Origin of the sequence: Veillonella magna (assembly GCF_959600285.1) — a bacterium.
Taxonomy (GTDB): domain Bacteria; phylum Bacillota; class Negativicutes; order Veillonellales; family Veillonellaceae; genus Veillonella_A; species Veillonella_A magna.
The window spans coordinates 57,672-110,904 of sequence record NZ_CAUGKU010000008.1; the positions used below are offsets into that span (position 1 = coordinate 57,672).

A 53,233-nucleotide genomic window follows, 5' to 3' on the forward strand; every position below is an offset into this window, starting at 1 on the left:
AAAATAATCGGCGCTGCAGTACTTCCCATAGAAAAATCAACTACCAATAAATCGCCCGCTTTTTCATACGGGTATGATGTCACCGTACCGCCGATATCCGTAAATGCCTTTACCAAAAAATCTCGTGCTCGGTCAACATCCTCTTTAAACAAGGTACCTGACTCAATGCTCACTAACTTCTTCCAAAAGGTAAGCATCTCTTGGCGATGCTCGTCAATATACTTAAAAATTTTTTCTCTCATAATCTATATCCTCTCTTTTTCTCTACGCTCCAAAATATACTTCTAACTATTTGCTGTAACCGATCGCTTTAAAACAACGGTACAACACAGGATACTTATATAGTATCAACAGCTATCTCTATTGACAATGATTTTCTCTATTCTCTCGTAACCGCTGTAAACTTACCAAACAGAGCAATCCGATACAGCGAATAACACCGTCCTTCTATTAAAAAACAATGCCTACTGCACTAGCTACTAAAAAGCCTTATCTATCAAAGGCTATGTTTGCAGCTACTGCGGTAGGCATTGTATCTTTTACACTATTCATTCCACAATATCGTATAATTTTTTGAAAATTTCCGGATCACAAGGATACTCCTCACCGTTCACTCCGCGAATGACCCAATCCCCGGGATTTGTTTTGACTACACCGTTCAAAGTAAGCAGATATCGCTCGCCTTCTTCACGAATCGCTGTCAGTTCATTAGGCTTGTGGCGAATCTGTATAGCCTTCGCGTCATAACCCGCCTCATCATAGTATAACTCATGAGTTTCCGCAGCACAGCATTCTACTAAGATTTCAGAAATAATCATAGGCTGCTTTTTTTCTTGCGTAACAACCAATAGCTGCTGCATAAATGTTCCGTCAAAATTAAGCAGTAACGGAGTCTCTGCCGTGTCCGTGATGTCTTTGTAAATACGCACCTCTTGATTGTCGGATATCGTTAACCAACGATAGTCTAACTTATAGGCTCCAGCCAACACACTGGCCAAGTTCTTTTTGAATTCCATCTATCTCGCCTCACTAACTCATTGTTATATTCTATGATGAATAATCTCACCGCTTTTCATTGTCACTATACTATTTTGAAATATACTCTCGCAAGCGTTTTACGGATTCCTTATCCTGTACAGATACTTCAAAAATGGTGGTTACACCGGCCGACGTTAAATTATGGTACGCCGTTTCCAGCGAATGTCCCAAATCGGTTTTAGTGATAACACCAATAACTTCACGATTGAACGCCGTTGCAAAATTGGGTGGGAATATACTTTCCTTATCGTCTGCCTCATTAACGAAGATAACGATATCCGCATCATACGAGTTCAGCAGAATCGCCCTGTAATATACAGGGTTTTCAATAAATTCGCCCGGTGTATCTATAATTGAACCAATACGCCCAATAGATTGTGTTTTAAGCGCCTCATCAGTATCATGAATCAGCATATTGGATAATGTTGTCTTTCCGGCCTCGGTACGACCTACCATAATAACCGTCTTTAGCTTGTTATCGTTCATACTATATCCTCATCCATGTCCCTGTTATATTACTCTCCGATGACTACTGCCGCACCGTAATACATTCCGGATAATTAATGCTTTAGTTACGCCGACGTGCCTTCTATGTATTCTATTACGTCCGTGTTAAGGTGGTCGGGAAAAATCCCAGAATTTTTTCCAAACCGTCCAATACACCTTTCATGGCTGACTCCACACTGGACACATCACCGGTGATGAGTAGCGCTCCCGAAAACCTATCAACGAAGCCCAACTCAATACCGGCTGCTTTCGTTGCTATATCCGCGGCAATAATCGTTCCTTCTCCCGGTGTGATTGTCAGAATTCCGATAGCATTGCGATTGTTTTCGTCCAAGCCCATTTTTCTAAAAAGCTCAGGTTTAGGATTGGCAATAATATGGGCAATCGTCACCTGTTTACCCGGTACAAATTCCTGTATAATTCGCTGTTTATCTTCTTTGCTATTGAAAAATTCCATGTCCATGGTCTCCTGTATTACATCACCGTAAGTAGTAATTGCGCTAAATCATCAATGGTAGCCGGATAAGGATTCGTGCTATAGGTTCGATCCTTTATGGCCCGATCTGCCATGAGCGGTATGTCTTGCCGCGTCTCTTCTGCCGATCGCCCGGTAGCTTCTTTTACCGTCAGCGGACAATCCAGCGTACGAGCCAATGTCATAATTTGTTTAATCAAGGCAATTAATGCTTCCTTGTCCTCTGCCGTTGATACGCAAAAATGCATTTTCTTGGCTATATCGGCATACTTTTTTAAGGCTTGTCCCGACCGCAACGCATTGAAGGCAATTACACGCGACAACAACATGGCATTTGCCAACCCATGCGGAATATGATACAACGCGCCCAACTGATGTGCCAATGCATGAGTAATACCCAGACCGGCTTTATTGAAAGCCAATCCGGCCATGCAGGACGCTTCATGCATGCGCATCCGATCCTCTTCGCCTGCGGATTTCACATAACACCTTGGCAAATAAGTAAATACATACTCTATGGCTTTTTCTGCCAATGCATCGGTAAAGCTATCCGCCCCTGTTGATACCAAAGCTTCTATTGCATGTACCAATACATCCATACCGCTATAGGCGGTTACCTTTGGCGGAGCCGTCTTTACGAATAATGGTGTCAAGATAGCTTCATCCGGCAATAAGCTATCATCCAATAACGGGTACTTCACTTTAGACACTGTATCAGTAATCACCGCAAAGGAGGTTACTTCCGAACCTGTACCGCTAGTAGTAGGAATTGCCGTCATATTTTTAATTGGCTTGCTATTTACTTTACGATAAAAATAAAGAACTGCTTTTGCCAAATCAATCGCTGACCCACCGCCAATAGCAATTACAATATCCGGCTGCTCCTGCTTCATAAAATTTACGCCATCGGCGACGGCTTCAATCGGCGGGTCCGGCACAACATTGCTATAAATGGCTACATGATTATTATTTTGTAAAAGATCGAGGACATACGCTAAGCCCGAAGTTCCTTTTAAAAAAGGATCGCATACAATGACGATACGTTCTCCGGCAAATCGCGTCAGCCGAAGCAGCGCATCCTTTGACGCATATATATTTGTGGAAAAAGTCCAGCTTCGCACAGTCATTCCTCCTATCTGATTTGGAAGCCCGTCGTCAAGCAGCACCGACGTCGACGTGCAAAGTGACGAGCTGTCGTAGTAGCTTCCCCTGTAGGCGTAGCAATAGTGAATGTCGTTGTTCCTTCACCATTATAGCCAAGACCTGCAAAGGAAGGCCCGTTCTTAACAAAAATAGATGTTTTCATAGCACGCGCCATCCGATTCAAACGCTCCATATTCAAGGAATGCATAACGGCCGTATGATGAAGACCATTTTCTAAGAATAAGCAGGTTGCTAATCCTTCTTCAAAGCTATCTACCGTAACGATTGGCAAAATCGGCATAAGCATTTCCGTCGTAGCAAAGGGATGATTTTTATCGGTACGCATAATAATCAGACGAGGATCTCCTTCGCAAGAGATACCGGCTGCTTCCAAAATAACCTTCGCATTTCGTCCTACGAATTTACGGCTTGGGGAGCCGTTGGCCTGAAGTGTAATCTCTAGCAGCTTATTAATCTGGCGTTCATCGGTAATAAGTACAGAGCCGGCATCAATCATGTGCTGCACTAACTCATCTACAATGGAACGTATAGCTACAACGCTCTTTTCTGCAATACAAAGAATATTGTTATCAAAGCTGGCACCAAGAACTATGTCCTGTGCCGCTTTTTTTATTTGTGCCGTTTCATCTACAAACGCCGGCGGATTACCTGCGCCGGCACCGATTACCTTCTTACCACTGCACAAGGCTTGATGAACAACACCGGGGCCACCGGTAACTACGAGAAGCGATATATCCGGATGCACCATCATTTCCTGAGCCGCCTCGATGGATGGTTCTTCAATGGTTACGATTAAGTTTTCGATACCGATGGCATCACGAACAATTTCATTTAAGCGACTAACTAACCACCGCGACAATTTTTTGGCACCAGGGTGTACACTAAAGAAAATAGCGTTGCCCGCCGCCAACATGCCGATAGCATTACAAATCAATGTTTCCGACGGATTGGTACTGGGTGTAATCGCACCGATAACACCATAGGGTGACAATTCATATAATGTCATTCCGTTATCGCCGGTTTCACATTCCGTTACCAAATCCTCTACCCCCGGCGTCTTATCCAGGGTAAGATTGAGTTTGATAATTTTATCCGCCACACGGCCCATACCGGTTTCTTCATATGTCATCTTTGCCAATGTTTCCACCATAGGGCGCATAGCTGTACGAATCGCCGTAATCGCTTTTCCCCGCGTAGCCAAGGTGCATTCTTCAAAAATATGCTGTGCTTTCTTGGCTGCTTCCACCGCAGCTCCCACGGTTTTAAATACGCCCGGCTCTCCCTCTACAGCCTGCGATTCTTCGGTGACTGCCGATGACACATTTACCATCGGTCCGTCTCCCTTCATTATCTCTGTAATCATAGAGCGAATCATCCGCTCCAGTTCCTGCTTATTTTCCATGGTTTGCCTCCAAATATTCCATTGCATAGCGGCCGATACAACAATCTTCTTCTACCGTACCGCCACTGATTCCCAGGCCACCTACCAGCTTTCCTTTGTAATATAGGGGAAATCCACCGCCAAAGGTAACCAGTTTGCGAGATACCATCGCCTCAATCTGATATAAATCCGATCCCGGCTGAATTGTTTCCTTCAATTCGGACGTAGCCGTCTTGAGCGCGACAGCTGTGTACGCCTTCCCCGGAGCTAATTCCGAGCTGACCAGCAATGCATTCTCCATCCGATATGTCAAAACCGGCATGCCTTTTGCATCAACAACGGCAATCACTACCGGTACTTGCATAGCCTCTGCCTTAGTTTGTGCCCGCTTACACAATATGTGAACTTGTTCTCTTAGCCAAGAGCTTTCATCCATAGTTACTTCACCATGTGTTTGATGAACGTCGTGAGCTGTGCGTGTATCTAATTTAGCCAATACACGTTGCGTAACTTCTGTTATATACGCCGTAAAGTCTTCCATACGTGCCAATGTATAAATACAATCTGACAAACGATTTACAAAAGATAGGACCTCAGCCCGCAAAGGTTCTTCCTGATGAAGTGCTACCAACAACCGCTCTGCTCGGCGACAAACGGTACGAGCAATATGAAGCTCCGCCGCTGCCACTGTCGCACCTTGGTAGATAAAACTATTGAGCGGTGGCAAACGCTTGGTATACGCATCGATAAGCTGTTCCAATTCACGAACCTCATCACTTTTCACAGGTGTACTATAGCGCAACAGTTTCTCCTCATCCAGCGTTGCAATCTCTGCGCACAAGCGGAACAGCTTGCCTTGCAATGTGTGGAGCCATGTCCTACTTTCTTCGTTACTCACCAATTTCTCGCATAGACTTAAATGCGCATTCAACTCATCCAACGTGCCGTAGGTATCTACGCGGCGAGATGCTTTAGCTACGCGATGACCGTCAAATAATCCGGTTGTTCCCGCATCACCAGTTTTTGTATATATAGCCACGCCGTTCACCACCTTTATTTATCAAAGCTGTCTATAATTCCTACGATAGCACAATCCACGGCAGAACCCATGCATTCTTCATTACCGAATACATGTCTGGCCGAGCTTCCTCGAGTAAGCAATACATATTCTCCGATACCGGCACTTACTGTATCAGCCGCCACTTCATAGGATTCTAACGGTTCCTTATTTCCGTCTACATACTGTACTATCATCAGTTTTAGGCCCTTTAGCGATTCGTGCTTTTGTGTAGATACAATACTGCCAATTACTCTACCAGTCTGCATAGCGTACAACCCCTTCTATTACATCTATATGTTTAGTTTGAATAACTTCCTGTGCCAATGCTGTCACATGCTGTCCTCGAAATAGTAATAACGCGCTATCATTTTCATATGCTCGCACCGTTGTTGCCGTTATGCATCGATCCTTACAACTATATATGCGCTTACCATACTTATCTCTAAAAGTAAACGGCCATGTCAGTATCATCGCCGGATGAAACATACGATTAACAGGCATTGCCGTTTTAATTGTTATATCGCATTCATAGGCCAGCCCTTTATCAAGCCACTGAATCCAAGGTGTTCGTACGCCCGTCAATAATTGCTGCAGCTGTCCGAAAGTTACATCGGTAACTGTAATCGTCTGATGATGTAGTAGTACTGTCTCTGCCGGTGAAGCATCCGACGTTAACGATATGACTGCTGCACTTTCACGACGTTCCCTTAACCGTTGAACAATAAGCTGCACCAACATGTCTACTGTTGCTGATTCCTTAGCGTTCACGATTATCACCTACCTTACGATGTACGCCGTATCCCCATTACTGATTTGTGCCGCATTGGCTTCATCCGTATCAATATGCATTTCTGTTACATAATCGGGAGATACACGGATTATTACATCTTCATACACCGTAGTTCGCTGCGGTGATATCATTCGAACCGCTACGGTATCACCATGATGTACGCCCAAGCGTGAACTATCTGCTTCAGCTACATGAATATGGCGCTTAGCGATGATACAGCAAGGCAAGGTGATTTGACCATGCGCTGTTTTAATAGTAATCGGAGCCGCTTTTGACAAGTCACCGGATAAGGCCACCGGCGGCGCAATTCCCAGAGTACGGGCATCGGTTTGAGATACTTCGACCTGAGAATGCGCACGCAACGGGCCCAATAAGCGAACGCGTTCAATGGTTCCTCTCGGTCCCACTAAGGTAACAGTTTGTTCCGCCGCAAACTCACCGGGTTGCGCAAGCGCCTTCTTCGGCCGCAACAGTTCGCGGGGAAACAATCTGTCATAATCAGATCCGCTTAAATGGATATGTCGATTAGACACTCCGATAGGAATCGTAGGCGCCACTATGGATTCAATGGTTTTGCGTATTAATTCTTTTAGTGCTCCCTTTTCCATAGTCGGTTTCCTTTACTGTTTATTTTGCCAAAATAGCTTCTACATCGCTGTGCGGACGCGGAATTACGTGAGTGGATACCACTTCGCCTACTTTAGCGGCTGCTGCACTGCCTGCATCAACGGCTGCCTTTACGGCACCTACATCGCCGCGAACCATAACGGTTACCAAACCGGAACCAATTTTTTCATAACCTGTCAATGTAACATTTGCTGCCTTTACCATTGCATCGGCTGCTTCGATAGCTCCGACCAAACCTTTTGTTTCAACCATGCCTAATGCGTTATTCATAATAATCCTCCTCAATCTACTTACTTCTTACTTGTTGTATTTGTACGCTTGCGCGGTGCCCGGCGTTTTTTTGTCGTCTTCGGGGTTGCTTCTTCGGCAGTCTGCCCCGCCTTTTCTTCACCGGATCCGTGATGCATTAAAGATGTATCATCAACGGTAGGCGATACATGTTCTACCATCATGCCTTCCGATGTATCGGTAGCTTCACTCTCCTTCAGATTTGCCGCAACAGTCATTGTATCCATAGTTACACTTTCAGTGTTTTTATGTTTAGATACGGCTACAGGTGCAGCAGTATATCTATCCGGCGTCGTCGTAATCAACAAGGATTGAACGCCTTCCGCCGGTCGCGGAATCACTTTTTGGCTAATCAATCCGGCGCCTGCCAAGGTAGCACCGGTAGCGACTGCCGAATTAACGGCGCCTACATCACCGGTAACAAATATCGTCATCCATCCTTGACCACGTGCTCTTTCAATACCGGCCAGTGTCACATTAGCCGCTTTCGCCATGCCATCGGCTACGGTTATAGCCAATGCTAAACCGCGTACCTCAACCATGCCTAATGCTTCTTTCAAAATGCCACCTCCAGTCTGTCATTACTTTTAAACGGATTTCCTTTCGCCAAACGAGCAGCGTTACTCCCCAATATACGCAGGCTTTCTCTTTGTCCTTTATACGGCTGCAAGCGATAGATAAATTGCTGTGGTGGCAAATTTTTATAACTGAGCACTACTGCCTTTGTCGTACAACCAACACCTACGGCCAATGCAGATTCATGCGAAGCCCTGTCGGCCAGCACACCGGCATCGTTACCACTTACTTCTTCAACCGTAAAGGGAATTCCCTCTTCTTCCATGCCGAATAACAAATCCTGTAAGTAGGTCATATCGGTATCTGCCGTGCGGTATATCAAAATAGTTGGTTTCGTCGTCATTACTACATCCATGAACGATTCCTCCGCTCCTTGGCATAGGATAAAATCAATCCGGTAGCTACTGCGTTGCGAGCACCTTCCGTACTTCTGATATTTCCTCGACCGGCTACCAAGTTATAGTGTGACAAAGCATCTGTTACAAGTTGCGGAATTTCAAAATCCAATGCCGATCCTCCTACAATAACTACAAAGGGAATATCCCGTACATTTTGTGTAGGACTCACTGCCTTTAATGCACGCAATGAGTTTGTAACAAAAACCCGTTCTTTAGCTGTCTGACGGACTATACGTATTTTTTCCATGGATACATCGCCTTCAATAGGGACCAACCCATCAGGAGTAACGATGACGACCTTAGCAAATAACGATGCCGGCAAAGGATCGTTGAAGAATTGCACGCTACCATCCTCGTGACGAATATGGTACACGCTGATTACCTTTGCCAACGGATATTTTTTTATATCTTCGGCCAAATGGATATCTTCCAGTCCCAGCTCCGAATTGATAAGCATTGTTACCATGTTACCGGCACCGGCCAAGTGAATGGCCTTAATCGCGCCTTCCTTATTCATAATAGATGCATCCGTAGAGCCGGCACCTAAGTCCAGTATGGCCATAGGTGTTTCCGTCCCCGGGGTTGTCAACGCACCGAGAATAGCCGACTCCGCTTCTTGCCCGCCGATTTCTACAGGAATTCCTAATTCTCTTTCTACCTCTTTAGCAATAATTTCCATTTGCAAATGATCCGACTTAACCATAGAAGCGATGCCTACGGCTTGCTCCATAGAGAATTCACCGGCTAAGCCGCCTTTTACATTGATAGGTACCGACGTATCTACTGCCAATAAATCTTGAATGTACACATCGTTCGGAGATTTATTAGTCAACTCAGCCATAGTTTGGCGCACTTTTTCCAACATACCGCCTACGTTTGTACCGGCTTCGCCGCACACATTATCAATATGCTGTATCTGTCCCAGCACCGCCATGATGGCTTCTGCGCCGGATGAAATATCTACCGACACGGTTCGCCCATCACCGCTAACAACCACGGAGCCTGCCGGGATAACGCGCTCTTTCACATCGCCGGCCGGTGTTTTAATAACCACTGCCGATCGATTGCCAATAAGCGCTCTCGCAATAGGAACTATATTTTTTGTTTCCTCCGCCGAAAGTCCAAACACCGTAGCAATACCGTATGGATTGGATAGTTGTGATATAACCTTGCCCGGCTCTACTACTTCTACAGCTGCCAACATTCCCAGAGGCACCTTGTCGATATAGGATACCTCATCAATGATAGGAATAATTTGCTGCAAGCGATTAGCTACCAGTACGCCGTCATCGGCTTGTAAAATAGCTCCCGTGATCCGATAGCCTTTATGCACATAAGCATTAATGAGCTCTGCGACCAGCTGAAAATCTATTTCCTTCGGTACAATAACAATATAAGGAGCCTCTATTGGTTTATCCAATAACTGCAAAATATGTGCCGTTTCACCTACACCAATGCCGAGTCCCCCCGGTGTTTTAGGATTATGCCCAATCATCGTCGATTCGGTAATAATCGTTTCCGTAATGGTTTCCATGGCCACATCGCCGATAACCGGTGTCGCTTCATTGATACGAATTAAGTCAATATCCTGCATGGTAACACCGGCACGTTGGACCAAACGTCGCAACGACTCCATTAGTCCCTGTATATTATCCTTAGTTCCTTTAATTCCTGTAGTATCCGCTATCGCCGAGCCTAAAAATTGTACAGTTCCATCATCGCGGATACATGCCATAGCCGATTCTGTTGTAGAGTTACCTATATCAATCCCGACGATTCGCTTCATAATAAGACTCCTAACTTAGTTATCGCCCTTTAATTTCTTACGACGTTCATAATTTTCTGCCGCTTCTCTAACGAAATTAGCACAAATATGCGCCCCGTATTCTCGTTCTAATTCATCAGCCATTGCTAACAATTCCTGCTTGGAGGAACGATACGGCCGAAGGGCATTATACATTTCCAATAAGCGCTTATCGCTGACCTTCGTCATTTCTGCAGCCCGCGAAAAATTATATTCAATCTGCTCACGGCCGCCATCCTTGGCAATCTGTCCTTGGGCTTTTAAAATAGCCGGACTGATACGTAAGTCTTCCATCGTAACAGCACCGCTCATTACATTATCAAGCGTAACGAAATCAAGACCGCTGCCGCGTACCTTAATCCAATCCGGATGCTTTTGCGCTATAGGATAATCCGCTACCGTCGCCTGTGTATCGGTACTGCCGGCCTGTGCCGGTGCGGTTGCCGTCACTGTTGCATCGCCTTGCTGCATATCTTCTAAAATTTTGCGAATCATCGCTTCCATTTCAGTACTCATGCTGATTCCTCCTTATAACGTGATACGGCATTCATCTGCCGGTTTGCCCTTTACCACACGTTTTGTTTCTTTAATATGTAACAACGCCGACAATGCCTGATATTTAGGTCGTGCCATCTGATCATTCAAGGTAGCTACCGGATTAGGAGATTCCCCCTTCGCATACTTTGCTGCATTTTTACCGATAGCGCGGTATACTTCCTCCGTCAAAAGCGGTGCCTGCGGGAACAATTCCAAATTAGATAATGGCTGCAAATCGCGCTGGTGAATAACCGTGGTTCCTTTTGACTGGATGCCGATGCAAATTCCGGAGCCGGATAATTTATCTCCTTCCACTGCCATGAACGCTACATCTGACGAGCGATATACACGAACAACACGTGCCTTTAATCCTTCTTCTTCAATCCCTGCCACCAACTGACGAATAACTTCTTTATGCGGTACACCGACGATAGTAGTACGCTGACTGCGAGCAAAGGCAGGACCTACGGCTATAACTACTTCATCCGGCGATGTATGCGCCTGTGCCGGTCCTTCCGTTACGACCCACGAATCATCGCTATCATCTTCCTTTGGTTTTGCCACCGTTGCCGAACCGGTGAAGGTAACCGGCTTGCTGGCATTTCCCATTTCACTGAGCACTTCCATGATAAGTGCGCGTAATACTTGTTCATTTACTTCAGCCATGTCGATTCCTCCTTAAATATCACGCGGGTCGATTGCATTCGGAATATCTTTGATAACTTCCCAATCCTTGCCTTCCAAACGATAGCCCGTACCTACACCGGCATAATCATTGGAGTCATTGATTGCAGAAATTACATTAAACTTATCATCAAAAATAGCGGATGTTTGCAAATAGTCACCGGCTACTTTTTGTTTCAACAAATTAAGTACACTTTGTGCTACATCATTAAATCCTTGTTTAGCCAAGCCCTTAACGAAATCAATCCCCGTTACGCCACGAGCCATTAAATCTGCGGCACCCTTGATGTCCGCTACCTTATCACGTTCCGGCATATCCTTAGAACCGTGTGCATATGTAGCTGCTTCTACTTCTTCATCGGTAATGGCCGGTAACCCTAATTCTACAAATAAGCCTTGCAAGGCACGCGCTGCTTTATTGCGAACAGCTACGACATCTTCTTCACGTACCGGCTTAAGGCCACCGTTTACTTTGAGGTCACGCTGAATAATTGTCCAATCATCATAGTCTTCCGCATCCCAGTTACTGCCGGCAAACATGTTGTCGTAGTTAGGCGTTGAACTGTAACCAGAACAAATAAAATCTGTACCCGGCGCAAATTGCATAAGCGTACGTGCTGTACGACGTAAATCAGAATGGCTAAAGGTCTGGTCATTACTGGAAGCACATTCCAAATCAAGCATAGCCGCTACCAAGTTTTCCGCTAACACAGCGCGAATACCGGATGGAACCGCAGCTGGAATACCGATACAACTTACCGAACCGTTCTGTATACCTTGCACCCCGGCACCTTTGGTAAGGAATAAGCAACGAATTTCAAGGTACAGCATGGACTTGCCTTCCGCCTGTCCCATCTGAACTTCCGATCCCGTTCCGGAGGTAAAACGCATTTTCAAACCGCGTGATGCATATGCCGATGCCAAGAATGCCTTCGACCACGGTGTATCATCGCCATCGGTAAATACATCTTCTGTGCCATATACGGAAATGGTTTCTGCATACGCCGTAAATCCACGCATTCCCAATTCCAGTTCAGTGGCTTCTTCCAAGGAACACTGCGTCAATACACCGGGGCGCCCTGTCTGCGAACCTACGAGAATACCGATGGCATTAAGAGGCGCATAACGCGCTACGGCTACCGTTGTTTCTTCTTCCGCAAAGCCACGTAACGCACCTTCTGCTGCATCTGCCGCAATCTGTACCGGGTTATCATTGACATTTGTTACATGGGCTTGGTTGGCCATAGTACGACGCGCGCGCATCTTCTGCATGCATTGCATCATTTCGACTACATTCATCTGGCTAACTACTTCCAGCATCTTAGCCGGAGTCATCGACTTGGCTAAACCCGCTATTTCACTGCGCGGTACGGACGGTGTCAAAATCATATTGGCAATTTTGCGCGAATCCATATTCATAACTTCTTCGGCGCGTTCCAAATTGATAGCATAGTTAGCAATAAAAGTATCAATTAAATCAAAATCTTCTCGACGCTTACCATCAAGTTCTACGATAGTGCCGTTTTCAATTTTGATACTTGGCTTGGGGTCATTAGGGGATTCCATGGCTATAAAGCCTTCTTCTACCCATTCCTTTACATAGCCGTCTTGGTTAACCGGACGCTGACTTAGTACTTCAAAGCGCTTTGATTTCATACTCTTATACTTCCTTTCCCCATGACTCTAAATATATGAAGGTACATCATTTTTTGGCTCGCTCCCCAATGTACCCAGTAATTCCTTGCCTATTTCACGAGCTGTGATAACAGCTTGACGCACAGCACCGGAATCACCGGTGATTTGCAAAATAACTTCATTGGAGAAACTCGTGCCATGAGCCGGTGACGAATAACCAACCACATCGACATTAGCTGCTTTAACCGCCGCATCAGCCATAACAACGCCAATAGCCGCCGGAGCACCGACGATAAGCCCGAAAGCCTTACCTTCCGGCGCACCGAATGCTGTTTTTAATGCATGACTGGCACGTGCCGTATATTGCAACTCAATGTGTCCCGCTTCATTGCCATATACATCTCCGAAAGTGCGTTCCACTTCTTTCAGTGTTACTTCTACGGCGCGTTTAACATCGGATACATCGTCTCCACCGAATACGATCAAGGAACCATGACCGGCACCGCCTTTAGTGTCACGGGCAAGTTCAATGCTTACAATTTCCGTATTTGTTGCCTTAACGGCTTCATCAGCGGCCATAATATGCGGCCCTGCGCCGGTACGGGCACCGACAACACCGATAGAGCGATATTTTTTTGTCAATTTCATAGCATCTAATACTTGTTGATCCACGTTAGCAATAACAAGACCAATGGTATCGCCCACCTTAGCCGTACCGATAAATTCTGTTAAGCTGCATGTCTTTGCCATAATCTGTTCTTCTCCTTTACTCTCAGCAACGGGAGCCGGAACACTGTCCTTAGCTAACCCATCTGCTTTACTTAACACGCGTTTTAGAATTTCATCTACCATTTTTTGGGTGTCGCTCATCATTCATCACCTTTTTCAACGTCGCTTGGGAACAACATGCCTTCTACTTCACGATGCGGCCTTGGAATTACATGTGTCGATACTACTTCACCTACACGTTCGGCAGCAGCCGCACCGGCATCTACCGATGCTTTAACAGCACCAACATCGCCGCGCACCATGACGGTTACCAAGCCGGAACCTATTTTTTCGGTGCCGATAAGAGCCACGTTAGCTGCTTTAACCATAGCATCTGCTGCTTCAATAGCCCCAACAAGGCCCTTCGTTTCCACCATACCCAATGCTTCTTGCGCCATACACGTCATCTCCATTCCATTTCCATAGTTCATACCATTGCCGAAAGGCTTTATATTTATATTTTAAAAAATAACAGGATATTATTTTTTAACACTTTTTTACGAATTTTTCTTATCTTGTTTTATGATTAACAAATTTTTGTTATAATACTTCTATAGAAAAGGTATGAAAGATAGTTATACTCTCTATCTCTTATCAATATCTTGAGTTATATAAATTATCACAATTTAATCTTCTTACTTCATTAGGAAGAGAGGTGTTGAGCATGCATTGCAGTGTACAATCCGAAACTGCTATCATCAATCAGATTATGCGTGATTTTACGACCATTACCGATATGGCCTCCGTGTATGTAGATATTCGAGGAAAGGTCCTCTCCACCAAATATAGCTTCACTAATTTCTGTAACTATATGCGCAGTCGGCCTCACACGGCTAAACTATGCGCTTATTGCGATGCCTACGGCGGACTTGAATCTTCCCGTTGCGGTCAATTCAAGCCGTATCGTTGTCATGCAGGGTTAAGCGATTTTTCTATTCCAATCATTGCCGGCGGACAGCTTAAGGGCTATATTTTAGCAGGGCAAACCATTGTGATGGATCCATCCTTACCACAAATTGCTCCGGCTACCGATTGGCACAGCTCCAGTGAACTTAAAAGCTATTACCGAAAGCTTCCTTCCTTTCGTCGTGAAGAAATGGAAAGTGCCGTACATGTACTCAAGCTGATGGCAATGCACTATTTCCCGGAAGTAGCGATGGGATTCGGCCATTTACCGGACTATTTAACGCAATACACCGCACCTAAGGAAATAGCATTGCGTCCGGAAATCAAACGAGCCCTTGCCTATATTGATAAGCATTTATACCAAAATCCGTCGCTTCGTGATATTTCCGCTTATGTATACCTAAGCGAAACCTATTTTTCAAAGCTGTTCAAAAAAGAGATGGGACTAACTCTCGTCCAATATGTAAATCAACGTAAGTTAGATCAAGCTAAAATTTTATTGCGCGAGTCGGATAGCCCTATTGAATCAATTGCGAAAGCCTTAGGATTCAGTCGCCCTAGTTACTTCAGCAAAATTTTTAAAGAAGCTATGGCGGATACGCCTCATGGCTATCGCAAAAAATATAGAGCGTAACACTACTGCTACTATTTCGTACATTACATAATCCTTTTACTTCTACTAACATGCCAAAAGGCCGTACGATTTGTGAATTTCACAAATCGTACGGCCTTTTATTCGTCTACCGTATCCCGACATCTAAAGAGAGTATCATTTCTATTTATTATTACACTATTCATGCCTATACTACTAACCAATGATAGCTTCTAAAGGCCTACATAGATTTCAACAATCATTCCGCTACAAATTCAGGGATCATGTAGAGAACAAGGATACAAAAAATATGCGGGAGTACAAAATAAAAAACAGCACCTACCAACGCAGATGCTGTTCATTAAGTGGCGGAGAGAGAGGGATTTGAACCCTCGGTACGGTATAACCGCACACATGATTTCCAATCATGCTCCTTAAGCCGCTCGGACACCTCTCCAAACAAATAGCTCATCCGTATCACTACTTCATATGAACTACTTGGATATTATATACAATTTTCCGGTATCTTGTCAACACCTTATTTTGATTTTATACATTATAACCACTCGGTAAATGTATCCCAATCGCCATCTATCCGCGCTTGTACTTTTGTCATCAAGCTACTGCCTAAGCTTCGCTCTTGCCCGACCAGCTTCATATATACGGCCTTAGCAGCTTCACGCTTTCCGGTCAGCTCTAAGGCCTGTGCGTAATTAAAGACATTTATCATGTTGGACGGAGTGCGCTTATATATGCTTTCAAAATACGGCAAAGCCCCGCTATAGTCACCTTCTTCAGCCAAAATATTTCCCATCAGTCCTTCTGTCATATTAACGGTGCTATCGGGAAAATGATCCTTCGCCTCTAATTGCAACGCACGTGCCAGGTCATCCTTTGCTTCCGCATAACGTTTCATCTTGTAATACAGCATAGCCCGATTATTATAACTTTCGGGAATCAACGATCCATGCTTCATACTCTTTTCAAATAATGTTAATGCCTTATCATACTGCCCTTCGGCTAAATACATCTGCGCCAGTTGATTACGCAATCCTCGATCCTTCGGTTTATGCTTTACTACTTCTTCTAAAACGGCAATTAAACTATGATTTGTCCCCACCGCCGCTACCGAATTTTCTGTTGACGATGTTACGGATTGCATCGTTGCTGCCGGTGCTTTTGTAGATGCTGTCATATCCTGCGCTGTCGTATGTGCCGGGGTTCCTAAAACAACTATCGACAATATAAATGCGGTCGCTCCAATTTGTTGTACGCGTATCTTCATGATATGCCTCCTTCGCTGCTGTGTACTTAACTTTTATTGTATCATTCTCACTTTTCTTGATACAACTACAGAGCCATGAAGTAGAAGCTAGATAGTATCAACTTTTGTCAATTCACCCGTAGCCGGATTCATAATACATCCGCTGATACTAACATCTTTGGGTAACAACGGATGCGCACGTAATACCTGCACTGCTTTTTCTACATTTAAATGCGCGCAGGTAAAGCTATCCGCCCATCGTTCCAAAGTAGCATACACATCAGCAATAGCCTCCGCATCAATACCGCGCTGTTTCATTTTATCAGCTAAGCTTGCGGCAGTCGTCTTCTCCATACCACACCCATCGTGACCAACAACAATGACTTCGTTGGCTCCCAGTTCAAATACGCTAACCAATATGCTACGCATTACATCCCCAAAAGGTTCAATGACATTGCCGGCTACTTTGATGACATTCGCATCGCCGCGCTGTAACCCCATAGCATTCTCCATCATATTGACTAACCGTGTATCCATGCATGTTACAATTGCCAAATGCTTCGCAGGCAACTTAGCCACAGCAGGATCCTCCTTAGCATATTTCATTCCTTCTGAAGCCACATACGCTTCATTTGCTTTCATAATCGCATCTATCATTGCCATGTCAGGATCTCCTCTCTCTTTACTTCCTACTTTCCCGCTGGGAATAAGAACAATTTGTATTATATCACCTTACTGCAGTAAGACCTATGGCAAAGGTCACACCTCTAAAACGACTATGTAGGGTCTTGCTAATTTCCTATTTACAAGTACAGAAAAACTTGATACACTTAAACAGTATTCTGCGGGCATAGTTCATCGGTAGAATGCAAGCTTCCCAAGCTTGAGAGGAGGGTTCGATTCCCTTTGCCCGCTCCATAAATATAGCCGGAAGGCACACATCACAATATGATGTGTGCCTTCCGGCTTTTATCATATACAAACAATCATGCCTAGATTATATCCATCATTACTTATACATCAAGTCGTACTGCTTCACGCAGACGGAACGAGTAGATGTAAGTTTCCTTCACAGGCATACCTGTCAGCTGTTCCAGTGCCTCCTTGTATATTCGCAGTTGCAACCTATAGCGTTGACGAAGTTCATCGGCATTACGTACCTTATCTGTTTTATAATCAACCAATACCCATGCTCCGTCTTCTTCAAAAGCAGTATCTATAATCCCTTGCAAAAATAGCTGTTCATTCTGTTCTACCTGCGGATACACATCACTTGCCGATACCAGCCGACTAAAGGGCCACTCTCGTTCTACCCTGGGGGATGTTAACATCCGCTGCCCCAGTGCACTTTCATAAAATTGCCGCAAATACGTTTCATTGAGTACCTGACGTTCATCCATAGTCATATATCCGGCTAGTACCAGGTTATCCAAAGCCTTTTTCAGGCTTTCCTTAGTATATGGTTGCAACGGCAGCCACTGCATCGCCTCATGCATCAGGGTCCCCCACCGAGCGCCCGAGGCCGTCACCGCTTCTTCACTTAAAGCAACGGGTTTCATTGCAAACGCTTCATCAATGATAGTCCCTTCATTCACTGACACTTCATTCATCAACACTCCATCTGCCGGTTCATGATTAGGCAACGCCTGTTCCTCGGCAGTAATACCCGTTTCACCACTTGTTGCTTGCAATGTACTATCTAAATCATCATCGATAATACTACCCGAAGTAGCCGCTAATGCTTCGGCTTCGGCAAATCGTCGTTTAATTTCACTCACCGAAATCTTAGCCGGCGTAATCACCGCTCCCGGGTAAGCATAAGAAAACGCAAATCGATGAGCAATGGCCTCTGGCAACGGTTCTGCACCTAACGGCTCCATTGCGTATACCTTATGCAACAACATTTCCGCATCAGTACCGGTACTACGCAGCTTAGTATAGGCACTGCCGTCATGTACGGCAACTGTAAAGCGACAGCTTTTATCCTTCAGATTCGGCATTCGTATATCCTCAACGCCGCTGTTAAGGCGAATGGAATTTCCTTCCAGGTGACGGCCTAGGCCGAGAAGCAACCAATCCAGGTACGAGTTAGCGCCTAAAATCAAATCCGCCGGAAGTTGTTGTTCATCTAGAACGAGCGCCGGCGCAGCTACGCGAGCACATCGGGCTGCAAAATTCTTTACATATCCCGTAATAAATAATTTATCCCGCGCCCGTGTTAAGGCCACATACAAAATACGTTCTTCTTCCGCTTTAGCTGCCTTTGCCAACAAACGACGATTATACAACCACGGCAGTGACCCATACATAACACGATAGTCCGGATAATAGCCTTTTAATCCCAAACCGCCATCTTTATGTAATAAAATAGGTTCCATCAAATCACGCATATTAAATTTCTTTTGTACCGAGCTGAGGAATACGATAGGAAATTCCAATCCTTTACTCTTGTGAATACTCATAATGCGCACTACATCATCAGCTTCGCTTACCGTCCGAGCTACACTGAGATCCTCTCCGGCCGCCTGCAAGCTTTCGATGAAACGTAAAAAGCGAAAAAGTCCACGGAAACTGCCGGCTTCATATTGCTTGGCTCGATCATACAGTGCCAATACATTCGCCCTACGTACCAATCCGTTCGGCATGGCACTGACATACTCAACGTAATTAATATCTTCAAAAATATGCCATAACAATTCGCTGACGCTGCGTCGCCGCGACAATGTACGCCATCTTGTAAATCGTTCGATAAACGCCATCACTGCCGGATTATCTTCCTTGCTGGCAAACGTTGGCAACAATGACCACAAGGATCCATCGCCTTGCATTCGTAGTCGTCCTAATACGTTAGCATCAAGGCCGACAATAAACGAACCTAACACAGCTGCCATCGGCAGGTCCTGTTCCGGGTTATCGATAACCTGTAGTAAGGCTATCAGTAATTGTACCTCCAAGGAACTGAAATAACCGCTGTTCTCCTCCGCATAAGCCGGAATACCCGCTATGCGCATAGCTTCCACCATACGATTGGCTTTACCGGCTACCGATCGCAGTAAGATAACAACATCTCGCCAACACATGGGACGGAAACTACCGTCCTTTTCCTGTATTTTTACACCGGCTGCCTTCAAGGCCCGCAATTTTTCTATAATAAACGCAATTTCCTTCTCGTCATTTTCCAGTTCATCCGCATCATCTCCGCCATCGGAAGCCATAGCTGTCGCATTAGAAGAAGTCCCCTTCTCAGATGCTTCTTGTTGTGTCGTATCATCCACCTCGATAAGATGTAATTCTACGGGACCGCCAACCCAATCCTCCGGCATATCTTCTGTTACTCGTCCCGGATAAAGAGCTTCTTCATCACCATAGGAGAGCTCTGCCCCTTCTTCCGTCATAATTTGGCGGAACAGAAAATTAGTAAAGCTCAGGATATTTTCATGGGATCTGAAATTCTGTGCCAAATCAATACGACGTTCCACATCTGCCTCATCACGACCGAAGCGATGGTATTTTTCCATAAACAAGGTAGGATCTGCCATACGAAATCGATAAATAGATTGCTTCACATCACCTACATAAAATCGATTGTCGCGGCGCGATACTAAATTGACGATAGCTTCTTGCACGCCGTTGGTATCTTGGTATTCATCAACCATAACTTCCTTGAATTGTTCCTGTAATTCCAACGCCACCGAAGAAGGATGCCAATTCCCCTCTTCATCCTTGTCACGCAGTAATGCCAAACACAAATGCTCCAAGTCGGAAAAATCCAACAAGCCTGCTCGGCGTTTGACTGCTTTAAACGCTATATCAAATGCCTGCACTAAGCCGATAATCCCTTGTGCGTAAGGGAGCTGACCGCGCAGTTGCTCTTTAAAGGTGGCTTCGTCTACAGCAAAAGGTCCCTGAGCCATAACCTGCAAACGTTCTTTATTCTGTTTTCCCAGTGCTTCCACCTGTGAAACGATTCCCGCGTCTATAGCACCTGATTCCAAATCTTTTTTTAAGCCTGTCTTTCGATAGGCCCCGAAGCGGTGTTTCTCTGCTAACGCAACTGCCGCATGCATAGCATCCCAATTCTCGGATTCCCGTAACGCTTCTCGAATACCAGCCACCTCATCAACCAAACTTTGCCAAGGTGCGGGACCGTCCGGACGATTAATCAACGCTACCATTCTCTCATAATCAGATTCTATCCGAGCAATTATATCCTGCTGTTCCTGCCAAAATACCTGTCCCCATATCGTTTCGAGCAACGATGTATCCATAGCACTTTCATACCGTTGGTATGCCTTATCAAGCCAAGCCTGAGGATCACTTTGAGCTAAGGCAAAATCATAAATGCGTAACAGTTGATGCTTTAACCGTTCATCCGAACGATTATCACTAAGCATATCTGCCACTTCGAAGATGTGATAGTCATTATTCGTATACGCCTGCAACAATACATCATCCAACACTTCCGAACGCATGAGCTGCAGCTCACCTTCATTCCCAATGCGAAATGCCGGATCGATATCCAGACGATAAAAATAGCTTTTTATAACCCATTGGCAAAATGAATGCAATGTCGAAATATGTGCGGATGGCAACAAATGCAGCTGCTCTTCTAAATATGTGTCACCCGTTTCCCCATATACTTCGGAAAGCTTAGCTCCAATGCGGGCACTCATTTCCGCCGCAGCCGCTTTTGTAAAGGTCACTACCAATAGTTCACTAATACTGAGCGGTCGCGTTTTATCGCGCAAACGTGAAATGATTCGTTCTACAAGCACTGCCGTTTTACCCGATCCTGCAGCGGCAGCCACCAATAATGTCTGTGATGACAACGGTCCCGGCTTTGGCGCCTCAATCGCCTTCTGTTGATCGTGGGTCCACTTCATATACCGTTCCTCCTTCTGCCATACGACGCATGCCTTCTTCTTCACTGAGACTATGAATATAGCGATAGCGATTACGCGTATTTTCAAATCGACACACTACGCGATATTGACAAAAACTGCAGGGAATACGTCCGTCCAAATTATACGGGCTCAACGGAAAATGACCTTCTAAAATATGCTGTCCTGCTTTTGCCATCACGCGACAAGCATAATCGGTCAACGTTTTAAATTCGCCCACTGTCTTTACTTTCCGCAAATCACTGCTGTAAATATCTCCGGATTTTTTTAGACGTACCGGTACATACGGCGACGTATCGGACCGCCCTGCCAAGCTATCATCCATTTTTAATAAAATATCGTGATCATGCGCAAAATATCCGCTATTCCTAAGCGACGTATCCGTCATTGATTTCTTTTCTGCCTCAGCCACTGCCAACGGAGCCGTATCACTGATTTGCGGATTCTTTACATATGTATACACCAGCGCTGCCGGCAGCATGGTCATTGAATGCTGGGCTCGTTCCAACGCCAGTAAATACGTAACCAATTGCAGCTTTAACCCATAATAAATGTCGGATGCGGATACCGCAGCCCCACCTGATTTATAATCAATAACCAAGCCAAATAATGTATCACCTATGCGATATTCATCTACACGGTCCAGTTGTCCTCGCAAGCGAATATAGTGATTTCCGCCTAAAGCAATCGGTACTGCCGGCCAGCTGTCGGGGCCATTGCCGAAGCCCTGTTCTACATACACCGTATCAAACACACTTCGCTTCGACCAGTCACTGAGACGATATACCGTTCGTTGCAATGTCGCCTCAAGGCGCTGCTGCAGGGCTTCTTCATAGGCATCCGTAAAAGCATCGCCTAATAACTCCGCCGTCGTATCCGCTACTACATCAGCACAAATTTTCTGTAATTCCTCCGGCTGTACGTCACGCCATTGTCGTTCCTGTGACAAGAGAAGCATACCTAAACGGCGCAAGTTTTCATGCAGAAACGTTCCCATTTCCGGTGCACCAAACGACTTGACCTTGCGCGGTGCCAGTTGCAACGCATATTGCGCGTAAAAAGCAAACGGACACCGTTGGTAACTTTCCAATCGAGTAACCGATCCGTCCAAAGCATTTCCTCGTAACAGTAATGCATCTACCACAGCCGGTTCAATAAGAGGCACCTCGTTGGTGTCCAACGCCCCGCGCGTCGATAATCGAAGCGGCTCGTAATAACCTGCTTGTAAACTCCAATCGTAAAGACTCCACCATAATGGATTTACCGACTGCCCCTTTACTGCCTCGCTAACACGTCCCGCTAAAAGGCGTAAGCTCTGCTGCGGGGTCCACATATAATCTGTCTCGTCACCATCCGGCATCGTCAGTGGTGCTTCCATCGGCGGTGATGTATATCCCATGCTTGCCAATCGTTTAATTACCAATGACGGTTCCAAGCTATTACCATCCTCACCGGAGCCGGCGTAGGATATATAAAGTCGCTGTCGTGCTCGGCTACAAGCAATGTAAAAAAGAAATTGCTCGTTAAAGGCGCGAACCAAGGCACCTGCAGCCAGCGTGATTCCTGCCGCCTGCAACGCTGTACGCTCTTTATCCTTGAGTAGTCCTTCATCACCCATGCGCTGCGGAAATACACCTTCGTTAATGCCCGGTACAAATACAATGGCACTTTCCGTAGTATACCCGCGTTCCACGGTAGTCACAGCCACGTGATCAAGACTCGGTGGTACCAACGAATATGTCACCTCATCCAAGCCCTCTCTTAACAGTACTGCGATTTCATCAGGTGCCAGTAGTTCCGTTTTTGCCAATAGCATAACTTCATCAAAAAAACGAATCACTCGCTTATACATTTGCTCATGACTATCTGCTTCTTCTTGAAGTCCTTCGGCTACTGCTTCGCGACTCCACTGCGACAATGTCCTCGGTACATGCAGGGACTCCAAGCACGTATATAAATGCTCACACCATTCATAGCCTGTATGTGACTGCCTGCCAAAATCCCACAACAGTTGCCACAATGGTACTATCCTACTGTGAATGTTCTGTATCCGAGATACTCGCAGCGTTTCTCGTTCATAACTATCGCTACCTTCCGGGCCCGTATCGCGACGACGATATGTCCATTCCGGCTTTAACCACATAAGCTCGCGAATACCAAATTCCAAGCAGTAATTTTCCAAAAGATCTACCTCTTCCCTCGACAAGGGAAAGAAATCAGTCTTTAATAATCGAAATACCGCATCATGATTAAATCGACTCTGCACTATCTCCAACAAGCCTGTTAAAAGTTCCGCCAAAGGATGGCTTCGCATGGGATGTCGTCTATCTGTAAAGAAGGGGATTCCATACTGCGCCAGCCCTTTTTCCAATATATCCCCATAGGTTTCTGATTCGCGCAACATGATTGTGATGTCGCGCCAACGATACCCTTCTTCTCTTACCAAGGAAGAAATTCGTCGACATATAGCATCTACTTCACGCTCACGGTTGTAAGCACGTACCACCGTTACTGTATCTTCGGATTGATTTCCCAGCGATGGATAGGCAAAATATCCTTTCTCCAGGGCTGTTAACACCGGCGATTGAAAACGGTGCTGTTTTGTGAAGCGCCGTACTAAAAGTTGCTTACCATATCGTTCCTTATATGTGGCATATACTTCATAAGGGCGATGAAATAATTGTCCCGGCCTAGCATATCGTTCCGGCTCTGTCTCGGCCGGCAACGTCACTGTTAAAATAGATTCCTTTGCCAAGGCAAACATCCGCTGAATTAATATATTCTGCAGCGGAGTAAACCAATGAAAGCCATCTACGATTACATGTGCCTGTTGTAGTAACGGTGAATCACCAATACAGCGAATCAGCTCTTCCATGCTATCTTCATCGCTGCCCCATAGATTATCTGTCATCGTTTCATACTGTTCTTTGATATATGCCAATTCACGCAGCTTTCCGGCAAGTCCCATAGAATCTACTTTATCGGCACCGCTTCGCAAATCCTCTGCGGTCACACGAAACGCTTTGCATTCTGCCAGTAATCCTTGCAATACATCTGCAAAATGTGGCTGCGATGCAGCCCGACGTAATACTTCAAGTTTGTCGGCATGTCGTTTTAACAACAGTCGCAACACTAATTTTTGCCCAATATCGGACAAGCTGTCTTCTCTTGCTTTCCCCAATGATTGAAAAACCTGATGAGCTAACCGCCCAAAACCTACCACACGTACTGTTGTAAAACCACCTTCCGGCATGAAAGCCGCTAATTCACGTTCTGTGCGATACGTAGCCGGATCCGGCACCAAGAGGATAATAGGTTCACCGGGGCAAGTAGTTATGATTTCTCGAATTCGTTCGTAGCAAGCATAGCTTTTACCTGTTCCGGCTCGCCCCATATACATAGTCAGTTTCATACCGTACTCCTTTATTTACTCAATTATATGTCAATTATATATGCTTTCCCCCAGGGATGCCACATACACTACTAATGTACATAATAAATTGGTATGCATACCTATTGTAATTCTTTCGTCGTTATGATAATGCATTTATCGCATATCACGTGTTCTCTTTGTTCTTTCTACCTGTCCCTCCCGATTCAACTCTACCTATACATCCAAAATTTTTATATCCCCATAAAATAATAGAATTTTAATAACTATTGACTTATTCACGTCATAGTCATATCATAGTAACGCACTTAGACAAAATTTTAAATGAAGGAGGCATTCCGATTATGCTAAAAGAATTGGGCAATAAGCTCGAAGAAAAAGCAATGATCTCTTTTTTGAAACGTTTTGATGCAAATCCGTTTAAAGTTGTATTTAAAGACAATGAATATGTAATCGGCGAAGGGGCTCCGACATTTACCGTACATATGAAGGAACCTATTCCTGTCAGTAAACTGATGGAAAGCACTTCGATTGCCTTGGGAGAAGCATACATGGACGGCATTCTCGACATCGAAGGCAATTTATATGAAGCTTTAAACCATTTTTTGGGACAAATGGATAATTTTTCTACATCCGGTTCAGTAATGAGTAAACTGGCTCACGTATCCTTGGGTAAAAGTAACCAGGCCCGCGAAATCGAACATCATTATGATATCGGTAATGATTTCTACAAATTATGGTTAGATAAAACAATGCAGTATTCTTGTGCTTACTTTGCTAATGAAAGCGACAGCCTTTACGAAGCACAGGTACACAAGGTAGACCGCATTTTGCAAAAATTATATTTAAAGGAAGGCATGAGCCTTCTCGATATCGGCTGCGGTTGGGGCTTTCTTCTCATTGAAGCCGCTAAAAAATACGGCATTAAAGGCACCGGTATTACGCTCAGCAAAGAACAATATGCTGAATTCCAGCGCCGCATTAAAGAAAACGGCCTAGAAAATCAGTTAACTGTTAAATTGATGGATTACCGCGATTTACCGAAATCCGGTATGACCTTTGATCGCGTCGTTAGCGTAGGCATGGTTGAACATGTGGGACGCGAAAACTATCAGCTTTTTAATGACTGCGTGGATGCCGTACTTAAGGATGGTGGTCTCTTCCTCCTCCACTTTATCAGCGGCATGCAGGAAAAACCGGGCGATGCCTGGATGAGTAAATATATCTTCCCCGGCGGAATGTTGCCGAGTCTGCGAGAAATGATTGCAGATATGACGGAAGATAACTTTCATGTACAGGATGTAGAAAACCTGCGCATTCACTATAATAAAACCTTATTGGAATGGGACAAGAACTTCCGTGCTCAGTTGCCTACCATTAAGAACATGTTTGATGAACGATTCATCCGCATGTGGGATTTATATCTCACCGGTTGTGCCGCTGCCTTTTACAATGGCATGATGGACCTTCATCAAATTCTCGCCACGAAAGGTATCAACAATGAATTACCGATCACCCGTTGGTATTAATCGTTGGCGCTAACTACCGTTATAGCGAGTCATGTAATCCCCTTACAGGCTCACTATTTATAAAATACAAATTTATCCTAAACGAAAACAAGGCGGCAACTCATGTATCCCCTACATGAGTTGCCGCCTTGTTTTCTTTGCTTTCTATATTATTTTATTACCCAACTTTATCCAGTAGGATAAAACCGCTACAGCCATGCCACGATTTCTCTTATCATTTCATCAGCCGATAAGTCCGCGGCTGTAAGCAATGATAGCTACCGTAATCACAGCCAGCACTATTACCACTGCATAATCCTTACCGCGCATACCGACCTTAGCAACAAAACTATGCTTCTTATTGCCAAATCCGCGCAACTCCAAAGAAAGAGCCATCGTTTCCGATCGTCCCAAGGATTTTAAAAGCAGCGGTTGAATGACCGAACCATAGGATTGCAATCGTTTAACTATATTGCCCTTCATTGCCATTCCACGACACGCCTGTGCTTCTTGCACCGCCTTACTTTCCGTAATAAAATCCGGTACGAAGCGTAAGGCCGCCGTAAACATAAAGGCGTATTCGTAAGGAATTTTACATTGCGTAACTAATGCCGCCGTTAAATCCTGTAGCCGTGTAGTCGCCAATAGTACAATGAATACCATAGTCATACACAACATCCGCAAGCCTGTTACATAAGCTGACTCTAATGTACCTCCGCCAATATATTGCACAACTGCTAGAAATATTGCGAAAACAGCCAGTGTGAAAACTACCTTATATTGTGTATGCAACAAGCCTGTTACAGCCAACAAAACAAGCTCCGCTATCAACAGCACCGCCAATTCACTCGGTGTATGTAAAATAATTGCCCACAGAGAAACCGCCATAGTCGTAATAATTTTTGTAAACGGTACAAGCTGTTTCATTATAGGGCCTCCCTTCGCGCTATCATACGTTCTTCAAATTCCTTCATTGACTTGCAATAGCCTATGCCCGGTACGGATTGTGCCAATTCGACACACGGTGGCTTTGTCAATCCAAGCTCATATAAGTCATCTCTCTTGGTGAATAACTCTTCCGGTGTGCCGTCAAAAGCCTTTGTGCCGTAACCCATAATAATGGCTCGCGTACAATGTGATGCAATGATTTCCATATCATGAGTAACGAGAACAATAGTAAGTCCTGCGGACCGCAATTCCTCTAGCAGTATCAACAGCTCTCTTGTTTCCTTACCATCTTGTCCGCTGGTCGGTTCATCCAAAATAAGGATTTGCGATTTCATAGCTAACGCCGACGCAATCGCTACACGCTGCTTTTCACCGCGTCTAAGCGATGGTGGATACGACTTTGCCAAATGACTGATACCAGTACGCGCCAGTGCATCCTCGGTAATCTCCTTTACTTCCGATTTTGTATAACCAAGCTGCTCCGGTCCAAACGCTACTTCTTCGGCTACAGTAGGTCTAAACATTTGGCGATCCGGCTGTTGGAATACATAGCCGATAAAACGGCCCCGCTCCGAAGGAGATAATTTAGTAATATCATCACCTTTGTAATACAAGGTTCCCTCTACCGGTGTTTCCAATCCCATTAAAAGACGCGTCACTGTTGTCTTACCACAACCATTTCGACCGCCGACGGCAATAAATTCACCCTTGCCGATAGTAAAGCTTACATCTTTCATAATATCCTTGCCCGGCACGTATCCGAAGCGCAGATGTTTTACTTCTAACATAGCTATCTCCTTTATCTGTATCTCTGGTCCCGCTCATCAATGTACGACCGAAGTCAATCCTTTCTTTGCCGCCTCTACACTGAGCCACGGCGCCGGGAATGTATAGCCTGCCGCTTCCAATCGTAAATACGTAACAAAGATGGAAGGCAAGGCATCTACATAAATATCGTGCTCATACATATAACGTAACGTAGTCGGCACATCCGCATCACTGCGGATTTCACCATCCACCATAAGTACCAAACGGTTAGCATATGGCAACACCGCATGTAAATCGTGATCAATAACAACTACTGTAATACCATGTTCTCTGTTCAACGTACCTACCAATTTATACAGCTCAGCGGTCCCTTCTGGATCAAGCGAACTGGTTGGTTCATCCAGTACAAGAATAGATGGATCCGTAGCTAATACCGATGCAATTGCCAAGCGTTGCCGCTGTCCTCCAGATAAGCTGGTAATCTTTCTCTCTTCCATGCCTTCTAAGCCCACTTGTTTAAATACAGCAGCACTGCGCTCTTTAATCTGTTCCGGCGAGTAACCGCGATTTTCCATAGCAAACGCCACTTCTTCACCAACCGTCATCGTTACCAATTGTGTATCGTAATCGGCCATAACTACACCGATTTCTGTAGCTAAATCCGGAATTTCTACTTGAGTCGTAGCCTTCCCATTAACAAACACCATGCCTTCCATCCGACCCCCATAGAATTTCGGCACCGCTCCGGTCATGGCCATACATAATGTGGACTTCCCACAACCTGCCGGGCCGGTCACTACTAAAAAGTCTCCTTCATTAACCTGCAAGTTTATGTTTTTAATTGCCGGTGTCGTTGCCTTAGTATAGTAGTAATTAAAGTGCTCAATAGAAATCTTTGCATCGTGAGCCGGTGTGATGATCAAGCCCTCATGACTATCTGTAGTTCCCATCTTATCCGTTACATAACCGCGACGCGCAAAAAGATGCTTTGCCGGTACATAAAGAAGAGGCGTTACAATACCATTACACAAGCTTACCATAAGAACCATCGGCCACATGGCATTTACATATACAGCTGTCGGTAAACCTAATACCCAGTAAAGAATAGTGACAAAGACGCCACCCGATGCCACCGTGCTAAGGAATCCCGTAATAAACGGCAGTAACTCCAACTTTCCCAACTTAAAAGATCCCATACGCCCCAGTAAACTAACAAGTATCGCGCAAGTCAACGCTCCTGCCGGCTCACTGAATAGATTACCGTAGGGAAATGCGGATTTTGATGTCATCACATTGATAAGTGCAGCTACCAACCCAATGCCAACGGACTGGCGATAGGTAGGTCGCGTTAAATGAATAGCCACACAATACGTAGCGGTTGTCCAGTTCGGTGTAACCCCCGCCACACTAGGGCTGACTAAATGTAAAATAGTTCCCAAAGCCAACATCAGCGTGCTAACGGTTACCCATCGAAATTGGCCACCCTGCACATGGGTATATACTAATTTTGCTACATCTTTGCCACGTTCCATATACGTGCCTCCTTATCACTATCACCCTAATTTTAGGTATAAAAAAAACCTTCCGTTCCTACAAAATAGGGACGAAGGTTACTCCGCGGTGCCACCCCGATTGGCTTATGCAGCCCGGCTCACAACGTACGGCCACTTCATCTGTAGCGATACGCGCTCCTTAAATAACGGTAAGAGACTACCGGTAGTGCCTAGCCTTACGGATCGGACTACATCTCCCAGGTCCATTCGCCGCACCTTCTTGCATCGGGCTTCCACCTACCCCGACTCGCTGTAGCCGAGCTTGCGCGGTTACTCTTCCTGTTCGTTGATATTATCACTATGTTTTTTCTTATTATACACAGCTTTTCTCATTGCCGTCAACACCTAATCGCTAATCCTCTTCTCTTCCTATTTTCTCTAATATGTAGTTATCTTTTATCATTTACAAATGCTCCTCACACCCAAGATGCTTACAAATTACGGATTTATCTAACTTATGTATTTTCAGCTACGTTATTTTGTTATATACTATACTGTAGAATTTTATTTAAATATTTAATTTTATATTTAAATAAGTATCAAAAAATCTATAAGCGGCGCTACGTTCCAGTAACAAATCGCCGTCATCACTATAAGAACGGAGTGTATCATCTGATGAACAACATCGTCGTTATCGGCAGCTGCAACATCGATCTTACTGTCTTGGCAAACAAGCGCCCGAAAGCAGGCGAAACTATTCTCGGCGAAGGTCTCAACACCTCCCCCGGCGGTAAAGGTGCCAATCAAGCGGTAGCCGCAGCTAAGCTCGGTGCCCATGTCACTATGGTCGGTTGTATCGGCCAAGATACTTACGGAGACATGATGCTAAAAAATTTAAAACAGTACGGCATTGATACGACTTATTTAGTACGACGTGACACAGTACCTACCGGTACTGCGCATATTACCTTGGCCGAAGGAGATAACAGTATCATAGTTATTCTCGGCGCTAACGCTACGGTTGATGAAGCCGTCGTCGACAATGCTTGGCCGGCCATTGCAAAAGCCGACCTCGTACTTTTGCAAAATGAAATTCCCTTGGCTACCATCGGCTATGCCATAACCCGTTGTGCCGACGCTAATATCCCGGTGCTGCTCAATCCGGCTCCGGCAGCTTCACTCAATTCGGCTTGGCTTGACAAAGTAACCTACTTGACTCCTAATGAGCACGAGTTATCTGCGTTGTATCCCGGGGTATCACAGGAAGAGGTTCTTCGAACCGTCAAGCCGCAATTACTTATTACCTTAGGCAAGCGCGGTGTAGGCTACAACAATAAGGGGACACTTGCGATTGTCCCCGGCTTTACCGTTACACCGGTGGATACAACCGGTGCCGGCGATACCTTTAACGGGGCTTTTGCAGCCGCAATTGTCCGCGGCGAAACCATGGAGCAAGCGATACGCTACGGTAACGCAGCTGCCGCCTTATCTATTCAAAAGCTCGGTGCTCAAGAAGGAATGCCTTTTGAAGATGAAGTAGCAACATTTATGAAGGAGGCTCACTAATATGCAAAAAGGTGGCATTTTAAACAGTCATATTGCTAAGGTTTTGGCTGACCTCGGTCATACCGATACTATTTGTATCGGAGATTGCGGATTACCTGTACCGGAAGGAGTACAAAAAATTGATGTCGCGCTCACCTTCGGCGTTCCCTCCTTCGCAGACGTGCTCCGTCTCGTCACTAAGCACATGCGTGTCGAAGCAATTCATATCGGCGAACCTATGGAAGCGGAAAATCCCGTGAACTATGCCATCGTAGACGAACTTTTCCCGGCAAACCGTTTTGATCGACGCATAACAAGCCATGAGGAATTTAAAGAGGCTACTCGTCATTGCAAATGTATTATCCGCACCGGTGAAGCAACACCGTATTCTAATATTATCTTGCAAGCAGATTGTATTTTTGCACCAGAACGGTAACACACGTACCATAAAAGCACTTACGCTATACGCGATATAAGTTATAGGATTGGAGTTTTATTTACATGGAAATCACAATGTCCGGCATTGCCAAAGCCTTCGGTACCAACCAAGTACTACGCGACGTTGACATATGCCTGAAAGCCGGCCGTGTTCATGCCCTGATGGGAGAAAACGGCGCCGGTAAATCAACCTTGATGAATATCCTGGTAGGTATTCACAAAGCCGACGCCGGCACGATTGCTATCGACGGCCGAGAAACCACTTTCCACAGTGCCCGCGAGGCCGAACTCAACGGCGTTGCCTTTATTCATCAAGAACTCAACATTTGGCCGAATCTGACCTTATTGGAAAATTTATATCTTATGCGTCCGAAGAAAACGCGTTTTGGCATGATTGACAAACAGGCTATGCTCAAGGAAGCAACCAAAATGTGTGAAGACATGCATATTGAATTGCCTTTGCAAAAAGAAGCCGGTGAATGCTCTGTCGGTCAACAGCAAATGACAGAAATTCTTCGAATTCTCATGTTAGATGCCAAGGTAGTAATTATGGATGAACCGACGGCAGCGCTAACGGAACGAGAAACCGAAACGCTCTTTACCATGATGAAAAAATTAAAGGAGCGCGGTGTGGCCATCGTCTATATCTCTCACCGCATGGAAGAAGTCTTCAGCGAATGTGACGATATTACGGTTATGCGTGATGGTCACTCCATCATCACCTGCCCCATCGGAGATATTTCCGTTGACGAAGTAGTAAAAGCCATGGTCGGTCGCTCCATAGATGAATTTTACCCGGAGCGAACCACCATTCCCGGTGATACAGTACTTTCCGTAGAGAATCTTTCTCCTATCGGTCATTTTGAGCCCATTTCATTTAACCTGCGCAAAGGGGAAATTCTTGGCGTATCCGGTTTGATGGGAGCCGGCCGTACGGAAATCATGCGTGCCATCTTCGGTGTCGATGCACATAATGGCGGCACCATCACTTTACATGGCAAAGAATTACATCTCAAAAAACCGGAAGATGCAATCAAAGCCGGTATTGCCTTTATCACCGAAGACCGCAAAGCCGAAGGCCTAATCTTAGACTTCTCCATTGCCTCTAACATAACTTTGCCTAATTTGGGACACTTATGCCCGTCCAACATTATGCATCGCGAAAAAATGCTCTCCTTCAGTCAAGACTTATCCGATCGTCTCGGTGTTAAGACACAATCAGTACACTTGCCTGTTTCTTCTTTGTCCGGCGGCAATCAGCAAAAGGTTGTCATCGCCAAGTGGATAGGCTTGTCGCCATCCATCATTATCATGGATGAACCGACGCGCGGTATCGACATCGGCGCCAAAAGAGATATTTACGATCTCATGAACGAGCTTACCAATCAGGGGGTATCCATTATCATGGTCTCCTCCGAGCTCCCGGAAATTCTCGGCATGAGCGACCGCGTTATGGTCATTCACGAAGGTAGCGTAGCCGGTATTTTGAATCGCGCTGACGCTACTGCCGAATCCATCATGACACTTGCAACAGGAGGACAATAATCAATGAATACGAATGTAACTGCTTTTATTAAGAAAATGGGGCCACTTATCGGTCTTATCCTCTTATTTATTATTATTTCATCCTTAAATTCCAGCTTCTTGGAATTTTCTAATTTAAAAAACTTATTACGCCAGGTTTCTATTAACGCCATTATCGCTTTTGGCATGACTTTTGTTATTCTTACCGGCGGCATCGACTTGTCGGTTGGTTCCATGTTAGCTTTAGCCAGCGCTTTGATGGCCGATTTCATCGTTGGTGGTATGGATCCGATCGCTGCTATCTTCGCAGCCGGTGGTATCGGTATCATCCTCGGTGGTATCAACGGTCTTGTCATTGCCTATGGTAAAGTAGCACCATTTATCGCCACCTTGGCTACTATGACTATTTATCGCGGTGCTACCCTCGTATTCACCAATGGCAATCCTATTAGCGGACTGACACAAAGCGAAGCCTTTCATTCCTTTGGCCAAGGAAATTTACTTGGCTTACCGGTACCGGCCATTACCATGTTCGTGTCTTTCCTCATTTTATGGTTTATTTTACAAAAAACATCTCTCGGTCGTCGTACCTATGCTGTTGGGGGCAGTGAAAAAGTAAGTTTTATTGCCGGTATTAACATTAACCGCATCAAGATTTTTGCGTACGCCTTAACAGGCTTTCTCAGCGCATTAGCCGGAGCTATCATCACATCGCGCCTTAACTCTGCCCAACCGACTGCCGGCATGGGTTACGAGCTTGATGCCATTGCAGCCGTAGTTCTCGGTGGCACCAGCCTTGCCGGCGGGAAAGGTCACATCGTAGGTACCCTCATCGGTGCTCTTATTATCGGTACATTAAATAACGGGCTGAATATTCTCGACGTATCCAGCTTTTACCAGCAAGTCGTAAAAGGTATTGTTATTCTGTTGGCAGTTCTTGCCGATCGCAAAAAAGCCTAGGAGGTATAGTTACAATGAAAAAATTATTCACGTTATTAGCGGTAGCCCTCGCTATCGTTGTTATGGTAGCCGGTTGCGGTTCCAATAGCAACAGTGGTAATGCCGATAAAAAAGGCGGCACCATCGGTCTTTCCATTTCTACATTAAATAATCCGTTCTTCGTATCCATCAAAAAAGGCGTAGAAGACGAAGCTGCTAAACTTGGCATGAAAGTAAAAATCGTTGATGCGCAAAATGATCCGGCTAAACAGGCCAACGACATTTCCGACCTTTTAGAAGGCGGCGTATCCCTTCTCATTGTTAACCCGGTAGACTCAGCTGCAATTTCTACGTCTGTAGAAGCCGCTAACAAGAAAAACATTCCAGTAATCACTCTTGACCGCTCCACCGATAAGGGAACTGTAGTGGCTCACATCGCTTCCGATAACGTAAAAGGCGGTGAAATGGCAGCTGATTTAATCGTCAAAAAATTAGGCGAAAAAGCTAAGGTTGCCGAACTCGAAGGTATTCCGGGTGCATCCGCTACACGTGAACGCGGCGAAGGCTTCCACAAAGTAGCCGATCAGAAATTAACTGTACTCACCAAACAGAGTGCTGACTTCGACCGCACTAAGGGTCTGAACGTAGCATCCAATATGTTACAGGCTAATCCGGACATTCAAGCAATCTTCGCACAGAATGACGAAATGGCTCTCGGCGCAATCCAGGCTGCCAAATCTGCAGGTAAAACAATCTTTATCGTAGGCTTCGATGGCACGGAAGACGGCCAGAAAGCTGTACAGGATGGCGCATTAGGTGCCACAATTGCACAGCAACCGGAATTGATGGGTAAAATTGCTGTCGACACAGCTAGCAAGGTATTAAAAGGTGAAAAAGTAGACGCCAAAATCCCGGTTGACTTAAAAGTGGTGACAAAATAATATCCGTCAATCTATCAATAACATACCAATGACTTGCATATAGACATAAAAAGAACCGGCGAACACATTGTTCGTCGGTTCTTTTTTATCCAGTCACACTTTTTAATACATATATCTCTAGGGCTTTAGGCCAAAACATGTGAGTCCCATGTTTCTATCGCTAGTATGTGGTACTCTATTGTACAGCACTCCGCCTCAATACAATATCATTCATTACAGGTTCATCATCCATGCGCTATACTGATAACAGAAATAAATCACCAGTATTATCTCAAGTGAGGTTCTTTATGAAAAACTACATTCGTTACATCAGTGCCGGACTTTGTGCACTCTGTCTATCACTATTATGGCAGGGCATCGATATTGGTAAGTCGTTCCATAAAACCACAGCCTATATATTTCTTGCACTTATCGTCGTTCATCTACTAACGCAATATAACTGGCTCCGTCTTCTACGGGTACCGGAAGCCCGTGCCAAAAATATGATACGGATTTTATTTTGGGGTTCCTTAGCTCTTTCTTTAGCGTTTGTACTGGGCGCCGCTTTCTTTCCAAAATCGGTTATTACTGTATTCGGAATCCCAAAATCTGTCGTAAAAGCTCAACTTATACTATGGCATCAATACGCTGCCTATATTTTTATTTCCATCGGCGCACTGCACGGGCTTTCTCATATTCCTCAATATGTTAACCTACTAAGAAGAAAAAAATAAAGTTATCCTTTATAACAGTTAACTTAGATGTTCCGCCTTCAGTCATATAGCAATTTTCTTCATTTTAACTGAGGTTTTACTGAAAAATTCATAGCCGCCGATCGTACACAGTAACCAGCCACTCCAGCCTGTACTAACATTCCTTGACGTATGTCATTCAGCTGCAATCCTCCTAAAGCATATACAGGACAACTAACCTTATGACAAATAGCTGCTAGTCCCCGTAAACCCAATGGCTGTGCATCCGGTTTACAGGAAGTAGGGAATACAGGACTTGCTATTATATAGTTAGCACCGGAAGCTTCAGCTATCATTGCTTCCTCTACAGAATGAACAGAAACACCAACACCACCAAACCCATTATCATTTGGTCTACTACATAACCAGTGCGCTTCACTTGGCGCATTCTTTCTCCACCTCAACCAGGGCATCAACGGCATATGTACGCCAACGGCATCATTTTTTATCGCTAAATCAGGGTGATTGTGCATAAGTACTGAAATTTGTTTCTTCCCAACAACAGAAGAAATCGATTGCCATATTTTTTCATATATTGGATCTGTTACATCTTTCTCTCGAACAATAATAGCTTGTGGTGTATACACCTTACAAAGCTCAGCGATTTGTAATGCCAGCGGTTGTTCCGCACAATGTCTATCAGTAATCACTATCCATGGAAGTGTAGTCCTACCATCCTCTTGACATGCAGTTAACTTAAACATATATATAGTCCACCGGCACCGGCTGCAAGCCTAGCTTTTCTAAATCTGCACATACTTCAGAAACAGATCGTCCATCGGCAATTTCAAACTGTGCATCCCCATCATGATTTGTCTTTTCACTATGAGTCCCTATTCCAGTGCTTACACCTGCGGACAATTTATTTGCTGCAATGCTTGCCATCGCATTCCGCACACGAGCACACTCCCGTGTTGATACCGTAATAGATGCGGAAGGTATAAATAAACGATATGCACACACAATCTGTAATAGCTCTGCTTCGCCAATACCTGTAGCAGTTATTGATGTATTATTTTTTATAGGCCGTAGGCGTGGACATGAAAAAGCAACTTCCGCATGCGGATAGGCTTGTTGCAACAGTCTAGCATGAATCCCTGTTGCATATGCGTCTTTTCTAAAATCAGCTAATCCTAGCAACGCTGCAAATCCCACTCCACGCATGCCGCCGCGCAAAGCTCTTTCCTGTGCATGAAAACGATAGGGGAATATGCGCTTGGCACCGGCAAGATGTAACTGTTCATATACCAGGCTGTCATACGTTTCTTGGAATACCGTTACATAATCAGCACCGCACTGATGCAATAATGCATACTCTTCACTGTTTACCGGATATATTTCAAGCCCAATAACCCGAAAATACTTTCTGGCTATTTGGCATGCTTCACTAATATAGGGAATATCCGACATGGATCTGCTCTCACCGGTAAGTAATAAAATCTCCTGTAGGCCTGTAGAGGCAATAGCCTGCATTTCTCGTTCAATTTCATCACGATTGAGTGCTGCCCTCTTAATTGTATTATGGCAATTAAACCCACAATACACACAATAGTTTTCACAATAATTAGATAAATATAACGGGGTAAAAAGCTGTATGCCATTTCCGAAGTACGCTTCTTTTACAGCCTTAGCCTTCTGGGCCATTGCCTCCAAATACGGCTTTGCTGCCGGTGATAGTAGTGCGCCAAAATTCTTCCATGACAGTCGATCCGCTTGCAGAGCCTCTTCCACATCAATGGCGGTATATTCATTTGGTCTGTATGCCTCTCTGGCAGATATAACCTTGTGCATCAATGTTTCATCAATTACTTCCATACCGGTTATATATGACATCGAATCGCTTCGTGTCTGCTGCCATGCTTGTCGTACCACATCATTTATAATTGTCTTGTTTATATCGTACATGTTCTCCTCCTACTATCGTAAATATCCCGTAAGAGGTGAAGATGCTTGTCCACCACGTTCAAGTACGCGTCCCATGCCGGATACATACGCCCTACGACCGGCTTGAATGGCCATATTAAATGCCTTAGCCATTCCGGAAATATCCTTAGCTGTGGCAATAGCTGTATTAGCCATAATAGCCGTAACCCCCATCTCCATAGCCGCACATGCTTCCGACGGTTTTCCTATACCGGCATCCACAATAATTGGTACTGAAAGTTCGTCTACTAACAATTGAATCCATTCTTTATTAATAAGCCCTTTATTAGAACCAATCGGTGCTGCCAAAGGCATTACACACGCCGCCCCTGCCTGCACTAAATCTCTTGCTACTGTCAAATCGGGAAACATATAAGGCATAACTACAAATCCCTCTTTCGCCAGCTGTTCTGTTGCTCTCACGGTTTCTTGGTTATCCGGTAATAGATAACGGCTATCTCTCATGATTTCAATTTTAATAAACGGTGTGTGACAAATACGATGAGCCAAATGAGCAATCCGCACAGCCTCTTCTGCGTTACGTGCTCCTGAAGTATTAGGCACTATACTCACTGTTGACGGAATATACTCTAAAATATTAGCCGCACCGCCTTCATTTGTTCGCCGTAAAGCCAATGTAATCAATTCTACCTCAGCTGCTTCCGTTACAGCTTGTACTAAGGGTAATGAAAACTTACCCGAGCCTAAAATAAACCGTGATGAAAATCGATGGTCACCCAAATACCATTCATCATTTTGTCCATTCTGTTCTGCTGTCATCAGTATATCTTCTTTCATACCTACGCCTTTACCTCCTTCTTCTACATCTTTTACCGGTTTAACTTATATTTTCCTACCTCACGGTTTTCCTCCCAGTACAATAGACGTCACCACATTAGCCATTTGTGAAGCACATAATACAACCCTTGGCGCCATGACGGAATTTTTTCCTTCGATCCCGCTATACCCATCGCCACATAAATATAGATGAGTTCCTAAACGTTTTACACACATATCATTCGTTCTTCCATAACCGGCCATACCATTACCTGACACAATAGTTATTTCCGGTAATTGTCGACGGATCTCTCTCACTAACATTGCTTTTTGATCTGCCACATCAAACGCTTCGCAAACGATCGTCGACTCTTGTAAATAAGGGATCACAGTAGACGGGGTCAATCTATCGGTAATACAAGTAATTTGTATGCCGGGATTAATCATCGCTAAAATTTTACGCAATGCCTCCGTCTTATACTGTCCCACATGGTGTAAAAAATAATGCTGTCTGTTTAAATTTGTTATATCTACCCTATCAAAGTCAATCAACGTTAATTTTTCTATACCAATACGAGTTAATTGAACGGCAATATTTGATCCCAATCCTCCCAATCCGGCAACTGCCACATGTGCCTTGGCTAATTGTTCCTGCACGTCTCTGCCATGGCGACTACATAAAGCCTGCCACAAGCGTTGTACATCATTCTCCTCTGTTTCCAAAGGTGGCCATGAATCTATGCTCTTAAAATTTGTCTTCTGTTTATTTTTTTCCATTATCATCCACCGCCAACAAAACTAACAACTTCTATCTGCATGCTATCACTTAGTATTATGGCTTCATATGCTTCAGGCTCTACAATAGTACCATCAAGTTCTACAGCAACAGTTTTAATCGCATAGCCTTTGCTTTCTAACCAATGTGCCAACGATATTGGATCCGCGATTTCTACACTATTACCATTTACCAAAAGCCTTACCATACATATTTCCTCCTTTCTAAAAAAGAGCTCACAAAGGATGACACCCGCGGTGGTGTCCCCCTTCATGAACTCTGTTCAATCACATGGCCCTGCTATAATTCTATTGAAAAAATAAAAGGGGAATAGGTCATCTACCTATTCCCGCAAATCTTCATTATATAATCCCTACGTTGGCATTACCCAAATCAGGTTTGCGGGTCGAAGTCTTTAGCTTCCTCTCAGCCTGTCACACAAGCTCCCCTTATTATTTTTACAAAGCAATCATACGCTTTGCATTACGCTATTGTCAAGTAAATAATGACTGAAACATTTCTTAGAAATTCCACGTACCGAATTTTCCATCGTAGAAATCTTTTTCCGCTTGACGGATTTCTGCCTGTGTATTCATCACAAACGGACCGGCTGCTACAATCGGTTCATTAATTGGTTCGCCGCTAAGGACGATGAGTTCTGCCCCTTCTTCACCGGCTGTAATTGTAACTTGACCGGCCTCATCGGCAAATACTGCCAGCTCTCCTTGCTTTACTGTTTCATTAGCATTCAAGGTTGCCGTGCCGTAAATGGTGAGCATTAACAGATGATAGTTCTCCGGTTCCTGTACCGTTACCGTTTTCCCCGGTGCTACTTTGAGTCGATATATATTCATCGGTGTGAACGTATGCGCCGGTCCCTTGGCACCAAACGCCTCTCCGGCTACCACAATGGCTTCACCATCCTTACCATCATCACCGATTGTTGCCGTTCCCATCTGATTGGCTTCCAATGCTTGATACCCCGGTGTTGCCATCTTATGTTCAATAGGCAAGTTCACCCACAGCTGTAACACACGGAACGAACGATCATGTTTGGCATATTCCTTTTCATGATACTCCTTGTGCAGGATACCGGCACCGGCGGTCATCCACTGTACATCGCCGGGCTCGATAACACCATGATTACCACGATTATCATGATGCTCTACTTTACCTTCGAACGCAAAGGTAACTGTTTCGAAACCTCGATGCGGATGGGCACCTACACCAACTTCGTCTTCTGTGCCCGGGAATATAGTAGGCGCATTGTAATCCATCAACAAAAACGGAGAATACCTACGCATATCACGACCATATACAGCTGCCGGCAACAACTGATTTACTTTAAATCCGTTACCTACCCAATGATATCCAATCCCTCTGATAATTTCCTCTACGTTTCTAATTTCTTTATTCATACTATATCATTCCTTCCTCTTTTCGACATCGCTGATGCCGTCTTCTTTTATATCCATAATATTCGATGTATTCAATTTGCCATTATAATACTATATTTTTATATTGTAGTCAACTTTTCTATACTTACAGTTTTATTTTTCTGTAGGATATCCTATAGCTCAAGTATTTCAAAAACAGCGCCATACATCTACAATCAATATCATCTTTACTTTGTAGCCTAATATATCTCTTTTTACAGCATTCTTTTATAGGAAACTATTTATTCCCTAATAGTTTTCATCGTATAATAACTATAGAACAGAAATAGATTATGAAACAAGATAACATATCATAGTCTGTTATGGACTGTAAAATACAACACACAATGGGTAAGGAAGTGATTAGCTATGGAACCATGGAGACGCACCGTCTATATTTGTTTATTCGGTGCTTTTCTGGCATCAACGGGCATCAGTCAACTAGCCCCTATTTTACCGATTTATTTACACGAACTGGGGATGGAAAGTTCTAAGGATATTGCCGTTTGGTCCGGCTGGGCTATGGGCATTACCCATGTGGTCGTTGCTTTATCCGCTCCCTTTTGGGGCAAGCTGGCCGATCGCAAAGGCAGAAAAATTATTCTTCTCCGTGCCGGCTTTGGCATGATGATTTGTAACATACTGATCGGATTTGTAACCAGCCCTATTCAGCTGGTAGGTGTCCGGTTATTGCAAGGCTTGGTGTCGGGCTATTTTTCCGGTTCCATTACATTGGTAGCTACGGAAACACCGGAAAAGCATACCGGTTGGGCTCTCGGTTTATTAGCCAGCGCCAACTTAGCCGGTGCCTTATTGGGTCCTCTCATCGGAGGTTATTTAGCGGGCATATTCGGTATACGCAGCACCTTCTTTATCACTGCCGCCCTGCTTTGCGTTTCCACATTAATGACACTGTTTTTTATCCACGAAAATTTTACACCGCAGCCTACGGTAGAAAAGCAAGGATTCTCCGAGTTGCGTCATAAACTGGACTCTTTTGAACAGCTCGTTATTATTTCCGTCTCTTCCTTTATCTATGCCGTAGCTTTTATGTCCCTGCAGCCAATCATCACTGTGTATGTGCGTGACATCGTTCCACCGGCTACAGAGCATTTGGCATTATTGGCCGGGCTTGTATTCTCGGCAACCGGCTTCGCTCAAATGGTGAGTAGTTCCTTCTTAGGTCGTCTTATCGATCGCGTCGGTCCTCGCAAAGTTCTTATCATCGCTTTGTTATACGTAGGGCTTCTTCATATTCCCCAGGCCTACGTCACCGATGTATGGCAACTGGGCCTGTTGCGTTTTCTTCTTGGCTTAGGATTAGGCGGACTCCTACCTGCGCTTAATACCTATATTTCTTCTCATACACCTAAGCAATATTCCGGCCAAGTATTTTCCTATAATCAATCCATGCAGTTCTTCGGTTATTTTCTGGGATCCATCGGCGGTGCTTCACTCATGGCTTGGTTTGGCTTCACCTTTCTCTTCTGGGCAACGGGAATTCTCTTTATGTTAAATGCATTATGGGTATTCCTACGCATCCGGTCATAACATCGTATATACCTATATCCAATAAACCATTTTACTCTACTTGCACAGCGCATCAAAAACTCTACTCACATACCGCATCAAAATAATTTTTATGATTCTCCCTTTGCTTTCATCCTACTAAAGATACATAAAATAGCCTTTATAATCTATTTCTCTCTGACTTCTTATAAAACTATTCTGTCTCTTCTTTATACAAAAAAGTGGTGTCTATCTTGTACATAACGTCATGCATATATGCTAACGTACCGTTACAAGAACAGACACCACTTTTCATTTTCCCCACATTCTTAACTTACTCGTATTCTTATTGTCATCGTATTTTTAGTTTGCTTTCTTTTCATTGGCCAATATAAATATAGTGGACAAAATCATAACAAAGCCAATCATATCCGATGTAACAAACGTATTCCCCAATACTAACCATCCCAATAACGCTGCCGAGATTGGTTCAATGGAAGATAAAACCGAACCACGCACGGCACCGATACGGCGCACACCCTCCAAATAGGCGTTAAAGGACACCACTGTTCCTAAAATAACAATGCCGAATAAGGCACCGAATGTCCACATATCCCATTTTCCGGGCACTTCATGAAGAGGCCATGCACCATATGCCAAAATTCCGCCGGCCATCATCGCCAATCCTACAACCGGCCCGGTCCCATAGGTTCTTAAAATTTGCACCGGCTGCACGCTGTATATAGCTACCGCTACGGCTGATAGTAATCCCCAGAAAAGCACGGCTTCATTGATGTTCAACTTTGAAAAATCACCGTGCAGTGCAATCAGGGCCGTTCCTACGGTAGCCAATAATACACTGATACCCTCTCCCCAGCTGGGCTTTACACGGTGGACTACCGACATATATATTATAATCATAGCCGGAGCCAAATATTGCAATACCGTAGCGATACCGGCACCGGCATAAAAAATAGATCGGAAATAGGAATATTGGCACAATGCCATCCCCAAAATGCCGAAGACTAATAGCTTGGCCGTATCCTTTGGACTTTTAAAAATCCGAAACATCGTCCCTCGCATACGAAAAAAAACATAGAATACCGTTATGGCACCGGCTAACAACAAGCGTACAACCAACAGCCATTCCGGCGTAATTCCCCGTTGTTGCTGAATAAACTGGGCACAAATCCCCGAGAATCCCCATAGGATACCACCTAATAACGTCAATGCAATACCAATCAGCGTATTCCTATCCACTACAATGCCTCCACACTCACTTTAACGACTACCTTGCGAACCGCCTGCGGTGTATCATCAATCGCCATTAACGGACGATGAATATCTTCCGGGAAAAAGATAGCATAGCAGCCTTCACGCAAATCGAGTACACCTTCATCAGTCAGCGTCGTATCATAAAACCATAAATCCCGTTCCGGCATAGCCTCCGTCGGCTTTGCCTGTCCTCGGTCACAAGCAAAGCCAATACGCTCATGCCCTTTCACCATGAACTGCACATCAATGTAACGCTTATGTTGTTCCGGTTTTGTATCTGTCAGGCATCGCGTCGATACGGCATCTACATTAGCATACATCCGCTCTCCATCAATACCAACACGCCCCGGTTCCATCGCCATAAAGTCATGTTTCTTTAAAAATGTTAACGCTTCTTCTAACGCCTTGGGCAAATGAAACTGTGTAAAATCTATATCCAATGTTCCGAATATCATCGCACACCCTCCATTCCTACTACCGAGCACTGCCGCTCACAACTACAATATTTCCTCTACTATACCACCCCTCCCCCCTAAATGGCAACCGAAAGCCCTTCGCTTCGCCTCTCTTCTTTTACCTTCTTTCCACATACTCCCTCATAAGAAGAGGCCCCGTATATAAGTCGAAAAGCATTCATCAAACCTGCTTTTGCTTCCTATATACGGGGCCTTCCTTACTATATACTGTTATTCTTCCTTCGCTTCATACTTTGCGATAATTGCTTCTGCTAATTTATGGGGTACTTCTTCATAACTGCTAAACGTCATATTAAATACGCCCTGTCCTTGCGTCATGGAGCGCAACACTGTTACATAATCCAGCATTTCCGCAAACGGTACTTGGGCCTTAACAATGGTGATACCTTCCCGTTCACCCTGTTCCATACCAAGCACGCGACCGCGACGACTGTTCAAGTCGCCCATGATGTCACCCATAAACGAATCCGGCGCAATAACATTTACCTCATATACCGGTTCCAACAAGACCGGCTTAGCTTCCGGAATAGCTTTCTTTAATGCCTGCGCAGCGGCTACCTTGAAAGCAAGTTCCGACGAATCCACGGAATGATACGAGCCGTCAAGCAAGGTAACCCGTACGCCAATCATCGGATAGCCGGCAATTAATCCCTTGTCCAGCGTTTCCTTAGCACCTTTTTCTACGGCCGGAATATACTGTTTCGGAACAGCACCGCCGAAAATTTTATCTACAAATTCAAAATCCGTACCATCATATAACGGCTCTACGCTAATCTTAACGTGACCGTACTGACCGTGGCCGCCGCTTTGTTTCTTATGCTTGCCTTCCACTTCGGCACTGCCGCGAATCGTTTCTCTATACGGAATATACGGTTTTTCTAATTTTGCTTTCACACCGTATTTGCGTTCCATCTTATTCATAATGTGTTCCAGATGTACTTCACCCATGCATTTTACCTGCATCTGACGACCTTCTACATCCTTCACAACTACACAAGTTAAATCTTCTTCGCCAATTTTCTGCAAAGCCGAGGCTAACTTTTCTTCGTCCCCCTTCTTTTCGGGAACCATAGCTACTGTAAGCAGTGGCTGCGGGAATCGAATTTGACGATATTTTACCTTGAACTCCGGTGTGGCAAAGGTATCGCCCGTCTTTGATGCAGCCAATTTAGGAATGACAACAATATCTCCTGCACCGGCTTCCGTAACCGGTACCTGCTGCTTCCCGATAAGCGTATACATCTTGCCCCATTTTTCTTCTACCCCTTGGGTTACATTAAGAAGCTTGTCCCCTTCTTTTAATTCACCGGAGAACACGCGAACAAAACTTTGCTTACCGGCGAAAGGATCGAGAATCGTCTTAAATACAAAACCTGTAAACGGCTTGTCCACATGAACAATCTTTTGTTCTCCCGAATCTACGTCTTCTGCCGTCATAACTCGTTTGGTAGCATCCGGCATATAGCGAATCATGCGGTCCAGTACTTGATCCATACCGATATTCATAGCTGCACTACCGCACATAACAGGGCATACACGACCGGTAATCATACCTTCTCTAAGCCCTTGGCGAATTTCTTCCAACGATAACTCTTCACCGTCCAAGTATTTTTCCAGCAATTCGTCATTGCCCTCGGCAGCAGCTTCTACCGTCATTTCGCGAATTTCTTCTACCTTATCGGCCAGTTCTGTCGGTACCGGAACTTCTGTCATCTTACCGTTGTCATATACATAAGCTGTGCGCTTAGCCACATCTACAACGCCTTTAAACTCCGGACCTTCACCGATAGGTACCTGCAATGGCATGACAGCCTTGCCGAATAATTCGCGCATTTTTTCCAAAATTCCGAAGAAATCGGCTCCTTCCATGTCCATCTTGTTGATAAAAGCCATCCTCGGCATCTGCAGTTCTACGCCATAATCCCATGCACGAACCGTGTCTACTTCTACGCCGGATGTCGCCGACAATACCATGAGCATACCATCCGAAGCACGCAAGGCCGCGCGTACTTCTCCGTGAAATTCGGAATAGCCCGGTGTATCAATAAAATTAATTTTATGATCCTTCCATTCACATGGTGCCATTCCCAACTGGATGGTTACATTGCGTTTAATTTCTTCCGGTTCAAAGTCCATAATATGCTTATTATCTTGTCCCTTACCAACGGAAGCCACTGCTCCGCAAGCCAACAGTAATGTTTCTACAAGAGCCGTCTTACCTGCTCCGTCATGGGACACAACTGCCACATTACGGATTAAATCACCTGCATATTCTTTCATACAAACCGCCTCCTTCAAAGCGTAGAACTCACGCAATTGTCATTACTGTAGTTAATTCTATGCCTTACTATTAAAATCCTTCATAACAATTATACAAATTTTGAATTTTAACATTTTGGCATAATGCCCCTGTAAAAGTGCCTTCAAATTACAAAGACAACTGTCTAGTATATGTGATATACTGCTAAGAGATACAGTAATGGCACATGATGTGCCGAAACAAGGGAGGACTCAGTCTATGAAAGACGCAACTAACGACGTATCTTCGCAAGATTCGTCAACAAACAAGCATATGAAACGAGGTTTAAAAAATCGTCATATGCAAATGATTGCCCTCGGCGCTTCTGTCGGTACCGGATTATTTTATGGATCCGCACCAACCATCAAGCTCGTCGGTCCCGGTATTATTATTTCCTATTTATTGGCAGGCATTTTTATTTTTCTCGTCATGCGCATGCTCGGTGAAATGTCTGTTCGCGAACCGGTGTCCGGTTCCTTCAGCTATTTTGCCAATAAATATTGGAACGGCTTCGTCGGCTATCTGGCCGGTTGGAATTATTGGACGCTGTACATGCTGGCCGGAATGGCAGAACTGGCTGCCATCGCCGTCTATTTACAGTTTTGGTTTCCCGGACTGCCTCAATGGCTGAGCACACTGCTGTGCATTGTCATTATTACCTCCGTCAACCTCGTCCATGTAAAAGCCTACGGCGAAGTTGAATTCTGGGCATCCTTTATAAAAATTGCAGCCATCGTAAGTATGATACTCTTTGGCTTCTATCTCATCTTTGCTCACATGGGACCGTTCCCGCAAAACTTCAGTAATCTTTGGAACAACGGAGGCTTCTTTCCTAACGGTAGCTGGGGCTTCCTTTGCTCACTGGCCGTTGTTATGTTTTCCTTCGGCGGTGTCGAACTCATCGGCATTACCGCCGGTGAAGCCGAAGATCCAGAAAAAAGCTTGCCTCGTGCCATCAACGAATTGCTCCTTCGCATTTTGATTTTCTACATCGGCACCATGGTTGTCCTCATGACCCTGTCTCCGTGGGATAAAGTAGGCCTTACCGCCAGTCCGTTTGTTCAAATCTTCCAAGACATCGGTATTCCCGCAGCGGCCAATATTTTAAATCTTGTAGTATTGGTAGCGGCCTTATCCGTATTCAACAGCATCTTATATAGTAACTCGCGTATGCTGTATGGTTTGGCCCGGGAGGGTAATGCACCGAAACTGTTTGGCTATCTCAGCGCTCGCGGTGTACCGCTTATCGCAACGCTGTTTTCATCGGCGATTGCTCTCATCATCGTCTTGATGACCTACCTATATCCAAGTGCGGGCGAAGTCTTCATGCATTTATTGGCACTTGTTGTAGCCGGCCTTATTATCAGCTGGTTTGTCATCGTTGTAACACATATGAAATTCCGTTGTACTTTCACACGAGAAGGTCGTTTAGATGAATTAAAATTTAAATCGCTGCTATATCCGGTTAGCAATTACTTCTGCATTGCCTTCTTGCTTACGATAGTCGGTGTCATGTGGTTCATGGATTCCATGAGAACATCCGTAATTATTCTACCGTTCTGGGTACTCTTTTTATACATTACCTATCGTATTAAAAGCCGACGAACGATAAAAAAATAATAGTTTCCAAACCATTATTGTCATATGATACAATAAAGGGGCTGTAAGAACATGATGCATGTTCCTAACAGCCCCTATTTTTATGTTTGCTATTCTTATTATAAATTTATAGAGTATCTATCATTCGTACTTAGTTATCATATAAGGAGTTTGTCATGTCACTACTTATTCGCCCGGCCATGCCAGAGGATTGTGAAACCATCGCCTACATAGAAAAGCTCTGCTTTTCATCAACCGAAGCTGCCCCTTTAGAAAGTATTCGAGAACGACAAAAGCTATTTACGCATACATTTCTGGTAGCCTGTCTTGATACAACTATCGTCGGTTTTATTAACGGATGCGTAACCCAGCAACCACATATTACCGATGATCTGTTTCACTCTACCGCATTACATGATGATCAAGCACCTACACAAATGGTATTTAGTTTAGCCGTACATCCCGAGTATCAGCATCAAGGAATTGCTATACGCCTTATGCACGCCTTTATCGAAATAGCTCGCATGAATAAAAAGAAACGTCTGACCCTAACCTGTAAAAAAGAGCTCATTTCTTTCTATGAGCAATTCGGCTATGTCAATGAAGGCCTTGCGCAATCAACACACGGTGGATCTACATGGTACAACATGACCATAAACTTTCCCGAAAATCAATAATACAACTACTCTCCGCTAAAATCAGACATCATCAAACTTGCCTATACTCTATGTTTCCCCAGTAAAGCCCGAGTACATGCAGGGCAAAAAAACGGTTACAAGATAAAAAATATCTTGTAACCGTTTTTATATAATATGATGTATATTAAGCCAAATCAAAAGCAGGCAATGAAGCATCAAACATAGAGGCACACCAATTCGAAATTTCCAGTGCAATGTCTTATGATGGAAGATTCTCATTCCCATAATAGCACCTACACTTCCTCCTATGGCCGCCAGTACCAAAAGCATTATTTCAGAAACTCGCCATCTATGGTGAATAGCGCAATATTTATCCCACCCATACACAGCTAATGACAATAGATTAATACCAGCCGCATACCAGAGGATCCATTGATGAATCTCATTGTTAATCGTAAACATATATACACTCCTTTTAGATGGTGTAACCATTATACCATATGTTACACGATATGTATGGGGCATCTCTTTTTTATATTACAGCCAAACTATATGTCCACAAATTTTTCAAAAGCTTGCTCTTATATAAATAGGGTCTGAGCAAAAATTGCTCAGACCCTATTTACTATTCCTCAGCATAGAGTATGACTATAACCCTTTTTGCTCAATGCCACTGATTAGATAGCCCATGTGTGCGGTAGCATTTAACGTGACAATTCTCCACATTCCTTCATCGTACTCCAAAACATTGATACATGCATTATCCTGTTTGATCTGCCAGAAATGGGCAACGGACAACCCCATGCAATCACAGATGATTGCTTTATTCACTGCATCATGGGCGCAAACCAACAATGTTTGCCCATCATAGGTTCTCGTGTATTCATCGAAAGCGGCACGCACTCGAATCCGCACATCCTCCAATGATTCACCTTTCGGCATTGTCACCTTCTCCGGTTCCGTTCGCCACAAAGCCAATTCATGTCCGTAGGTCTTAGCTACATCATCGGCCAACTTTCCTTCCCATAAACCATGGGAAATTTCCAATAATCGATCATCCTTATGTACTGCTATCCCATGTTTATCTGCCGCCATCTTACACGTCAAATAAGATCGTTGCAAAGGACTGGCAACAGCTGCATCAATGGGCACCTCCGCCAAAGCGATTGCTGCCCGTTGGCCTTGCGCGATACCACGTTCAGATAACTCTGTATCCACCTGCCCTTGAAAGCGCCCTTCAATATTCCACTTCGTTTCACCATGACGAACCAATATAATTCGAAGCATAGTACCTCCTTATCCACTGTACTTAGCACATACAAGAGCGCACTTTCTTACATAGTCTACGCCCTCTCTATCTCCAACCTACTTAACCCTATCACTCTATATCTCAACCTGCTTGAACTTCTCGCTCTGTATCTCATCCTGCTTAAATCTTACACTCTATATAACAGCCTTCTTAAATCTTACAATCCATATACCAACCTGTCCGATTAAGCGCAGACATCAATGCTCGCAATGAATAATCTTCACATCTTGAATACCTTCAATATTAAGCAACGCCGGAATAATCACCGTAGGAATATCCTTATCGACACCAACTGCCATAACATTAACCCCCTTGGCATTCGATGCACCTACTTGCATACTGTTAATATTAATATGAGCGCCGCCCAGTACCGTTGCCACCTGACCGATCATTCCCGGTTTATCCTCATGAGGAGCTACAATAAAACAACCCTTAGGTTCCAAATCAACGCGGAAATGATCCAGTGCCACAATTTTGGCTTCCTTACGATCAAATAATGTAGCCGTTACCTGATGACTGCCCGCATTGGTTTCAATAGTCAATGTGACCGTATTCGTATAATACCGTCCTCGAGCCGTCTTCGTTTCTCGAATATCAATATGGCGTTCCTTAGCAATACCGCGGGCATTTACAAAGTTCACCGGTTGTTGTAATACCGGCGATAACAACCCCTTGAGTATAGCCGTTGTCAGCGGTGCCGTCTCCGTTTCTGCCAGTTCCCCCGTATATTCTACGGCAATACCGGAAATACGTCCGCCTGCTAAATCAATCGCAATATGGCCGATACGTTCACATACATCAAAATAAGGTTGAATCACTCGTAACGTTGCCTTTGTAATAGGCGATGCATTGACCGCCGTAGCCACCGGTTCACCATGCAACACCTGTCGAACACCTAATGCTACATCCGTAGCTACCCCGGCTTGAGCCTCTTTTGTAGAAGCTCCGATATGAGGCGTTAATGCTACATTCGTCATAGTAATAAACGGATTATTTTCCGGAAGCAAAGGTTCCGATGCCCACACATCAATACCGGCTGCCGCCACCTTACCGCTGGCCAAGGCCTCTGCCAAAGCCTTTACATCTACAATGGCCCCGCGAGCTGCATTAATCAAACGAACACCGTCTTTCATTTTGGCGATTTCGGCAGCACCAATCATTCCTCGTGTTTCTTCCGTAAGCGGCGTGTGCAAGGTGATATAATCCGATTCGCCTAAAAGCGTATCCAAATCAACCAACTCCACACCCAACTCCTTAGCGCGCTCCTCTGTAATATATGGATCGTAACCGATGGTGCGCATGTTAAACGCCTGTAACCGTTTGGCTACATTGGAACCAACTCGGCCTACACCGATAATCCCTACCGTTTTATCCAACAATTGAATCCCTGTAAAACTTTTTCGATCCCAACGCCCTTCTTGAATCGATTGATTGGCCTGAGGAATGCAACGTGTCACCGAAAGCATCAGCGCAATAGCATGCTCGCACGCAGCAATTGTATTCGATTCCGGCGTATTCACCACCGTAATCCCTCGGCGCGTAGCCGCTTCAAGATCAATACCGTCAATACCTACACCGGCTCGGCCGATAACTTTTAAATTATCTGCCGCTTCAATGACCTTTTTCGTTATCCTCGTCTGACTACGTGTAATAATGCCATCGTACTCGCCGATAATTTCACACAATTCGTCCTCGGTCAAATTCTTACCAATAACAACCGTATATTCTTTTTCCAATAACTCCTTAGCTTCCTTAGCTACATCCTGTGTAATATATATTTTTTCCATTTGAATCTCCTCCTCAATGATTATTCTGAAATTCTTTCATAAACATAGCCAACGCTTCCGCTGCCTCTAACGTAACTGCATTATATAATGACGCCCGTAAACCACCTACCAGACGATGACCTTTCAATCCTATAAAACCATGTGCCTTTGCTTGCTCTACAAATTCCGCCTCCAGCTCAGGAGTTTCTAATGTAAACGTCACATTCATTCGACTTCTATCCTCTTTTACCGCATGGCCTCGATAAAAACCTTCACTGCCATCGATTACAGCATAAATTTCTGCTGCCTTTTTTCGATTAAGAGCCTCCATTGCTGTAAGGCCGCCCAATTTTTCTAACCACTGTAATGTTCGATTCACCGTATAAATAGAAAATACCGGCGGTGTATTATACGTAGAATCGGATTTCACATATGTTTCATAACGGAAAAATTCCGGAATATCCGTCCGGGCTCGCTCCAGTAGTGATTCCTTCACGATCACTAAAGCCGTTCCGGCCGCTCCCAAATTTTTTTGGACCCCTGCCCACATCAAATCAAATTTTGTAAAATCATAAGTTCTGGATAACATGTTAGAGGACATATCCGCAATCATCGGCACTTCTACGCGAGGAAACGCTTGATACTCCGTACCGTAAATTGTATTATTAGCGCACAAATACAAATAATCCGTACCCGCTTCTACTTTTACTGCCTTAGGAATATACGAATACTGCTTATCTTTTGATGAAGACGCTTCATACACGGTACCATAATAAGAGGCATTTTTCATTGCCTTCGTTGTCCAAACACCCGTATCTGCATAGGCACCCTTACAGTGAAGAAAGTTCATAGCCGTCATAATAAACTGCATCGTACCGCCGCCTTGAACGAATACAACTTTATAGGAATCATCAAGACCCGTTAGATGGTGTACCAATGCCTTCGTCTCATCCAACATAACCTGAAATTCCTTAGAGCGATGAGAAATCTCCGTAATCCCCATACCGGTCTGACGGAAATCCGTAAGATCCGCTTTTAATCCTTCCAGTACCTCTAAAGGCATTGGCGATGGGCCAGCGTTAAAATTATATACTCGCTTCATAGTGTCCTCCTACTCTAGTACTACATATCAAATAATTTTTCTAATCTTAACAGATAACATACATCCCTAAACACAAAAAGAGAAGCTGTCCCATGGGACGAGCTTCTCTTTTCTCGCGGTGCCACCCAAGTTAACACGTAAGGAAATAAGAGCAATATAACAGTAGCTTATCATCATAGCGATACTCTTCATCAAGTCACAATCAGTTATACCTCATCATACCTATGATTGATCCTATGACTGATGCCTAACTTAACGCATACTAAAAAAGGCTCTCATCCTCTAAGGGACGAGAGCACCCGCGATACCACCCAAATTGCCTTACGGCCATCTTTAAACAGCTATAACGGGCATACCCGAAAGACTCTTCGCCTTCATCTCAGGAGCGGAAGAATAACTGAACATTGACAACTCGCACCACCCGTTGCCTCTCTGAAAATGTGAGGAAATTCCTTCTCCATCATCGCCAATTTACAATATCTGTACACATCTATCTTAAATAGACACATGTATATTTTATATACGCATTATAAATGAATTTCTCCAAAAGTGCAAGAAAAATTTTTTGCATCCCTTTCTATACCAGAAACTACTTTTAATTGTATACTAATTAAATTCCTTGCACAGCATACAGCTTATACGGAATTAAGAAAATACATAAATAACAAACTGCCTATATGTACAACAAAAGCGTCAACCTTTCGGTTGACGCTTTCTTTTCAATCAGC

At 44.5% G+C, this 53,233-nt stretch carries 50 protein-coding genes, 2 tRNA genes, 1 riboswitch and 1 other annotated feature (1 of these 54 running past the window's edge); of the genes, 12 read left to right on the forward strand and 40 right to left on the reverse strand.

The window, feature by feature from the left end:
• The 19 genes from Q5873_RS05890 to Q5873_RS05980 all read right to left on the reverse strand — a co-directional run.
• Positions 1 to 242, reverse strand: the beginning of a protein-coding gene (locus Q5873_RS05890) for a M20 family metallopeptidase (protein ID WP_303059817.1). The gene continues 910 nt to the left of window position 1, outside the view; the window shows 242 of its 1,152 coding nt (coding positions 1-242); the start codon lies at positions 240 to 242; its stop codon lies off the left edge, out of view.
• 306 nt (positions 243 to 548) lie between these two features.
• Entirely contained in the window at positions 549 to 1,016 is a 468-nt protein-coding gene (locus tag Q5873_RS05895; RefSeq protein ID WP_205087824.1) for a hypothetical protein, read from the reverse strand.
• A 70-nt stretch (positions 1,017 to 1,086) separates the two neighbouring features.
• Complete coding sequence (locus Q5873_RS05900) at positions 1,087 to 1,524, reverse strand: EutP/PduV family microcompartment system protein (protein ID WP_028255111.1); 438 nt, start codon at positions 1,522 to 1,524, stop codon at positions 1,087 to 1,089.
• A gap of 115 nt (positions 1,525 to 1,639) precedes the next feature.
• Entirely contained in the window at positions 1,640 to 2,002 is a 363-nt protein-coding gene (locus Q5873_RS05905) for a BMC domain-containing protein (RefSeq protein ID WP_028255112.1), read from the reverse strand.
• Between the two features lie 17 nt (positions 2,003 to 2,019).
• On the reverse strand, positions 2,020 to 3,141 hold the full coding sequence (locus Q5873_RS05910; protein WP_288191019.1) for a 1-propanol dehydrogenase PduQ: 1,122 nt from the start codon (positions 3,139 to 3,141) through the stop codon (positions 2,020 to 2,022).
• A gap of 11 nt (positions 3,142 to 3,152) precedes the next feature.
• A complete protein-coding gene (locus Q5873_RS05915) occupies positions 3,153 to 4,586 on the reverse strand; it encodes an aldehyde dehydrogenase family protein (protein ID WP_303059822.1) in 1,434 nt (477 codons plus the stop codon).
• Positions 4,576 to 5,604 (reverse strand): cob(I)yrinic acid a,c-diamide adenosyltransferase, encoded by a 1,029-nt coding sequence (locus Q5873_RS05920; protein ID WP_288760497.1) that lies wholly within the window; start codon positions 5,602 to 5,604, stop codon positions 4,576 to 4,578. Before Q5873_RS05920 ends, Q5873_RS05915 begins: the two co-directional genes overlap by 11 nt.
• A 14-nt stretch (positions 5,605 to 5,618) precedes the next feature.
• On the reverse strand, positions 5,619 to 5,891 hold the full coding sequence (locus Q5873_RS05925) for a EutN/CcmL family microcompartment protein (protein WP_028255116.1): 273 nt from the start codon (positions 5,889 to 5,891) through the stop codon (positions 5,619 to 5,621).
• Positions 5,878 to 6,393: a PduM family microcompartment protein gene (gene pduM, locus Q5873_RS05930; RefSeq protein ID WP_303059824.1), complete on the reverse strand. Its 516-nt coding sequence runs from the start codon at positions 6,391 to 6,393 to the stop codon at positions 5,878 to 5,880. The genes Q5873_RS05925 and pduM overlap by 14 nt, the downstream gene beginning before the upstream one ends.
• A gap of 9 nt (positions 6,394 to 6,402) precedes the next feature.
• Positions 6,403 to 7,023 (reverse strand): phosphate propanoyltransferase, encoded by a 621-nt coding sequence (pduL, locus tag Q5873_RS05935; protein WP_303059826.1) that lies wholly within the window; start codon positions 7,021 to 7,023, stop codon positions 6,403 to 6,405.
• 19 nt (positions 7,024 to 7,042) lie between these two features.
• A complete protein-coding gene (gene pduA, locus Q5873_RS05940) occupies positions 7,043 to 7,312 on the reverse strand; it encodes a propanediol utilization microcompartment protein PduA (protein ID WP_028255119.1) in 270 nt (89 codons plus the stop codon).
• A gap of 20 nt (positions 7,313 to 7,332) precedes the next feature.
• A complete protein-coding gene (locus Q5873_RS05945; protein WP_303059829.1) occupies positions 7,333 to 7,890 on the reverse strand; it encodes a BMC domain-containing protein in 558 nt (185 codons plus the stop codon).
• Positions 7,887 to 8,261: a glycerol dehydratase reactivase beta/small subunit family protein gene (locus Q5873_RS05950; RefSeq protein WP_288301418.1), complete on the reverse strand. Its 375-nt coding sequence runs from the start codon at positions 8,259 to 8,261 to the stop codon at positions 7,887 to 7,889. The genes Q5873_RS05945 and Q5873_RS05950 overlap by 4 nt, the downstream gene beginning before the upstream one ends.
• Positions 8,252 to 10,090, reverse strand: coding sequence for a diol dehydratase reactivase subunit alpha (locus Q5873_RS05955; RefSeq protein ID WP_028255121.1), 1,839 nt, complete (start codon positions 10,088 to 10,090; stop codon positions 8,252 to 8,254). Before Q5873_RS05955 ends, Q5873_RS05950 begins: the two co-directional genes overlap by 10 nt.
• Before the next feature lie 15 nt (positions 10,091 to 10,105).
• A complete protein-coding gene (locus Q5873_RS05960) occupies positions 10,106 to 10,624 on the reverse strand; it encodes a diol dehydratase small subunit (protein ID WP_288301414.1) in 519 nt (172 codons plus the stop codon).
• Positions 10,625 to 10,636: 12 nt separating this feature from the next.
• Positions 10,637 to 11,311, reverse strand: a complete 675-nt coding sequence (locus tag Q5873_RS05965) for a propanediol/glycerol family dehydratase medium subunit (protein WP_303059832.1) — start codon at positions 11,309 to 11,311, stop codon at positions 10,637 to 10,639.
• Positions 11,312 to 11,323: 12 nt separating this feature from the next.
• Complete coding sequence (locus tag Q5873_RS05970; protein WP_276624899.1) at positions 11,324 to 12,985, reverse strand: propanediol/glycerol family dehydratase large subunit; 1,662 nt, start codon at positions 12,983 to 12,985, stop codon at positions 11,324 to 11,326.
• A 27-nt stretch (positions 12,986 to 13,012) separates the two neighbouring features.
• Positions 13,013 to 13,834, reverse strand: coding sequence for a propanediol utilization microcompartment protein PduB (gene pduB, locus Q5873_RS05975; protein ID WP_028255125.1), 822 nt, complete (start codon positions 13,832 to 13,834; stop codon positions 13,013 to 13,015).
• Positions 13,834 to 14,130, reverse strand: a complete 297-nt coding sequence (locus tag Q5873_RS05980) for a BMC domain-containing protein (RefSeq protein WP_028255126.1) — start codon at positions 14,128 to 14,130, stop codon at positions 13,834 to 13,836. Before Q5873_RS05980 ends, pduB begins: the two co-directional genes overlap by 1 nt.
• 266 nt (positions 14,131 to 14,396) lie before the next feature.
• Between Q5873_RS05980 and Q5873_RS05985 the strand changes: the two genes are divergently transcribed.
• Positions 14,397 to 15,272, forward strand: a complete 876-nt coding sequence (locus Q5873_RS05985) for a PocR ligand-binding domain-containing protein (protein ID WP_276789985.1) — start codon at positions 14,397 to 14,399, stop codon at positions 15,270 to 15,272.
• A 324-nt stretch (positions 15,273 to 15,596) separates the two neighbouring features.
• Here Q5873_RS05985 and Q5873_RS05990 read toward each other — a convergent pair.
• The 3 genes from Q5873_RS05990 to Q5873_RS06000 all read right to left on the reverse strand — a co-directional run bounded on the left by Q5873_RS05990 (position 15,597) and on the right by Q5873_RS06000 (position 17,157).
• Positions 15,597 to 15,687 (reverse strand) — tRNA-Ser (locus tag Q5873_RS05990).
• Between the two features lie 99 nt (positions 15,688 to 15,786).
• Complete coding sequence (locus Q5873_RS05995) at positions 15,787 to 16,515, reverse strand: tetratricopeptide repeat protein (protein ID WP_303059836.1); 729 nt, start codon at positions 16,513 to 16,515, stop codon at positions 15,787 to 15,789.
• Between the two features lie 87 nt (positions 16,516 to 16,602).
• The gene (locus tag Q5873_RS06000; RefSeq protein WP_303059838.1) at positions 16,603 to 17,157 is read right to left on the reverse strand and encodes a beta-class carbonic anhydrase; all 555 of its coding nucleotides are present in this window, start codon (positions 17,155 to 17,157) and stop codon (positions 16,603 to 16,605) included.
• Between the two features lie 181 nt (positions 17,158 to 17,338).
• On the opposite strand from Q5873_RS06000, the gene Q5873_RS06005 reads away from it, so the two are divergent.
• Positions 17,339 to 17,412: transfer RNA gene (locus Q5873_RS06005), tRNA-Gly, on the forward strand.
• Positions 17,413 to 17,507: 95 nt separating this feature from the next.
• Here Q5873_RS06005 and addA read toward each other — a convergent pair.
• Positions 17,508 to 21,377 (reverse strand): helicase-exonuclease AddAB subunit AddA, encoded by a 3,870-nt coding sequence (gene addA, locus Q5873_RS06010; RefSeq protein WP_303059840.1) that lies wholly within the window; start codon positions 21,375 to 21,377, stop codon positions 17,508 to 17,510.
• Positions 21,343 to 24,807, reverse strand: a complete 3,465-nt coding sequence (locus Q5873_RS06015) for a PD-(D/E)XK nuclease family protein (RefSeq protein ID WP_303059842.1) — start codon at positions 24,805 to 24,807, stop codon at positions 21,343 to 21,345. Before Q5873_RS06015 ends, addA begins: the two co-directional genes overlap by 35 nt.
• Positions 24,808 to 25,130: 323 nt before the next feature.
• Between Q5873_RS06015 and Q5873_RS06020 the strand changes: the two genes are divergently transcribed.
• On the forward strand, positions 25,131 to 26,315 hold the full coding sequence (locus tag Q5873_RS06020; protein ID WP_303059844.1) for an SAM-dependent methyltransferase: 1,185 nt from the start codon (positions 25,131 to 25,133) through the stop codon (positions 26,313 to 26,315).
• 222 nt (positions 26,316 to 26,537) lie between these two features.
• Here Q5873_RS06020 and Q5873_RS06025 read toward each other — a convergent pair whose 3' ends face one another.
• Genes Q5873_RS06025 through Q5873_RS06035 form a run of 3 tightly spaced genes read right to left on the reverse strand, consistent with a single transcriptional unit; the run spans position 26,538 to position 29,542 of the window.
• Positions 26,538 to 27,221, reverse strand: coding sequence for an energy-coupling factor transporter transmembrane component T (locus Q5873_RS06025; protein WP_028255132.1), 684 nt, complete (start codon positions 27,219 to 27,221; stop codon positions 26,538 to 26,540).
• Positions 27,221 to 28,030: an energy-coupling factor ABC transporter ATP-binding protein gene (locus Q5873_RS06030; protein WP_288301404.1), complete on the reverse strand. Its 810-nt coding sequence runs from the start codon at positions 28,028 to 28,030 to the stop codon at positions 27,221 to 27,223. The genes Q5873_RS06025 and Q5873_RS06030 overlap by 1 nt, the downstream gene beginning before the upstream one ends.
• Positions 28,031 to 28,066: 36 nt before the next feature.
• Positions 28,067 to 29,542, reverse strand: a complete 1,476-nt coding sequence (locus Q5873_RS06035) for an energy-coupling factor ABC transporter ATP-binding protein (protein WP_276624907.1) — start codon at positions 29,540 to 29,542, stop codon at positions 28,067 to 28,069.
• Positions 29,543 to 29,606: 64 nt separating this feature from the next.
• Positions 29,607 to 29,859 (reverse strand) — a binding site (T-box leader).
• A 319-nt stretch (positions 29,860 to 30,178) separates the two neighbouring features.
• Between Q5873_RS06035 and rbsK the strand changes: the two genes are divergently transcribed.
• The 6 genes from rbsK (at position 30,179) to Q5873_RS06065 (ending at position 35,603) form a co-directional block, all read left to right on the forward strand.
• Positions 30,179 to 31,069 (forward strand): ribokinase, encoded by an 891-nt coding sequence (gene rbsK / locus Q5873_RS06040; protein WP_028255135.1) that lies wholly within the window; start codon positions 30,179 to 30,181, stop codon positions 31,067 to 31,069.
• A 1-nt stretch (position 31,070) separates the two neighbouring features.
• Positions 31,071 to 31,484 carry a D-ribose pyranase gene (gene rbsD, locus Q5873_RS06045; protein WP_288191033.1) on the forward strand — a complete coding sequence of 138 codons (414 nt, stop codon included), beginning with the start codon at positions 31,071 to 31,073 and terminating at the stop codon, positions 31,482 to 31,484.
• Between the two features lie 65 nt (positions 31,485 to 31,549).
• Positions 31,550 to 33,031, forward strand: coding sequence for a sugar ABC transporter ATP-binding protein (locus Q5873_RS06050; protein ID WP_303059847.1), 1,482 nt, complete (start codon positions 31,550 to 31,552; stop codon positions 33,029 to 33,031).
• Between the two features lie 3 nt (positions 33,032 to 33,034).
• Positions 33,035 to 33,970 (forward strand): ABC transporter permease subunit, encoded by a 936-nt coding sequence (locus tag Q5873_RS06055; RefSeq protein WP_303059849.1) that lies wholly within the window; start codon positions 33,035 to 33,037, stop codon positions 33,968 to 33,970.
• Between the two features lie 14 nt (positions 33,971 to 33,984).
• Positions 33,985 to 34,890 (forward strand): ribose ABC transporter substrate-binding protein RbsB, encoded by a 906-nt coding sequence (rbsB, locus tag Q5873_RS06060; RefSeq protein WP_205087806.1) that lies wholly within the window; start codon positions 33,985 to 33,987, stop codon positions 34,888 to 34,890.
• Positions 34,891 to 35,177: 287 nt separating this feature from the next.
• Entirely contained in the window at positions 35,178 to 35,603 is a 426-nt protein-coding gene (locus Q5873_RS06065; protein WP_303059852.1) for a hypothetical protein, read from the forward strand.
• A gap of 59 nt (positions 35,604 to 35,662) precedes the next feature.
• Here Q5873_RS06065 and Q5873_RS06070 read toward each other — a convergent pair whose 3' ends face one another.
• The 6 genes from Q5873_RS06070 to Q5873_RS06095 form a co-directional block, all read right to left on the reverse strand.
• The gene (locus Q5873_RS06070; protein WP_303059854.1) at positions 35,663 to 36,325 is read right to left on the reverse strand and encodes a thiamine phosphate synthase; all 663 of its coding nucleotides are present in this window, start codon (positions 36,323 to 36,325) and stop codon (positions 35,663 to 35,665) included.
• Positions 36,318 to 37,526: a 2-iminoacetate synthase ThiH gene (gene thiH / locus Q5873_RS06075; protein WP_303059855.1), complete on the reverse strand. Its 1,209-nt coding sequence runs from the start codon at positions 37,524 to 37,526 to the stop codon at positions 36,318 to 36,320. Before thiH ends, Q5873_RS06070 begins: the two co-directional genes overlap by 8 nt.
• 12 nt (positions 37,527 to 37,538) lie before the next feature.
• Complete coding sequence (locus Q5873_RS06080; RefSeq protein WP_303059857.1) at positions 37,539 to 38,342, reverse strand: thiazole synthase; 804 nt, start codon at positions 38,340 to 38,342, stop codon at positions 37,539 to 37,541.
• A 60-nt stretch (positions 38,343 to 38,402) separates the two neighbouring features.
• Complete coding sequence (thiF, locus tag Q5873_RS06085; protein WP_303059859.1) at positions 38,403 to 39,098, reverse strand: sulfur carrier protein ThiS adenylyltransferase ThiF; 696 nt, start codon at positions 39,096 to 39,098, stop codon at positions 38,403 to 38,405.
• A 2-nt stretch (positions 39,099 to 39,100) separates the two neighbouring features.
• Positions 39,101 to 39,304, reverse strand: a complete 204-nt coding sequence (gene thiS / locus Q5873_RS06090; protein ID WP_303059860.1) for a sulfur carrier protein ThiS — start codon at positions 39,302 to 39,304, stop codon at positions 39,101 to 39,103.
• Positions 39,305 to 39,449: 145 nt separating this feature from the next.
• Positions 39,450 to 39,556, reverse strand: a riboswitch (TPP riboswitch).
• Positions 39,557 to 39,617: 61 nt separating this feature from the next.
• Positions 39,618 to 40,514 (reverse strand): pirin family protein, encoded by an 897-nt coding sequence (locus Q5873_RS06095; protein WP_303059861.1) that lies wholly within the window; start codon positions 40,512 to 40,514, stop codon positions 39,618 to 39,620.
• Positions 40,515 to 40,901: 387 nt separating this feature from the next.
• Between Q5873_RS06095 and Q5873_RS06100 the strand changes: the two genes are divergently transcribed.
• A complete protein-coding gene (locus Q5873_RS06100; RefSeq protein ID WP_303059863.1) occupies positions 40,902 to 42,083 on the forward strand; it encodes an MFS transporter in 1,182 nt (393 codons plus the stop codon).
• A 321-nt stretch (positions 42,084 to 42,404) separates the two neighbouring features.
• Here the strand turns inward: Q5873_RS06100 and Q5873_RS06105 are convergent, their stop codons facing one another.
• The 3 genes from Q5873_RS06105 to fusA form a co-directional block, all read right to left on the reverse strand.
• Positions 42,405 to 43,301 carry a DMT family transporter gene (locus Q5873_RS06105; protein ID WP_303059865.1) on the reverse strand — a complete coding sequence of 299 codons (897 nt, stop codon included), beginning with the start codon at positions 43,299 to 43,301 and terminating at the stop codon, positions 42,405 to 42,407.
• Positions 43,301 to 43,771: a NanQ anomerase/TabA/YiaL family protein gene (locus Q5873_RS06110; protein ID WP_303059866.1), complete on the reverse strand. Its 471-nt coding sequence runs from the start codon at positions 43,769 to 43,771 to the stop codon at positions 43,301 to 43,303. Before Q5873_RS06110 ends, Q5873_RS06105 begins: the two co-directional genes overlap by 1 nt.
• A gap of 231 nt (positions 43,772 to 44,002) precedes the next feature.
• Entirely contained in the window at positions 44,003 to 46,072 is a 2,070-nt protein-coding gene (gene fusA, locus Q5873_RS06115) for an elongation factor G (RefSeq protein WP_288190184.1), read from the reverse strand.
• 238 nt (positions 46,073 to 46,310) lie between these two features.
• On the opposite strand from fusA, the gene Q5873_RS06120 reads away from it, so the two are divergent.
• Together Q5873_RS06120 and Q5873_RS06125 are read left to right on the forward strand one after the other, a co-directional pair.
• Positions 46,311 to 47,711, forward strand: coding sequence for an amino acid permease (locus tag Q5873_RS06120; protein WP_303059868.1), 1,401 nt, complete (start codon positions 46,311 to 46,313; stop codon positions 47,709 to 47,711).
• A 155-nt stretch (positions 47,712 to 47,866) separates the two neighbouring features.
• Positions 47,867 to 48,367, forward strand: a complete 501-nt coding sequence (locus Q5873_RS06125; RefSeq protein WP_303059870.1) for a GNAT family N-acetyltransferase — start codon at positions 47,867 to 47,869, stop codon at positions 48,365 to 48,367.
• A gap of 126 nt (positions 48,368 to 48,493) precedes the next feature.
• Here the strand turns inward: Q5873_RS06125 and Q5873_RS06130 are convergent, their stop codons facing one another.
• From Q5873_RS06130 to serC, 4 genes are all read right to left on the reverse strand, one after another.
• On the reverse strand, positions 48,494 to 48,790 hold the full coding sequence (locus Q5873_RS06130) for a DUF1294 domain-containing protein (RefSeq protein WP_205087797.1): 297 nt from the start codon (positions 48,788 to 48,790) through the stop codon (positions 48,494 to 48,496).
• A gap of 186 nt (positions 48,791 to 48,976) precedes the next feature.
• Positions 48,977 to 49,615, reverse strand: coding sequence for a histidine phosphatase family protein (locus Q5873_RS06135; RefSeq protein WP_303059873.1), 639 nt, complete (start codon positions 49,613 to 49,615; stop codon positions 48,977 to 48,979).
• 219 nt (positions 49,616 to 49,834) lie between these two features.
• Positions 49,835 to 51,424 (reverse strand): phosphoglycerate dehydrogenase, encoded by a 1,590-nt coding sequence (serA, locus tag Q5873_RS06140; protein ID WP_303059874.1) that lies wholly within the window; start codon positions 51,422 to 51,424, stop codon positions 49,835 to 49,837.
• Between the two features lie 13 nt (positions 51,425 to 51,437).
• Positions 51,438 to 52,505, reverse strand: a complete 1,068-nt coding sequence (gene serC / locus Q5873_RS06145) for a 3-phosphoserine/phosphohydroxythreonine transaminase (RefSeq protein ID WP_303059876.1) — start codon at positions 52,503 to 52,505, stop codon at positions 51,438 to 51,440.
• Positions 52,506 to 53,233 lie beyond the last annotated feature (728 nt).

What these genes read in the sequence shown, in the direction of transcription:
- Q5873_RS05895 (WP_205087824.1), bottom strand. Translation starts at nt 1,016, where the DNA reads ATGGAATTCAAAAAGAACTTGGCCAGTGTGTTGGCTGGAGCCTATAAG.
- Q5873_RS05900 (WP_028255111.1), bottom strand. Translation starts at nt 1,524, where the DNA reads ATGAACGATAACAAGCTAAAGACGGTTATTATGGTAGGTCGTACCGAG.
- Q5873_RS05905 (WP_028255112.1), bottom strand. Translation starts at nt 2,002, where the DNA reads ATGGAATTTTTCAATAGCAAAGAAGATAAACAGCGAATTATACAGGAA.
- Q5873_RS05915 (WP_303059822.1), bottom strand. Translation starts at nt 4,586, where the DNA reads ATGGAAAATAAGCAGGAACTGGAGCGGATGATTCGCTCTATGATTACA.
- Q5873_RS05925 (WP_028255116.1), bottom strand. Translation starts at nt 5,891, where the DNA reads ATGCAGACTGGTAGAGTAATTGGCAGTATTGTATCTACACAAAAGCAC.
- pduL (WP_303059826.1), bottom strand. Translation starts at nt 7,023, where the DNA reads ATGGAAAAGGGAGCACTAAAAGAATTAATACGCAAAACCATTGAATCC.
- pduA (WP_028255119.1), bottom strand. Translation starts at nt 7,312, where the DNA reads ATGAATAACGCATTAGGCATGGTTGAAACAAAAGGTTTGGTCGGAGCT.
- Q5873_RS05950 (WP_288301418.1), bottom strand. Translation starts at nt 8,261, where the DNA reads ATGGATGTAGTAATGACGACGAAACCAACTATTTTGATATACCGCACG.
- Q5873_RS05955 (WP_028255121.1), bottom strand. Translation starts at nt 10,090, where the DNA reads ATGAAGCGAATCGTCGGGATTGATATAGGTAACTCTACAACAGAATCG.
- Q5873_RS05960 (WP_288301414.1), bottom strand. Translation starts at nt 10,624, where the DNA reads ATGAGTACTGAAATGGAAGCGATGATTCGCAAAATTTTAGAAGATATG.
- Q5873_RS05965 (WP_303059832.1), bottom strand. Translation starts at nt 11,311, where the DNA reads ATGGCTGAAGTAAATGAACAAGTATTACGCGCACTTATCATGGAAGTG.
- Q5873_RS05970 (WP_276624899.1), bottom strand. Translation starts at nt 12,985, where the DNA reads ATGAAATCAAAGCGCTTTGAAGTACTAAGTCAGCGTCCGGTTAACCAA.
- pduB (WP_028255125.1), bottom strand. Translation starts at nt 13,834, where the DNA reads ATGAGCGACACCCAAAAAATGGTAGATGAAATTCTAAAACGCGTGTTA.
- Q5873_RS05980 (WP_028255126.1), bottom strand. Translation starts at nt 14,130, where the DNA reads ATGGCGCAAGAAGCATTGGGTATGGTGGAAACGAAGGGCCTTGTTGGG.
- Q5873_RS05985 (WP_276789985.1), top strand. Translation starts at nt 14,397, where the DNA reads ATGCATTGCAGTGTACAATCCGAAACTGCTATCATCAATCAGATTATG.
- Q5873_RS05995 (WP_303059836.1), bottom strand. Translation starts at nt 16,515, where the DNA reads ATGAAGATACGCGTACAACAAATTGGAGCGACCGCATTTATATTGTCG.
- Q5873_RS06000 (WP_303059838.1), bottom strand. Translation starts at nt 17,157, where the DNA reads ATGGCAATGATAGATGCGATTATGAAAGCAAATGAAGCGTATGTGGCT.
- addA (WP_303059840.1), bottom strand. Translation starts at nt 21,377, where the DNA reads ATGAAGTGGACCCACGATCAACAGAAGGCGATTGAGGCGCCAAAGCCG.
- Q5873_RS06015 (WP_303059842.1), bottom strand. Translation starts at nt 24,807, where the DNA reads ATGAAACTGACTATGTATATGGGGCGAGCCGGAACAGGTAAAAGCTAT.
- Q5873_RS06020 (WP_303059844.1), top strand. Translation starts at nt 25,131, where the DNA reads ATGCTAAAAGAATTGGGCAATAAGCTCGAAGAAAAAGCAATGATCTCT.
- Q5873_RS06025 (WP_028255132.1), bottom strand. Translation starts at nt 27,221, where the DNA reads ATGAAACAGCTTGTACCGTTTACAAAAATTATTACGACTATGGCGGTT.
- Q5873_RS06030 (WP_288301404.1), bottom strand. Translation starts at nt 28,030, where the DNA reads ATGTTAGAAGTAAAACATCTGCGCTTCGGATACGTGCCGGGCAAGGAT.
- Q5873_RS06035 (WP_276624907.1), bottom strand. Translation starts at nt 29,542, where the DNA reads ATGGAACGTGGCAAAGATGTAGCAAAATTAGTATATACCCATGTGCAG.
- rbsK (WP_028255135.1), top strand. Translation starts at nt 30,179, where the DNA reads ATGAACAACATCGTCGTTATCGGCAGCTGCAACATCGATCTTACTGTC.
- rbsD (WP_288191033.1), top strand. Translation starts at nt 31,071, where the DNA reads ATGCAAAAAGGTGGCATTTTAAACAGTCATATTGCTAAGGTTTTGGCT.
- Q5873_RS06050 (WP_303059847.1), top strand. Translation starts at nt 31,550, where the DNA reads ATGGAAATCACAATGTCCGGCATTGCCAAAGCCTTCGGTACCAACCAA.
- Q5873_RS06055 (WP_303059849.1), top strand. Translation starts at nt 33,035, where the DNA reads ATGAATACGAATGTAACTGCTTTTATTAAGAAAATGGGGCCACTTATC.
- rbsB (WP_205087806.1), top strand. Translation starts at nt 33,985, where the DNA reads ATGAAAAAATTATTCACGTTATTAGCGGTAGCCCTCGCTATCGTTGTT.
- Q5873_RS06065 (WP_303059852.1), top strand. Translation starts at nt 35,178, where the DNA reads ATGAAAAACTACATTCGTTACATCAGTGCCGGACTTTGTGCACTCTGT.
- Q5873_RS06070 (WP_303059854.1), bottom strand. Translation starts at nt 36,325, where the DNA reads ATGTTTAAGTTAACTGCATGTCAAGAGGATGGTAGGACTACACTTCCA.
- thiH (WP_303059855.1), bottom strand. Translation starts at nt 37,526, where the DNA reads ATGTACGATATAAACAAGACAATTATAAATGATGTGGTACGACAAGCA.
- Q5873_RS06080 (WP_303059857.1), bottom strand. Translation starts at nt 38,342, where the DNA reads ATGAAAGAAGATATACTGATGACAGCAGAACAGAATGGACAAAATGAT.
- thiF (WP_303059859.1), bottom strand. Translation starts at nt 39,098, where the DNA reads ATGGAAAAAAATAAACAGAAGACAAATTTTAAGAGCATAGATTCATGG.
- thiS (WP_303059860.1), bottom strand. Translation starts at nt 39,304, where the DNA reads ATGGTAAGGCTTTTGGTAAATGGTAATAGTGTAGAAATCGCGGATCCA.
- Q5873_RS06095 (WP_303059861.1), bottom strand. Translation starts at nt 40,514, where the DNA reads ATGAATAAAGAAATTAGAAACGTAGAGGAAATTATCAGAGGGATTGGA.
- Q5873_RS06100 (WP_303059863.1), top strand. Translation starts at nt 40,902, where the DNA reads ATGGAACCATGGAGACGCACCGTCTATATTTGTTTATTCGGTGCTTTT.
- Q5873_RS06110 (WP_303059866.1), bottom strand. Translation starts at nt 43,771, where the DNA reads ATGATATTCGGAACATTGGATATAGATTTTACACAGTTTCATTTGCCC.
- fusA (WP_288190184.1), bottom strand. Translation starts at nt 46,072, where the DNA reads ATGAAAGAATATGCAGGTGATTTAATCCGTAATGTGGCAGTTGTGTCC.
- Q5873_RS06120 (WP_303059868.1), top strand. Translation starts at nt 46,311, where the DNA reads ATGAAAGACGCAACTAACGACGTATCTTCGCAAGATTCGTCAACAAAC.
- Q5873_RS06125 (WP_303059870.1), top strand. Translation starts at nt 47,867, where the DNA reads ATGTCACTACTTATTCGCCCGGCCATGCCAGAGGATTGTGAAACCATC.
- Q5873_RS06130 (WP_205087797.1), bottom strand. Translation starts at nt 48,790, where the DNA reads ATGTTTACGATTAACAATGAGATTCATCAATGGATCCTCTGGTATGCG.
- Q5873_RS06135 (WP_303059873.1), bottom strand. Translation starts at nt 49,615, where the DNA reads ATGCTTCGAATTATATTGGTTCGTCATGGTGAAACGAAGTGGAATATT.
- serA (WP_303059874.1), bottom strand. Translation starts at nt 51,424, where the DNA reads ATGGAAAAAATATATATTACACAGGATGTAGCTAAGGAAGCTAAGGAG.
- serC (WP_303059876.1), bottom strand. Translation starts at nt 52,505, where the DNA reads ATGAAGCGAGTATATAATTTTAACGCTGGCCCATCGCCAATGCCTTTA.